The organism is Geothrix limicola (assembly GCF_030268085.1).
Lineage (GTDB): Bacteria > Acidobacteriota > Holophagae > Holophagales > Holophagaceae > Geothrix > Geothrix limicola.
On the sequence record NZ_BSDE01000005.1, the window covers coordinates 1 to 56,002 of the forward strand.

The window sequence follows — 56,002 nt, forward strand, 5'->3', positions numbered from 1 at the left end:
TCAAAGACGCCCCCATGCTCCTCAGCATGGCCCAGAACGGCCTCTCAGCCCTTCCTGACACCTCGCAGCCTCAACCGCGCAGACATTCAGACTATCACCCTCATCCTAAAGTGCAAGAGAAAATTTCCGCGGCCCTGCTACGTCTACGAGGCTCGCCTCGAAAAAGCCAAGCAAATCAGGGATTCCTCGGGGAATGAGTCCCAGGGCCGGACTGGGCTTCGCGAGGCACTCATCTCTGGACCGCCGGCCCACAGTCACCCAAAAACCCTTCTCATTCCTGGCTTGGATCCTTGCCGTAGGATATCCCTCCACAAGGAGAAAGCCTGTGATCCACATCGTCGGGGCGGGACTGGCTGGTTCGGAAGCCGCATGGCAATTGGCTTCACGGGGCCATGAAGTGCTCCTCACTGAAATGCGCCCGCGCTGGACCACCCCGGCGCACACCACGGACCAGGCCGCCGAGATGGTGTGCTCGAACTCCTTCAAGAGCGACGATCCTGCCTCTGCCACCGGCATCCTGAAGGCCGAAATGAAACGGATGGACTCGCTGATCCTCCACTGCGCCGAAGCCACTCGGGTGCCTGCGGGCAACAGCCTTGCCGTCGATCGGAACGCCTTCTCTGAGCTGGTGACCCGAACCCTCAAGGGCCATCCGGGCATCCGATGGCAAGAAGCCCAGGTGACCGAACTGGACCTTTCATCCCAGACCATTCTCGCCACGGGTCCGCTCACCTCCGAACCCCTTGCGGCCTGGCTGGCCTCGACCACAGGCTGCGGGCAGCTGCACTTCTACGACGCCATCGCGCCCATCGTCGAACGCGACAGCATTGACATGGATATCGCCTGGATGGCCGCCCGCTATGACAAGGGAGGCCCCGACTTCATCAACTGCCCGCTCGACAAGACCCAGTACGAGCGGTTTCTGGACGCGCTCATCGCGGCAGAACGGGTGCCCCTGCATGAAGTGGACACGCCTTATTTCGAGGCCTGCCTGCCCATCGAGGTCATGGCCGACCGGGGACGGGAAACCCTGAGGCACGGCCCCATGAAGCCCGTGGGACTGGATGATCCTCGAACGGGTCGGTGGCCGCACGCGGTCGTGCAGCTGCGCCAGGACACCCTGGCAGGTGAACATTTCAACCTCGTGGGCTTCCAGACCCGCCTCAAGTGGGGCGCCCAGAGGGAGGTCTTCAACCTCATCCCGGGCCTCGCACAGGCTGAATACGCGCGGTTCGGAAGCATCCACCGGAACACCTACATCCAGGCTCCGTCCATTCTGAATGCGACATTGAATGTCAAATCTACCCCGCAGCTTTGGGTCGCGGGCCAGCTCTCTGGCGTGGAAGGCTATCTCGAATCCGCCGCGGGCGGCCTGGCGGCGGCCTTCGCGGTGGACCGCGCCGCTCGCGGACTGGCGCCGCTTCCCTTCCCTCCCGAAACCGTCCTGGGCAGCCTCCTCCACTACCTGGCCAACGCCTCCGCCAAGGATTTCGGCCCCACCAACGCCATGCTCGGGCTCCTCCCGCCCCTGCCCGAAGGTGAGGTGGATGTCCGGGGCCTGAAGCGGGCCGGTGGCCTGCGTGCAGTCAAAGTGGCCAAAGGCGAGGCCCACCGGAAGCGCGCGCTGGCCGCCCTTGAGTCCTTCTTGGGGACGGCCGATCAGGCCATGTAATCGAAGAGGCTCGTCTTGTTGGCCTTTGCCAACACGTTCAGCGTGGCCGATTGGATCGTCTGGTCCGTCGAGTACTCGGTGGCAGCCTTCGCAAAATCCGTATCCTGCAGGTTGTTCTGCAGGTCCTGCAGGTTCACGTTGAACCCGGTCAGGGTGTCCTTGAGGTTGATCAGCTGCGACTGCCGGCCGCCGAGGTCGGTCTGAACCTTGAGCAGGTTGTTCAGGCTGTTCTGCAGGTTCGTGGTGGCAGTGGCGACGAGAGCAGCATTATTGGTGGCCATGCCATCCCGGAGATCCGTGACCGCCTTGAAAAGGTCCGTGGTCGAGCCCTGGCCTCCCGCGCCGAAGAACACCGTGTCGCCAGGGATGTTGGTCGCAATGGTCGTCGTGGCCGTCACAGACAGGTTGACGGTGCCGGAGTTCCCCCAGTAGTTGATGGGGCCAGCCGGCGGCGCCGCATCCTCGAAGGGGAGGGGATGGGCGGCCGTCCCAAGCGTCTGAGTGCCCGCGAAGATGTACTTCCCCTGGACCTGGGTGTTCGCCAGACCCAGCAGGCTGGTCCGGATCGCATCGATCTCCGGGGCCGACGCAGAGCTGACCGTCACAGCCAGCTCCTGCAGCCGTTCCACATCGTTGATGGCCGAAGACACGACGTCCTCGGAGGTCGTCAGGAATCCCATCGCCGCATCGCCCTGCTTGACGAACTGGGTATTCGATTTCATGGATGTCCCGAGATCGAGGATCGAGGCCGCGGCGGCGGGATCATCACCCGGGCTCGTGAGACGGTTTCCCGTCGCAATGCGGGTCTGGTTCTGAACCAGCCGTGCCTGGGTCCGCTCCAGATCCAGAAGGGTCTGTCGGGTCTGGGTGGTGCTGGGGGTTCTCAGAGACATGTATCACCTGCCTTCAGGCTCATTGACCGAACTGGGTCACCAGCTGTTCGGTGAGCTGGTTGATCACGCTGAGAAAGCGCGCGGAGGCCTGGTAACCGCGCTGGAGGTTCATCATGTTGGCCGCCTCCTCGTTCAGATCCACGCCGGAGATGCTGTCCCGCTGGTTCTGCAGCGCCGTGACCAGGTTCTGTTGGGTGGTGCTTTGGGTGTGGTAAGACTGGGACTGGGTGCCGACGTCGCTGACGAGGCTGCCCACCACGCTGCTGAAGGGCCCCGCATCGGTGATTCCATCCCCGTTCGTATCCACCGTGCTCGTCGCCGTCTGCAGGTTGCCGATGGCATTGGCCCGGGCGTTGTCGCCCTGGGCCCCGGCCACACCGGCGGCCGCAATGAGAGAGGGATTGCCCACGATGGCCGCATTGACCGAGAGCGCGTTCACCATGCCCTTGTAGAAGGTCGCCGCCGAGACAGTGGTGGGAAGGCCCGTGCCACCATTCGCCACGCCGCTCTGGAAGAAATCATTGCCCGTGGTCACGCCGTCAGCCGCGAATCCCGTCCGGTGCAACTGGTTCACCTGCCTGGCGACGCCGGCGGCGATCTGATCCAGCTGCCGCTGGAACCCCGCGAGGATGTTGTCCCGCAGGTCCAGCTTGCCGCCCAGTTGCCCATCCTTGATGCCGGCGGTCACATCCACCACCGTGCCGCCCATGACCGATTGCACGGCGAGGTGGTTATCCAGCGCCGCCCCACCGGGAGAGGTCTGCAACTTGTAGGCGCTGCTGCCGCTGACAAGCACCCCGGCGCCCGTGTCCAGGGTGATCTGGTACTCGCCCTTGGAGCCTTCGAACACACTGATGCCCACCAATCCGGCGAGCTGATCGGTCAGGGCCTTCCGCTGGTCGCGGGCGTCGTTGTTGGCTCCCGGGTCGCTTTCGGTGGTGATCTGCTGATTCAGCTCGGCGATCTGGGATGTCAGGTTGTTCACCTGGGTCACCAGGCTGCCCACGGCCTGATCGGCGCTGTTCCGCTGATCATCCAGCAGCCGGTACTGGGACTGGAGTCCCGTGATCATCGCCTGGGCCTTCCCCACCACGTTGGTCCGGAGGGCGGCGCTCTCCGGCTGGGCAGCCAGGGATTGGAAGCTCTGAAAGAAGGACTGGATCTGGGCCGCGATGCCCGTGTCGCTCGTGTCTCCCACGACATTCGCGATCGCGTTGACCCCTGAATAGCGCTCCTCGGCCCCCGCCTGGCGGGCCGATTCGCGGTAGATCTGCAGGTCCAGGAATTTGTCCCGGACGCCTTGGACGCTGTTCAACGAGACGCCGGTCCCGAAGTAGATCTGCCCCTGGGGCTGGGCCTGGTTGGCGATCAAATCGGCGCGTTGCCGCGTGTAGCCGGGCGTATTCACGTTCGCAATGTTGTGGCCCACCACCCCGAGGGCCGCCTGCTGCGCCTGCAGGCCCGAGAGTCCGATGTAGAGGCTTGCGTTGAGTCCGGGCATGGCTACACCTTTTCCTGCAGGCGGGGCGCGAGCGCCGGAGCCTCGGCCTGGAGCCCTCCCCTGCCATAGGAAGGCGATCCGGATAGGCCAGCGAGGGTCGCGCGCAGCGGGGATTGAAGGCCGATGAGCAGCGTCTGGATCGAGGCAATGCGCTGTTTCAGCACCAGGGCGCTCTTCAGGTCCTCGGGCCACCAGACCAGCTCCGACCACCGGATGCTGGAGAGCAGGGCCGAAGGATCTTCGCCTTCGATCAGCTTTTCCTCGAGCGCATCCAAGAGTTCGGGCACGGCATGCAGCATGGAAGACCTCCTCCCGGGTTCCTGGGCAAGCCTCAGGCCAAGAGGTCCAGGTGCATCCGGGCACCGTCTGCCGAGGTCTCCTCCGACTCTTCCCCGGGAAGGTCCTCCGAAGCTCCGGTCCCATGTCGTCGCTGCTGCTCGGCTTGTTCCTGATTGCCCTGTTCGGGCAGCTTCAGACCCTCGGTTTCAGACACATCCGACACATCGTGCATGGCCTCCGCCAGCCGGGCATCGAAAGCCTGCCGACGGGCCTGTTCCCGCTGCACCTGGGCCCCGCCCTCCATGGCCTGCCTCACCGTCTCGACGGCGGCGGTCTGGAGTATCTGGCGTTGTCCCAGGGGACTGATCATGCCCTCACCACGAGGGCCTGGGGGCTAGGAATGGCGTCCCTGCGCCATGTGTTCCTTGATGAGCCCTTCGGCCACGGCCTCTCCGTCGGGGTTGTAGGAATCGGCATCCAGACGGTTCTTGATGGCTTCGACCTTCTCCATCCGGATGTCCGGCACCACGGCCAGAGCCTCCTGGGCTACGGCCACGAGCCGTGCCGCGGAAGAAACCTGGACCGCATCCGACGCGGAAGCCGAAGCGACTGGAGCCGACGCAGGCGTGGAGGACGTTTTGGGTCCCGTCGCGCTCTGGGTGCTGCCGACACCACTCGTTTTACCGCTCACGCGCATATTCACCTCGACAAAGTCCTATCGGCAGTTTGCCAAGAACCTTCAACACCCTGGAGGTTCTTTTTCACAGCCGCGGCCTCAGACTGAGCCCAGGAGGCCTTCAGGCGGTCCGCCAGACCCCATCCGTGGCCGGACGAGACGGCACGATCGACCACGGCCTGGTCCATCAGGTATTCATAGGTGGAGCGGGATTGGCCCGAATCACCAAACAATCCCGAAGGCTGAATGGTCTTGCGCATGGTCTGGAAGAGCAGCCCCATCAAAAGGCCTTCGAATTGGCGAGCGGCTTTCTCGGTTTTTTCGTTGGCATCCGGCAGAGCCTTCGCCCCCTGGGCCTGGGCCAGGGGGTCGACGGCGGGAAGGCCCTGGGCGATCACAGGACCCTCAGGTCGGCCTGAAGGGCGCCGGCTTCCTTGATGGCCTGGAGGATGGCCACCAGGTCGCGGGGACTGACGCCCATGCCGTTCAGCAGTTCGGCCAATTTGCCCACGCTGACTCCCGGCTCGACCGTCACGGTCTTGGGCTTCTCCTCGACCGCGGTGACATCCTTCTTCGTCGCAGTAACCGTCTTGCCCTGACTCAAGGGAGCCGGCTGACTCACGAGGGGCGTGGAACTCACCATGATGCTCAACCCTCCCTGGACGATGCTCACGGCGCCGATACGGACATCCGAGCCGAGGATGACGGTCCCTGTCTTCTCATTCACCACCACCCGGGCACGAGGTTGCAGCTGCACGTTCAGGTTCTCCAGCCGCGCCACCAGTTCGACAGCCCTTCCCTCGAACTCCTTGGGGATCTTCAGTTCCACGGTGCGGGCATCCAGGGGATGCGCCACCTTTTCGCCCAGTTCCTCATTGATGGCATGCACCACGCGGACGGCGGTGGTGAAATCCTCCTCCACCAGGCTGTAGCGCAGGGTCGCACGGCCGTTGAAATCACCGCCCACCTCGCGCTCGATGATGCCTCCGTCCGGCACGCGCCCCACGGTGGGATGGTTCTTGACCACCGAGGCACCCCCTGCCGACGCGCTGAATCCCCCGACCAGCAGCGGCCCCTGGGCCACCGCATAGGTCAGGCCATCGGGGCCCTGCAAGGCAGTCATCAGGAGCGTCCCACCCGCCAGAGATTTCGCGTCGCCCGTGCTCGACACCGTCACGTCCAAACGCGAGCCCGCCCGGGAGAAGGGCGGCAGCTCGGCCGTTACCATGACGGCCGCCACGTTCTTCACCTTCACCTGGACGGGGTTGACCGTCAGGCCCTGACGCGACATGAGGTTCGTGAGCGACTGGACCGTGAACTTGGTCTGATCCTTGTCGCCGGTCCCATCCAAGCCCACCACCACCCCGTATCCAAGCAGCTGGTTGCCCCGCACGCCCTGAAGCCGGGCCACGTCCCGAAGCTTGGATTCGACCTTCTTTTCGACCTTGGCAGTCTCGGCCCCGCAGAGGGCCAGGGCCGCCAGAAAGAGCGCAGCGACTCGCATGGAAACCTCCTAGAAGGGCCAGATGTAGGCCAGGAGCCGGCTGATGTAGCCCGGCTTCAACGTTTCGTCCACCACACCCTGACCGCCGTACCCGACGCGCAACTCAGCCACCTGACCAGAGGTGATGGTGTTGGTGGCGTCGAGCATGTGCGGATCCAGCATGCCGGCCACGTAGAGCCGCTGGGTTTCATTGTTCAGCTGGATGTCGCGGAAACCTTCGAAGATGAGGTTGCCGTTGCCCACCACCTTCACCACCCGCGCGGTCACGGTCGTTGTGAACGTGGCGCTGCGCCCCGTGGTCCCGGTGCCCGCGTACTTGTTGGTGGTGGCAGTGGATTTATCCGAGGTGCTGCTGCCGATCCCGAATCCGGCGAGTGCCCCGAAGAGGGTGGGGCTGCTCAATTTGTTGCTGCCAGCCCGGTTCGTCGCGACATCGGCCTTGGTGATGGCATTGGTGCTTTCGCTGATCTTCAGGGTCACTAGATCATTCACCCTGTACGCACGCAGGTCGGCGATCACCGGCCGATCCCGCCAGAGGCTGCCCTCGTTCAGCGCCTGCATGGGCGGGGCCTCTTCCACATAGGGAATGGCGGGTTTCTTGGCCAGGTTGGCATCGTGGCGCTTGGGAAGGGAGCAACCGAATCCCGCGAGCAGCAGGATGATGGGCAGCATTTTCCGCATGAGGCACCTCCAAGCCCTTTCAGGGCGAGGACGATGCCAATCCCTCAGGCCAGGGCCACCAGCAGGCGATCATGACCGGCAAAATCCTGATGAATCATAGCTTTAGCCCATCCGATACCCATGGCGCGCCGGCACAACTCGCCCCCCTGGCCTGCCCCGATTTCCAGCAGACAGGCTGGGGCCTGCCTTTGCTTGGCCTGCCGAAGGAGGGCCTCAGAGAGGGCCAAACCCCGATCCGGCGCGAAAAGGGCCGAGGCGGGTTCGAAGCCCAGCTCCCGTTGCAGGGTCGGCTGATCCGCCGGATCCACATAGGGCAGGTTGGCCACCACCAGTCCCGTCGGATCCGGAATGGGATCCAGGAGGTTTCCCTCAAAGAACCGCAGGGAGGCCCCCAGGCTCTGCGCGTTTTCCTTGGCGACCTTCAGGGCCCTGGCGCTTTGATCCGAGGCGGTCACTTGCCAGTCGGTCTCCAGCGCCAGACAGATGCCGATGATGCCGCTGCCCGTACCCACATCCACGCAACGATCCACCTTCAGGCGCCGGCCCACGTCCAGGGCCGCCTCCACCAGCAGCTCGGTCTCGGGACGCGGAATCAGCGTGGCGGGCGTGACTTTGAAGCGGTGGTTCCGGAAGAGGCTCCAGCCCAGGATGTAGGCCCAGGGTTCGCCCTTGCGGCGACGCCGAACCCAGCCACTGACGCGCCGCCGGACCTCGGGCGGAACTTCTTCTGTTCCGTGGGCCGCGATCCAGCTTCGAGAAAGGTCCAACCCCTCCTCGAACCACCGGATGCATTCTGCATGGGCCTCTTCGGGGTCCAGGAACACGGCCAGGGCGGCAGCAAGGTCGAGGCGGAGTTGAAGGTACGTCTGGCCCATCCCTCCAGCCTATCGCGGGAGGGTTAAATCCAAAACGCCTGCTTTTTCAGGCCATCAAGGCCTTGGCCCGCTCCTGGCTCTGCTGGGCGACGAGCTCATGCAAGCTGCCGCCGTGGCTGTCCATGGTGACCACGAGGGGGAAGTCCTCCACCTCGATGATCCAGAAGGCCTCGGGGCTGCCGAATTCTTCGAGCATCTTCACGTCGACCACGCGCTTCACGCGCTCGGCCAGGAGGCTGCCCGCGCCGCCCGTGGCGTGGAGGTAGACGGCGCCGGTCTTCTGCAGGCCCTCGCTGGTCTTCTTGCCCATGCCGCCCTTGCCGATCACGCCGCGCACCTTGTAGGTGTCGATAACGTCTGCCTGATAGGGCTCTTCGCGGATGGAGGTGGTGGGGCCCGCGGCCACGAAGGAATAGTGGCCGTCCTCGTGCTTCTTCACGACGGGGCCGCAATGGTAGATGACCATGTTCTCGAGGATGGGCTTCAGCCACTCGGGCTTCTGCTCTTTCATGAACTTGTGGCCCATGTCGCGGCTGAGGACGACGCGGCCATTGAGCAGCACTTCGTCCCCAACCTTGAGCTGGCGGATCTGGTCTTCGGTGATGGGGGTGGTGAGACGGATCATGGGAGCCTCGTCAAATCAATCGAAGGACACTTCGCCGTTGGCGTCGATCTTCATCACCAGGCGGCGGCTGCTCCAGCACATGTAGCTGATGCTCACGTAGAAGCTGGCCGGATGGCGGAACATCTCCTCGGCGAGCACCCCCAGCACCGTGGTGTTGCCGCCGTAGCCCATGGGGCCGATGCCCAGGGTGTTCAGATCGCTGACCATCTCCTTTTCGAAGGCGTCCATGGCCGGCACCGGGTTCTTCGACCCCAGCTTGCGCAGGATGACCTCCTTGCTCTTCTCATAGCTGGTGACGCGGTCGCCGCCGATGGCGACGCCGAGGATGCCCGGGCTGCAGCCCTGGCCCTGGGCCTTCACGACGGCATCGATGACGCACTTGCGGACCCCCTTGAGGTCGCGGCCCGCGCCGAGGGCGGCGTCCGGCAGGCGGTACTGGGCGCCCACGTTCTCGCAGCCGCCGCCCTTGAGCATGACGGCCACTTCGATGCCGGGCTTGTCCCACTCCTCGAAGTGCACGACGGGATGGCCCTCGTGGAAGGGATCCATGTTGTTGCCCGAGTTCTTGCCGCTGAGGGCCTCCACGCAGTTCGGCCTCAGGTAGACATTCTGCGTGGCCAGCTTCACGGCTTCGCGGATCTGCTTCTTCACCGCCACCTGGCTCAGGCCGTAGGGATGGCGCACCCAGAAGATCACCGTGCCCGTGTCCTGGCAGAGCGGCGTCACGTGGCCGTCCGCCAGCAGGATGTTCTTCACCATGTCATTCAGGGTGTTGAAGGCGCGACTGCCCTCTTCTTCCGCATCGCGGCCCTTCACCAGGGCATCGATCACGTCCTGAGGCAGGCGGCTGGTGGTGCGGCGAAGCAGCTCCAGGACGGCCTGGGTGAGGTCCAGCCCCTTCAGGTTCGACAGATCGGCCTTCCATCCGGCGGGCAGTACGGATTTTGATTGCACCACCTCGCTCGAGGTGAGGGTGGGAATGACGCATTCAGACATGGGCCCTCCGGAAATCAAGCCTTCATGATCCGCCCGGCGAAGCTCATGCTCAAGTGATCAATGTCCGCTTCGTCGGGCTTCAGCGTCCCCAGGCCCGGCAAAGGGCGAGGGTGAGGTCCAGCAGCGGCGCCTCGCTGCGGGACAGGGCCATCCCCTTCAGGTCCTTCTCGCATTGGTTGACCCGGGACAGCAGGGCTTTCACGCCGCGGGGCTTGAGCTTGGCCAGGGCGCCTCGGTAGCCGTCCAGGAGAAAGGCCTGTTTGGGCGAAAGCCCCAGTGCGCCGAGGATCTCGCCCCCCTTGAGCCCGGCGGCCTCGGCCTCGACCAGCCTCAGCAGGCGGTCCACTTCCCGTCGGACCTGGCCCAGCATCATCAGCGGTTCGTCCCCGTCTTCCAGCGCGGTGCGCAACGCCTTCAGGGCCCCTGCGGCATCCCCCTTCTGCCAGGCGCCGGACCAGGCGAAGGCCTTCTGCTCGGCCAGACGGAAGGTCACCTGATCGACCATGGCTTCGTTCACCCGCCGGTCTTCCGCCAGCAGATCCAGCACCTCCAGGGCCCGCTTGATGAGCCCGGGGTTTCCACCCTGACGCTGGGCCAGCAGGCTGGAGGCGGCGCCTTGAAGCACCAATCCGAGTCGCTTCGCCTCGGTTTCGATGAAGGCCGGGATCTCCAGGGCGTCCAGGGCGCCCACCTTCAGGATGCGACCTGCCTTGGTCCAGTCGGTCCAGGGCTTTGCCCCCAGCGCTTTCCCGGGCGCCGCCGGAAGGGTGTTCCAGGCCACCAGCAGCAGGTTCACGCCGGCCGGGGGCTTCTCCAGCACCGCTTTCACCGAAGCCGGCAATTCCTTGGCTCGGGTGAACAGGTTGTCGGCCGCGGGCACGAGCACCGTGCGGGCATCCACCCCAAGAGGCGCGGCTTCCTGCAGCGCCGCCATGACCTCGGGCCAGGGGCAGCCCTCCGAACAGATCGTGAGCGAGAAATCGGCCCACTCGGGATCCACGTGCTTGCGCTTCCAGGCTTCGACCGCCTCGCGGCGCCCATCACTGTCCTCGCCATGCACCAGGGCGAAGGACTGGTTCAGCCAGGCGGCGGGCGCGGCCATCAGTCCACGCCTTCCAGAAGCTGCGTGAGGAAGCTTTCGGCGAAATCGTCGGCCAGGTTTTCGAGCACCTGGAGCTCGCGGCTGTCGAAGCTGGCGAAGTTCTGATCCACCCGGTACTGGTTCGAGAAGGTCAGGCCGCGGCGGGACAGCACGGACACGCCGGTCTGCCCATCCAGCAGCTCCACGCTGGCCACCACCACCACCTCCACGCGGGAAGCCGTGCCCGCGCTGGCCCGGTTCTTGTCGTTGCCCAGGGAGAGGCCGATGGGGCGGGATCGGTATTCTTCCAGCGTTCCCTGGAGCACCCAGCGCGAGGGTTCCCCCTGGGCCACCAGTCGCCACGGACTCGCCGCCACCACGCGGTTCTCCAGAGCCTTGGTGAAGCGGTCCTCCAGCCCCAGTCGCGGCGTCAGGTTGCGGAACCTGGCCAGGCGGATGGTCTCGCCCTGCTTGGCCCAGGCCGCCGACCGCTGTTGCCGGTCCAGGCGGTGGTACCCGCAGCCGGAGGAAAGCAGAAGCCAGGACAGGAGGAGGGCCCCTCCGGCAGATGAACGCTTCACGGGTGGTACACGCCCACGTAGGGCAGGTTGCGGAGCTTGCCATCGAGATCCAGGCCATAGCCGACGACGAAATGATCCTCGATGGTGAAGCCGACGTAATCCACGGGGACTTCGACCTTGCGGCGGCTGGGTTTATCGAGCAGGGTGCAGATCTTCAGGCTGAGGGGTTCGCGGTCCTTCAGCAGGTTGCTGACCTTGAACAGCGTGAGGCCCGTGTCGACGATGTCTTCCACCACCAGGGCGTGCCGGCCCTGGATGCTGCGGTCGAGATCCTTGAGGATGTGGACTTCTCCCGTGCTTTCCATGCCGCCGCCATAGCTGGTCACCTGCATGAAGCTGACGTCGATGTCCAGGTCCATGGCCCGGACCAAGTCCGCGAAGAAGGGGAACACCCCATTGAGCAGCCCCACGACCACCAGATCCTTGCCCTGGTAGTCCCGTGTCAGTTCGGCCCCCAGCTCCTTGACCCGCTCGCGGATCTGGGCCTCCGACAACAAGGGGGTGACGCGGTCTCGCATGAAGACTCCTGAGGGTGAAGATGGCGGACTTGCGCCTGGTCCATTCAACCCTAGGAAGCCCGGCCGGGTCCATCCATTGAGGGCGGATTGTGCTTGATCGCCGCCTTCGGAGCCGAACATGATGGCGACAGCCACCTTCTGCGAGCCCTTGATGATCCAGACGGCCCCAACGACCGCCGACCGGACCCCCGATCCGGGCTCGCCGTACCACACGCCCGAGGTGCTTGCCTGGGTAGAAGCCGCCCAGCGCGGGGATCAGAACGCCTTCGGATCCCTCGTGCGCCTCTTCTCCCGCGACGTCTACGGCAAGGCCTTCTCCATCCTGAAGAACCACCAGGATGCCGACGACGTGGTTCAGGAGACCTTCATCCGCGTGTTCCGCGCCCTGCCCGGCTTCCGGTTTGAATCCTCGTTCCGCACCTGGCTCATCACCATCACCACGCGCCAGGCCTTGAACTACCGCGAGCGGGTGACCCGGGATCATGAAAGCCTCGACGGGCCCGAAGGCACCCTTGAGCATGCCGCGCTCCGGGTGGAAGAGACCCAGATCGCCTCCCTGCTCGATCAGGAGGCCCGGCGCCTGCTCCACGAAGCCCTCCCCAAGCTGCCCAAGCGGCAGAAGGAGGCCCTGACGCTGAAGCTCCAGCATGATTGGAAGTACGAGCAGATCGCCCAGGCCATGGGCACCTCCGTGGGCAGCGTGAAGGCCCACATCTTCCATGCGATCCAGAACCTGACCCGATACGTGAAAGGAGGCCGAGCTTGAGCCAGCCCCTTCCAACCCCCGAGACCTGCGCGGCCATCACCGAGGCCGTGCTGGCGAACCCCCTCGACCCCGGCGCCGAGGCCGAGGCCCATATGCAGATCTGCCGCGCCTGTTCCGAAGCCCGAGTCGCCTACCTGGCCCAGGAGGAGGCTCCTGAGCCCCTGGCCCCTGCCGGCTACTACGACCGCCTGCCGGAGCGCGTGCTGCGCAAGCTTCCCGCCCGTCCCCGCCTGCATCAGCGCTTACGGCCCTTCACATGGGCCGCGGCCGCTGCGCTGCTGGTGGCCGTCGGCGCCAGCAGTTTCTGGGCCGGCCGGGCCAACCGGGCGCCCCTGGTGGAAGCCAATCTCAAACCCGCTTCCGAAGCCCAGGAACTCGTGACGGAAACCCCATTCCAGGATCACGAGGATGCCGATAACGAGGACGCCGTGACCCAGTTGACAGCCCTTTCCGATGAAGATGCGAACGCTGTCATCCGCACCCTCGCCAACCAGGCGGCCCACCCCGCCGTCGCGCCGTGATTTTCCGCATCCCCCGGAGACGTCCCATGCCCTTCCGAACGGCCCTCCTCCTCAGCCTGACCGCGCTCTCCCTGGGCGCGGCCCAGGGCCGTCTCATGCCGGAACGACCCCGCCGGGAGCCCATGCCCATGGAGCGGGAGCGCCCCTTCCTGGCCCGCCGGGACCGCATCGTGACGCAGCTCCACGAGATCCGCACCCGCAAGCTCCAGCAGTCCCTGGGCCTCTCCGAGGAAAAGGCCAAATCCATCGCGGACCGCTGGTCCCAGTTCGACGTGGAGTCCTTCGCCCGCCGGCGGCAGATGAACCAGCTCCGCCAGCAGATGAACTCGACGCTCATGGGGCCGGGCAGCGAGGACGAGAAGAACAAGCGGATCACGCCCCTCGTGGGGCAGCTTGCAGACCTTCGTCAGCAGCAGCAGGAATCGAGACGACACCTGGAGGATGACATCCGGAGTTCGCTCACCCCGGCCCAGCAGGGGCGCTTCATCATCCTCGTCGACGAATTCCAGAAATCACTGCAGGAAGCCATCCGCGAGCAGCGTCGGGAACGCCCCTAACTCGGCGCGTCGAGGATCACGGGGATCACCAGGGGCCGGGTCTGGGTGGTCTTCCGGATGATCCTCCGCAAGGCCAGGCGCAGGGTGTCGCGCAGCGCATCCCCATCCTTGCGGGCCTCGGGCGGCGCGTCCTCGTAGGTCTGGCGGGCCACACCCGCCAGCAGCTCCGCGTAGGCTTCGTCATCGGACAGCATCACGAACCCGCGGCTGAGGATGCTCGGGGGTGCGGCGAGCTGGCCCGTCTGCGGGTCCACCAGCAGGGTCACGAACACGACGCCATCCTCCTGGAGGATGAGGCGGTCCTTCACCACGCGGGCATCGACCATGTGGTCCACCCCCTCGTGCACAAAGCATTTGCCCACGGGCACGCTGCCCGGCATGTCCACGCGGCCGTCTGTGAACAGGCGCAGGCAGAGCCCTCCGTCCAGGAGGGAAATCCGTTCGGGCGTCCAGCCGAGCGAAGCGGCCAGAGCCCCGTGGGCCCTCAGGTTCCGGTAGGTGCCATGCACGGGCACCATCTGCTTGGGCCGCACGGCTCGGATCAGATCCGCCAGCTCGTCGCGGCTCCCGTGACCCGACGCATGCACGGGTCCCAGCCCTTCGAGGGAAGTCTCCGCGCCCAGCCTTTCGGCCGTATCCAGCATGCGGGAGATGGACACCTCGTTGCCGGGGATGGCGCGGGCGCTCACCACCAGGCGATCCCCGGGCTCGATGGGCAGGCCCTTCACTTCGCGCCGGAGCAGCCGCGCAAGGCCGCTCATGGGCTCGCCCTGGCTTCCCGTGCAAAGCACCAGCAACTCATCCTTGTCGAAGAGCTGGGCGTCCTTGGGCTCGATGAGGATGTCGTCGGGGAGGGCCAGGCGCTTGAGCGAGCGCGCCAAGGTCAGGTTGCGATCCAGGCTCCGGCCCAGCAACACCACGCGACGGCGGAATTCATAGGCCAGATCTACCAGCATCTGAAGGCGGTGAATGTTCGAGCTAAAGGTGGTGACGAAAAGCCGCCCCTTCGTCTGCTCGAACGCGGCTTCCAGGCCCTGCCGGCACACGGATTCCGAGGGCGACCGGCCGGGTCGGCCCACGTTGGTCGAATCCGCCATGAGCAGACGCACGCCCGCGTCGCCCAGGGCCCTCAGGCGATCCAGGCCCGTCAGGCGGCCATCCAGAGGCTCGGGATCCAGCTTGAAATCGCCGGAATGCACCACCACGCCCTGGGGCGTGTGCAGGGCCAAGGCGCAGGCATCCGGAATGCTGTGGGTGACCGGGATCCACTCCGCTTCGATCTCGCCATTTCCCACCTTCACGCGGCCGTAATCCGGCACGACGCGCAGCAGTTCGGGATCCAGGCCGTGCTCCCGCAGCTTGCCTTCCACCAGGCCCAGCGTGAAGGCCGTGCCGTAGACCGGCACCGGCCAGCGCCGCAGGAAATACGGCAGGGCGCCGATGTGATCCTCGTGTCCGTGGGTGAGCAGGACCGCCTGCAGCTGATCCGCAAAGGGTTCCAGATACGCGAAATCGGGAACGATGGAATCGATGCCCGGCTGATCATCCGAAGGGAAGAGCTGGCCGCAGTCCACCAGGAAGAGGCTCTTGGCGCTGTGCACCACCAGGGCGTTCATGCCGAACTCGCCGAGCCCGCCGATGGGGATAAGGCGCAATTCGTCGGGAGCGGGAGCCTCGGTCCAGGCTTCGAATTCGGGTGCGACGGACACTACGATGGGAACACCTCCGGGTGTTGATGGATGAGTTGGCGGGTGGCTTCCAGCCAGGTGGCCGGCGCGATCACTTCCGCACGAAGGGCCGGGCCCAGGCCCGCATGAGCCAAGGCATCTGCAGGAAGAACCCCCTGCCAGTTGTTCGCGAGGGTTTTCCGACGATGGGAAAAGGAGCGGTGGAGTACCGTCAACAACGCGCGGCGTTCGGCCAGGGTGGGTGACGGACTGAGCGGCTCGAACAGCACCACCGCCGAATCCACCTTGGGCGCGGGGCGAAAGGATCCGGGCCCCAGCTTCACCAACCGGGTCAGGCGCGCACAAAGCTGGGCCAGCACCGACAGGGGACCATAGGCCTTGGTGCCGGGTACCCCCATGAGCTTCTGAGCCACTTCCAGCTGGAACATGAGCACCATGCGATCCCAGGCGATGCCCTCCGTCAGCAGCCGCGCCAGAATGGGCGTGGCCGCGTTGTAGGGCAGGTTGCCGATGACCGACCAGGCCTCGCCTTCCGGCAGGGGAATCCGCACGGCATCTCCCTGTAACAGGTGGAACTGAGGTCGATCAGCGAAGCGCTCCTGCAGCAACTCGCAGGCTTCGGGATCCAGATCCACCGCCCACAAGGGCCTGCCATCCGCCAGGAGCCGCTCCGTCAGCACCCCCGGCCCCGGCCCGATCTCCAGGATGCGCGAGGCCCCGGACGCCAGCGCCGATCCGACGATGGTCCCAATGGCCCCCTCGTTCACCAGGAAATTCTGGCCAAAGGCCTTTTTCGGGCGGAGGCGGGCAATGGGGGAAGGATCGGACACGTTCCAGCGTACCACGACCGACCGAGGCCCGACGGCTGCCCGGCACAGCTCTCAAAACAATCAGGCGGATCCCCGATCGGATCCGCCTGATTCATTCATCGCCTAAAACCTAGTGAACGGTGCGCCAGACGCGGGCTTTGGGGTACTGCTGGGTCTGCCGACCCACAATGGTCTTGAGGGAGAGCGCCGTTTTCGAAGCGCCGATGGGCGGATTCGCCACCGGTGTCGCACCGCCCTGAATGACCCCTCGGGTGCCATACGCCATGAAGGTCGAAGCTACGCCGGACCAGGTAGTCTGATTGCCGCTGTTGCACGTGACATTGGTACGCGAATCACTGGCCATGGGACGGTACACGTCGCAGATCAGGTTGCTGTAGGTTGTGCCATCTCCACCGGAGCAGACATCCACCGTCGTCGGCTTGAAGTAGGAGTAGAAAAGGCTTCCTGCGACGACGATGGGCTCGGTGATGCCCTTGGGGACGAAGTAGTCCGGCGACGGTCCTACCCCGGGCAGGGAGATGTAATAACCGAAATAAGGGCTTCCGCCATTGGTGAGGTAGAAGGTATCCGATCCAGGGGTGATGAGTTTGCTCTGGGTGGTCCCGGTCCCTGGAGGTTCCGTCTGGCTGCTGAAATTGATCAGATTGGTGTCCTGGATTCCCGTGCTATCCAGATTCCAGGCCTTGCTGTCCTGCCGATCGAACACCACCGTCAGCCGATGGCCCGTGGGCCGGTTGCTCCCGACTCCAGAGGTGTACTGAAGGTCGACGGGGTTGTTGCGGTCTCCGCTGATCATGGCCACACCCACCGCCGCGGGCGTCGGAGCCGTCACGCCACTGACCGTTTTACCGTTACCAAGGAAGGTGCCCACTCGGAAGGGGGCGGGAAGCGTGGTGTACTTGGCATTGTTCCCCGAACCGTCCGCGGCGACTTTCCGCACACTGGAAGTACCGGTGGACGTACCGTCGGCAGTCCACATGGCCAGATCCGACGAGTCATTCCGGTAATCCTTGAAGGCCCCGGAGGCATTGGTCAGCCCTGAGCCCCAGCTCCACAAGCCGCCTCCGTAATCCAGGAAGTAGGCCCGTTGGGCCATGCCTGAATTCACGAAGAACTCAAAGGGAACCACACCCGCGGGGATGCAGTTGATCGTGGAACTGATCGTGGTCATGTCCACGGCAGCAAGGACCTCGCCCGTGTAAACATCCAGCGCGAGCACCGAACGCCCCAGCTTCGTGGCAACACCATTGATGTCCTTGAAATTGGCTTCGACATCCGGGGTACTGTAGCCGCCGCTGAAGAACACGGCATCACGCACCACCCCGTTGAAGAGCACGCGGCCGAGCGCTGGGCTCGCGGTCGAGAAGCCCATGGTCCCCAGAACGTTCTTGACGGTGGTCAGCGGGGGGCCACCAGCCGCGATGCGGGAACTGGGGAAGTAGGCGACTTCATCAGGGCAAAGCGACCATTTCAAAGAGGGATTGAACGGGTCATGGATATCGATGGCGTAATAGCTGCGGCCACCTTTTTTCAGACCGATGATCGCGATGGCCCGTTCGGTACTGTCGACGGTGCCGTTGCCGCTGCCACCGGTGGAGGGTGGCAAATCGAGGTGATAGATCAGCGGCGCGCCGTCCACCAGGAAACGGTGGGGATTCCCGCTGGAGTTGCCGTACACGTAATCCAGCTGGCCCAGGAAATCCGTCGGCATGAAGCTCCACAGTTCATCCACGGCCCCCTTCACGAGGGTCTGGCTGACGCCCGAGCCGTCGACGATGGTGGTGTCCTTGGTGACCTCACCGAAAGCATGCAGCCAGCCCTGGTTCGTTCCCACCAGCACCAGCCGGAACCGATCACCATTGAGGGTAGAGAGGGCCGTGGTGAATTGGCCCTTCAGGCTGTCCGTCATGGTGTAGGGAATGGCGGCAGGATTGGAATCGATCACGTCGCCCATGATGTTGGCGCGGTTGGCCGTCGGCCTGCCCGTTGATGGATCCGGGGTGCTCTTCAAATCCGCGCCCATGGCCTTCTGGATGACGGCCTGTTTGGTTGGGTCGTCGACGGCCGGGGAACGGGCCACCGAAGGGTACGGCCCCGTGGTCGGACTGGTGGTGCCATCCGGCCCCTTGGTCATGATCTCGCCCTTGATGGCGGTGAAAGCCGTACCGGTATCACTGAAGGTCGTGAAGCCTTTTTCGGCTGTGTTCGAATCACCCGGGAGCCGAGTGTACAGTTTCCGGGCGCTCCAAAGCCGGTTGTTGAACAGGGCCGCACCGGCCGACCACTGGGCCGTCGTGGAATCCAGGGTCGTCGTCGCATTCCCAGCGCTATCGATAATCTGGGTTTGGCTGTTCACTTCCTTCGTGGCGAACATGAGCAGGTCACCCGACCAGATGGGCCCGCCGGTGCTGGGTGGCACGAACTTGCCCAGGTAGATCTGCTTGCCGAGGCTCGCCCCGATGAAGGGCAGGTTCGGGTTGCTGGTCGAATTGATGTTGGCCGGCTGCTGGGTGGCCTGGATGGCGCGCTGTAGCATGAGGGCCAACTTTTCGGGATTGGAACCGTCGAAGAAGTAGGTGGCCCCGGTTTTCCGAAGGCCGACATCCGGGTAATCCGCCGGATCCGCGGGATTCACGATCCAATCCGAGGCCGGGTCGAAACCATGGAAACTCGTCACGGCTCCCGATGTGATGGAAGGATCTCCCAGCAGCGCGGCGCGGTAGAGGGCGCGTTTGCCGCTGACCGGGTAGGCCGTTTCATCATCCGCGTAATATCCGCCCAGACTCACGCCCACCGTCATGGTGGTCACGCGGTGTCCCGCGGAGCCGAAATCGACTGAGCCACGCTTTTTGATCGCGAAGGGAAGGAAGGAGTGCGGGGTGGCGGAGGTTCCGGCCGCAGCCTGAGTGGCGGCCAGGTAATCCACGCCGGGGTTGGTGCCCAGGGAGGTATCCGCCATGTGGGCGGCGACGGCGGCAAAGTTGAAGATGTTCCACCAGCTGCCTAAACGGTCGATGGAGGTCGGGTACTTGATGACCTGTTGATTCCCGTTCAGGGGGTTGACGGCGCCGTTGAGGATATAGGGTGTCGTAGCGTTCGGATTCAGCGTGCCGGAATTGTTGTTGTCGTTGCCGTCCGTGAACACGATGAGGAAGTGGCTCATACACGTGGAAGGCGCATCATTGCCCGTTTCGATGGCGCTGAACACGTTGTTGGGATCGTTGAACTGGGCCAGGGCGTTGGCGGTGGCGTAGGTCAAGGGTGTGGAATTGCCCGCGGTTAGGATGGCGATCCGCTTCATGTTCGTCACGGAATTTCCCGTGGTGGAATTGATGCCCTGGGCCGCCGTATTGTTCAGCAGGCTCCACCCGGAATCGCGTCCGGTCTGTGCGCTCGTCGGCACGCCCGCCGTAACATTCATGGTGGTCGCTGAATTATTGTGAATGTTGGTGCCGTTCGGCGCCCCTTCCGAAGTGGGATCCAGGAAGCGGAAGGCCCAGAGGACGGAGGCTTGGTTCTGGATCCAGGTTTCAATGGCCGCTCGTTTCACGGCCTGGATGCGGGACATGCCCGGGACGATATTGACTGAAGCATCCGCCGTAACATCGGTTACATACGAGCCATCGACATCGCTGAATTTTGGTACGTAGATGCTATGACCCGCTGCAGCAGCCCCCCACCCTTGCCCCCAGCTGACATCGAGCTGATTGGGAACAAGGCTCTTATCGGCCGCATCGTAGATGATGTACTTCTTGGAGAAGTTGGAGTAGGTCCCGTTGGCATAGGTGGCCGTGAAGAGCCAGCCCATGTAGTCCGTCCGATGGGACACCATATTGAGGGTGGTGGTGGTGGAATTGGCAGACAGGACGTTGTCACCATTGTTGAGGGTGTAGGTCGAATCCAGCTCCATCTGCAGGCCGCTGCCATAGGTGACATTCTTGCGGACAATCTGATCCAGAACCTTGCGGGAACTCAGCGGGTTGCCCGTGGAATTGGCATCCGTGATCTCCCAGGGAATGGGGATATCGATAGTGCGTTTATCGCCATTGACCATGGCATAGTACCGAGCATGGCTCGCGGCGCGCACCCAATTTCGGATATCACTATGTTTGGGGTTGGCGCTGACGCCTGACATGGTGCCGGTTGCACTGTCCGCGAGAGTTGCATCCACCAGCGTTCCCTGCGGGGTTACAAGACCCACGAACACGGGTGAAACTCCGTCCGCATACAGGGTACTAGTCACATAAGCAGGAGTCCCGGTGCTGTTATAGGAAGGGACGGTCCAAGTCGTGGTGTTGGTCCGCGACGCAGAAGAACCTCTGGACACAGTCACATCGTTGGTATGCGTCGACGGGCTCAATGTCGAAGTCGGAGAACTGCTCCAGGTATCTCCGAAATGCATTGGATTGCTAGTTGAGTTGTTCGTGATGTAAACCGTCCAACTCAGGGTGATGGTTCCCGATGTTCCAGAGACGGAAATATCCGAACTGCCCGTTGAAATGTTGTTGCTCGTGCGCATGGTTGGATATAGGTAGCTATGCTGCCGGTTTGAAACAGTCACGTTGCCGGAGCTGTTCACCGTGAGATCCACCGAAGCCCATACACGGCTGTTCTGGGCGGAGGTGGCGGTAATGGTATATGTGTTATTCGCTGGTGTATCAGGAACGAGCGTAAACGACATGTTCTGCGTGTTGTTGTTATCATCCCGATCCAAATTTTGGTATAGCGGATGGAACATGAGCGCTTCCATCGACCCCGAGAAGTCGAAGACCGTGACGACCTCAGGCTTCAGGGCCGCCGTGGTGGACTTCTGATAGAGGTCCAGGAAGTCCGTCTTGGTGGCCTGCAGCCTCGTATCCAGCTGGGCTTGGAGCGGGCAGAGCGCGGCAAAACCAAGCATCAGGCCCAGGAAAGCTCGAAGGAAATTGCGGTCGAATCTGAACATCGCTCAGCTCCTCGGAACTATTGTCGGACAGCGGTGGAAACCCACGCCTCTTTCGCGTGGATGAAAGTCATGCCGCCCTGCTGGACCTGGGCGTCAGACCGGACGGCCCAGAGGTCGGGAGCCAGCAACTGGGGGCCGCCTGAGGCGGGCGTGAATGCGCCCGTGCCCGCGCCCTGGCTCATGTCGACGATGGGCAGCTTCCCCATGCGAGTCAGTCCGATGGTGAACCCCTGCGTAACGCCAGTGGGTCCGGGCAAGCTCATGACCGTGTTCAGGGTTCCGCCGGGGACGTAATCAGACCCATCCATGATGTTCTTGGCCCGGCCCGCCAAAGTGTCATCCCGCAGGAGCGCGAGTTGTTCGGCACCCACCTTCGCCGCGGTTCCGGTGGCGACCGCGCTGTTATTGCTGGTGATCCAGTAGACGGACCATTCGATGCCTGAATCGGCGACGTTCCGGGCCATGGCCCCCTGCCGGGTGAAACCCGAGGTCACGATCTCCCGGAGGGAGTTCCGGGACATGGCCACGGCCGCCACGGTGAGCAGCACGAGGAGCATGAGCGCCACGATGATGGTGACGCCACCCGCTTGAGGATCTTGCAGATCACGCTGTCTGGAACGAAGCATGGCGAGCCTTTCAGTTCAGGGGCAGACCAGAATGCCGAGGCACGAAGACCAGGCTCTGGGTGAGGTTTCGGTACGCCAGCGTATTCCCGGCCGCCGAGTATTCCGTGCGCTGGGTGGCGGTGCGCGTGGTGACATCCACCCGGATCAACGTGGGCACGGAACGGATCCAATGCTCCGTCGACCGGGTCGATTTGAAGTCCGGGCGCCCGGAGGCCGCGAGCTGGGCATCCACTTCCGCGCGAATGCCCTGATCCCATCCGTTGGTGAATCCCGTGTAGGTCGCCGGGGTTCCGCTCGCCTGCATCCCCGCCCACGAGGTGCCCGCATTGGTGCTCATGTACACCTTGAACCCCGAGACGTTCTCCGCGATCACCTGCTGGGGCGCCGTGGCCGTGAAGGTGGTGGGGTCGTAGTTCCCCTGGTCGCGCACCAGGCAGGGGATTCCGTTGGGGTTGGCGGGGTCCAGGTTCAGGATCTGGATCCGGTAGCGGACCATCTGGGCTGGCTGGACAAACACAACCCCACTCTGGGGGAGATGCTTGGCCTTGGCCGGAAGCCCCGCCGACCCCACACCCGTCACCGCGGCGTTCGGCGCCGGGCCCGCGACCACGGTGACCGAGCTCCCAGTGGGCGCGTTGGGGATATCCTGAATGTAGGCGGCCTCCCAGGAATCCTTGAAGATGAAGACCTGGCCCTTCGCCACCAGTTTCGCGTAGGACGCATTATCAGAACAGTTGATGGTGTAAGTATTGTCTGCCACCGTCGGTGCTACACCTGCAACCACCAGTTCCGAAGCCGTCCGCTGAGGTGCCACGGTCCCAAGCGTTCCTTCGAAACCAAGGGCCTGGTCCATGTAGAAGTAAAGTTCGTCGGCCGTGGCCGGGTCATTGGTGCTGGGCACAGGCGCGCCATCTTTCTGGATGGGCATGTTGGGCAGGATGTAGAACGGGGGAACAGCCGCACTCACGGTAGGCGTGGTCGAGAGATCCGTCAGGTACATGCATGAGGTGTTCAGATCATCAATCAGCAGATCCACCGACATGCGGTTGCGGCGCACGCTGGAGAGGGTTTCTCCTGAGGTGTAGTAGGTGGAAAGGCTGGCCTTGAAAACATTGGCCATGCCCGCCATGAGCACCATGGTGAAGAACAGGGCGATCAGCAGCTCCACGAGGGAGAAGCCCTGTTCGGCGAAGCGAAGACGGCGCTTAGCCATGGACGACCCTCCTAGCCAGCGAGACCTTGCGGTTGATCTTCGTCCCGGACTTGTCGACCTGGTCCGTGAAATTGACCTCGACCGTGAAATCGGACAAGGAGCCAAAGGCGGCTGGCGCCAAGGCCGTCCGTGTCGTGGTGACCGTGTAGAACTTGGCTGCATCCGTCGCGGCGACCGCATCGCCGTTGAGGTCGAAGTAGTTGTTCAGGCTCGTGCCATCGGCGAGGGTGACGTAGGTAAGGCTCGGCAGGTCGGCGTTCGAGGCCGTTTTCGAATCCGTATTGCTGATGTTGAGCCAGCTGAGACGGCCCTCCATCTCGACCCGGTCCATCAGGTGCTCGCCCACCAGAACCGCCGTCGTGAGACTGCGGCTGCCGCGGGATGCCTTCATGGACATCACCTGCAGCATGGTGAGCCCGAGGATTCCGACGGCCATGATGAAAGCCGTGATCAGCATTTCCACCATGCTGAATCCGGCCTGCCCTCGCCTAGGGATGACGATTCGAGGATGCGCGCGCATCAGATTCTCCTCCATTGCCCATCGGAATCCCTGATTCCTGGGTTGTAGAACTTGTAGATGGAGCCGCCGTTGCCGAGCACCACGATCATGCCCATGGGTCCTCCGGGAAGGGCCCCGCCGTTGGTGTTGGTCCCGACCACCGGAATAATGATGGTGCTGGCGAAACGCTTGTTGCTGCCGCTGATGACGAACCGGCGAAGGGTGGATGAGAATGTGAAAAGGTTGTTCGCGTCATCCAGCAGGCCCGTCATGGGCCCGGTCTTGAACGGCTCCACCTCCGTGAGCACCTGGTTCTTCGTCCCCGAAGCCGTGGGGAGCATCACATTCGTCCACTGCGTCGAGCCCAACGAGACGATGCGGGCCCGCATCTGGCTGGGATCTCCCGGCTGAAAGCTAAAGGGAACGGCCACGGTCTGCCCGGCGGCACCCAGGGCCGCATCCGGAGGCGTGCCCGCCAGCAGGTTGTTGGCCGTGGTCTGGATATCCGTGTCCTTGAGCGACGCGACACCGTGAGCCACCCTGAAGGGCGTGGTGGTATCCCAGGTACCCCAAGTCACGATGGCCACATCCGCGCCCGTGGCGGTCGCCGATTTGTGGGCATTGGACAGGACACCTTCCATTTCATCCAGCAGCGAGCGTACGGCCCCGGATTGCCGGTTTCCGATCATCGTCACACCGACGATGCTGAGGATGCCCACGATGGCGAGCACCACGAGCAGCTCGATCAGCGAATAGCCTGATGCGACTCGGCCCCTAGGATGGGTGGTCATGGCGAACCCTTTCGATGGATTCAAGATTCGACAAATCTGGCGCTTGTCTTATCTGAATATTATTTCTTCCAGTGTAAACACTTGGGCAAAGGGCAAGAGCCGATGTCGGGATGGGATTGAGGTGAGTGTATATTTTTTATACATCACCCAAATTGGATGGGATCCCGGTCCAGGCTGATGGCTCCCGCCGGATCCAGGGGCTGGCGGGCGAGCACTTCGCCCAGAACCCCGCGGCTGCCCTTCAGGAGCAGATGCATGCGCCAGCGATCCTTGATCCTCGGCACCGGGGCCTCCAGCGGTCCGAGCACCCGCAGACCTGGAACCGACAATCGCTGTCGAAAAGCCTCCAGGGCCTCCCGGGCTTCGCGCAGCGTGTCTGCTTCCGCCCGATAAAGGGATAGAGCCGTGAACGGCGGGTAGCCCAAGCCCTCGCGGAAGGGCAGTTCCGAGGCCGCGAAGCCTTCGAAGTCCTGGGCCAGGGCGAAGGTGATGGCCGGGTGCTCGGGCGAATAGGTCTGGAGGATCACCCGGCCGGGAAGTTCCGCGCGCCCGGCCCGGCCCGCGACCTGGGTGAGCAGTTGGAAAGTGCGCTCCGAAGCCCGGAAATCGGCCACCTTGAGCCCCTGATCCGCGTTGAGCACGCCCACGAGCGTGAGTCCCGGAAAGGTGTGCCCCTTGGCCAGCATCTGGGTGCCCACGAGGATGTCCACGTGGCCGGCCTCGGTGGCGAGAAGGCCGGCTTCCAGGGAACCCCGGCGCCGTGTCGTATCACGGTCCAGGCGCAGGATGCGGGCCCCGGGGAAGAGCTGGTTCAGGTGCTCCTCCACCTGCTCGGTGCCCTCGCCCACGCCGCGCAGGTGATCGGCGCCGCAGTCGGGGCAAGCCTCGGGCGGTACGGTCTCGTGCCCGCAGAGGTGACACCGCAGGCGGAAATCCCCGCGATGATAGGTGAGCGAAATGGCGCAATGCGGGCAACCCAGCGTCTTCCCGCAGGCCCGGCACATCCAGAAGTTTTCGTACCCGCGGCGGTTCAGCAGGAGCAGGGCCTGCTCACCCCTGGCCAGGGTTTCGGCCAGGGCCTGCATCAGGGGCGGTGCGATGATCACCTTGCGCCGCATCTTCCGGTAGGTCTCCCTCAGATCGACGATCTCGACCTTGGGCAGCGTGATGCCCGCGGGCCGCTGCTTCAGCTGCAGCAGGTGGTAGCGCCCGCTCTGGGCCGCCTGCCAGCTCTCCAGGCTGGGCGTGGCGCTGCCGAGCACGATGGAACAGCCTTCGAGCTGCGCCCGCTTGATGGCCAGGTCGCGCGCATGGATGCGGGGATGCTCCTCCGACTTGTACGAGCCCTCGTGCTCCTCGTCCACGATGATGAGCCCGATGTCGCGAAGCGGCGCCAGCACGGCATTCCGGACGCCGACAAAGATGTCCGCGCCGTTGAAGAGGAGACGCACGACGTCGCCGTGCTTCTCGCCCGCGTTGAGCCCCGCGTGCCCCACGGCGACGCGGCCGGGAAAGCGCGCCTCCAGGCGATCGAGCAGGCGCGAGGTGAGGCCGATTTCCGGCACCAGCCACAGCACCCTGCGTCCCTCGGCCAGAGCCCGCTCCGCCAACGCGAGGTAGACCTCCGTCTTGCCCGAACCCGTGACGCCCTGGAGGAGGTGGACCCCGAAATGCCCCAGCGGCACCGCGTCCAGGGCCGTCTGCTGCTCGGCGTTCAGGGTCACGGTCCGGTCCGTTCCCGCTTCGCGACGCTGGGCCAGCAGGTCCACCCGCTTCATGCGCGCCACCAGCCCGCGCTTTTCCAGGGTTCCCAGCACGGAGGCGCCCACACCTGCGCTCTCCAGCAATTCAGGTTCCATCAGCGCGCCACCGGCCTCTTCCAGCGCCAGCAGGATCTTCGCCTGGGCCGGCGTCACGCGGGGCGGATGGGGCTGGCCCGTGAGGCGCACTTCGGTGAAGCCGGATCCCCGCAGGGCCGAGCGGTGAAGCAGTGTGGGCAGGATGGAGGGGTCGCGGTGCCAGGCTTCGCCGAGATCGGCCAGTACGTCCCAGGCGCCGCGCTCGCGGTGAAAGGACAACCGTTGTCCATCCTCGTCGGCCTCCCAGTGGGGAAGCAGGGCCTGGGGCAGGCTCAGGGGCAGCAGGTGGGCTTCGAGGCAGCCGTAGTAGCGGGCGGCGAAGGACTGCAGCTCGCGCAGCTTCGGCGGCAGCAGGGGAAAGGGATCCAGCACGGCTTCGATGGGCCGCAACTTTGCCGCGGGCGGGGCGGGATCGGCCCCCATGGCCAGGCCGAAGGAAAGGCTGTTCCGGACCTTCACGCGCACCCTCACGCCCGCGGGCAGCCCCTCCGGGGCCAGGTAGGTGAGGGGAGGCAGGGGGCGGTTCAGCTGGACGCGCGTGGGGACGAGGTTCATGGTTGGCCAGGATACACTTGGCTCATGCTGGTCCTGGGTCTCGAATCTTCCTGCGACGACTGCTCCGCCGCCGTGGTGGAGGAGACGGCCACCGGCCCGCAACTCCGCTCGCTCGTCCGGGAAAGCCAGGATGCCATCCACGGCCCCTTCGGCGGCGTGGTGCCAGAGCTCGCGGCCCGCGAACACCTTCTGCAGGTGCGCGCCGTGATGGCGAGCGCCCTTGCCCAGGCGGGCATCGGACTGGAGGAACTGGACCGCATCGCCGTCACCCGGGGCCCGGGCCTCGTGGGCAGCCTGCTCGCCACCTTCAGCGCCAGCAAGGCCGTGGCCTGGCGCCACCAGATCCCCTGGGTGGGCGTCCACCACCTGCTGGGGCACCTCAACGCCGCGCGCTTCGCCGCGCCCGATCTGGCCTTTCCGGCCCTGGTGCTGCTGGTCTCCGGGGGCCACACGCATCTCTACCTCGCGAAGGACTGGACCTCGCTCCACCTGCTGCAGAAGACGCGCGACGACGCCGCGGGTGAAGCCTTCGACAAGACGGCCCGCATGCTGAACCTGGGCTACCCCGGCGGCCCGCTGGTGGACGCCTGCTCCCAGGCCGCGCCCAAGGCGGCCGATCCCTTCACACCGCCCAAATTCCGGGACGGCAAGGCCTCCTGGAGTTTCTCCGGTCTCAAGACCGGCGTGAAGCTTCGAGTGGAGCGGGATCCCCGCTTGGCTGAGGCCGGTGCGTCGGATCCCGAAGTGCAGGGCCTCTGCCGCAGCCTTCAGGAGGCCATCTCCGCCTGGTTGCTGAAGCCGGTTCCCGATCTGGCGACCGAGCACGGCGCCCGCAGCCTGGTGATCAGCGGCGGGGTGGCCTGCAATTCCAGGCTGCGGGCCGACGCCGCCGCCATGGCCGCCCGCCTGGGCCTGAGACTGGCCATCCCCGAGCCGCGCCTCTGCACGGATAATGGCGCGATGATCGCCTCCGCCGGTGCGCTGCTGGAACCCGGGGCCGAGCCTTGGGATCAGAATGCCGATGCGGATCTGAAGCTGGGAGTCTGAGATGGAAGTGACCCGAGAGGATGTGCTGCGCTGCGCCAAGCTGGCCCACCTGAGCCTTCGCGAGGAGGAGATCGAGCCCATGCGCCAGGCCATGACGCAGATGCTCACCCATGCGGCCAGTCTGGATGAGCTGCCGCTCGATCAGGTCGAACCCATGGTCGCGGGACTGGGCCGTCCCCTGCCCCGCCGGGAGGACGTGCCCCGTGAGACCTTCACCCAGGCCGAGGCCCTGTCCAACGCGCCGGAACAGGACCGGGGCTTCTTCGTGGTGCCGAAGGTGCTGTAGCCCAGACAGCGGAACGGCCCCCGAAAGGGCCGTCCGGTCCGCATTTGAAAGGGATCAGAAGCTGTAGCGCAGGCCCAGCCGCACGGAGCGCGGGGCCTGGAAGGTGGTCGGAACCTTGAAATACTGGTTGGTCTGGCCGACGTCGAGGCCGCTGAAGTTGTACCGCTGGTCCACGGTGAGGGCGGATTGGCTGTTGAGCACGTTGGTGATGTCGAGCATGAGGCGGAGCTGCTGCTGCTTGGTGAGCTTGAAGGAATAGCCCAGGTTCAGGTCCAGCCGTGTCGTGTCCGCGGTGCGCCCTTCGCTGCCGCGGGGGGTGAGGAACAGCTCGTAGCGGTTGTAGGGGAAGGGCTGCACCTGGTCCGCGAATCCGAGGCGGTTGATGGGCGTGCCCGTGGCGTAGGTGAACGAGGCGCCGAGCGAGAGCCCGAACTCCCACTCGTAGAACCCGTTGCCCTTGACCTGGTGGGTGCGGTCCCCGCTGAGCCGTCCCGCACTGTTGACGACGAAGGCCGGTTCATCGAAGGCGGAATTGATGTTCGGATCCAGCTGTCCCGTGCCATCCGGCCCACCCACGCCCTGGTAGGCGCCCTCGTAGTTGCCGTCCAGCTGGCTCCAGAGGTACGAGGCCTGCCAGGTGAAGTGATCCGCGAGCTTGCGCTTCACGCTCACTTCGAAACCCTTGTAGTCGCGCACGGCGCGGGGGTACTGCTTGCCCGTCTGGCTGAAGCCGGGGTTCATGATGAAGTAGTCGCCCGTGGTGCTGTTCACGTCCAGCGAATCCTCGATGGCGCGACCCATGTACCGCCGGATGTACTTGGCCCCCAGAATGTAGTTGGACGCCACCGTGGTTTCGGCGCCGAGAATGAGTTCATCCGAATACTGGCCCTTGATATCAGGATCCACGGGTTCGATGTAGGAGCCGACGATGGCGCTGGTGCCCGCGGCGGGGTTGGGCGTCATGCTGGTGGGGCTGTAGTTGAAGATCAGCGGATTGCTTTCGTCGCTGAAGGAGCGGATCACCAGATCCAGGGGCACCTGCTCATAGAACCGCGAAAGGCTCAGGTAGACCTTGTCCTGCCCCTTCCCCGCCCAGTCCCAGATGAGGCCCAGTCGCGGCGCCCACTGGTCCCTGAGCTCGATCTTGGTGACGCCGTGCTGGTCCTTGATCTTGGTGGTGTCCAGGCGGGCGCCGAGGTTCAGCGTGAAAGAGGGCGTGACATCCCACTTGTCCTGCACGAAGTAGCCCGCGCTCTCGTGCTTGGGCGAGGCATGAAAGATGATGCTCGGCGCGTTATTCACGTCCGAACCCGCGATGGTCCAGTAGTAGTGGGTGTAGACCCTGGATGTGGGCGTGTTCAGCCCATCGTCGGACATGAGGGTGACCTGCTGGCCGCCCGAATAGCCCCGGTTGATGGTGGCCTTGTCGGTCTGGAGGTCGAAGCCGCCCTTCAGTTCGTGGGAGCCGAGATACCAGGTGGCCGATCCTGCAAGGTTCGTGCGGGTGAAGTCCTTGTCGTCGTAGCGGCCGAAGCCGCCGCTGTTCCGGCCCGTGTTGTTGTCCACGAACTGGATGACCGAGGCCCCGTCCGCCCCGGGCAGGATGGAATTCTTCTCCTCGTGCTGGCTGCCCTGCAGCTGGACGAACCAGGATTGCCCCGTCAGCTCATAACGCAGGCTCAGGTCCGTGCCGCCGATCTTGTGCTCGCCTTCCCAGGTGGAGGACGGCCCCTGGGGGTCCTTCACGGCTCCCGTGACCTTTTCGGGATCACCCAGCACCGAGGCGATGAGGGTCTGGTTATCGGCCAACTTCCAGGTCAATTTGACGGCGTAGAGGTCCCGCGTGGAATCGCTGGGCGCCTTGATTCCGAAGTCGTCTCCCAGCACCCGGACCTGGGATTCCTGCTTGTTCGTACGGCGGTCATAGGCGGCGAAAAACCAGAGCTTGTCCTTGATGATGGGGCCGCCGACATCGAAGCCGAACTCGGTGGTCTTGTTCTCCAGGAGGAGGGGTTTAAAGCGCAGGTTCTCATCATTGACGTGTTCGTTCCCGCTCTTGAAGAACTGGCCTTCGGAGTAGGCGAAGACATCCCCCGAGAACTCGTTGCCGCCGGACTTGGTGATCACGTTGATGATGCCGCCCGTGGCCTTGCCGTACTCCGCCTCGTAGCCGCCGGTCTTGACCTGGAATTCCTGGATGAACTCCTGGGGGATCTTCTTGCCCTGGGTGCCGAACTCCACGTTGGTGGTGTTGATGCCGTCCACCACGAAGTTGTTCTCCGCACCGGAGGCCCCGTAGACCTTGAAGCCGACGTTGTCCTGGGTCACGCCGGGCGAGAGCAGGGCGATGTTGGCGAAGTCGCGGGTGGTGGGCAGGTTCAGGATCGATTCGCTGGTGAAGTTGGCGCCCGTCGTGGTGGCCTTCATATCGACGGCGGTGCTGGTTTCGGTCACCTCCACCACCGCCGAGGCCACGGCGTTCATGACGATGTCGACGGTGGCCGTGTGATCGAGGCCGATCTGGGCCTGAACCTTGGCCGTGTTCAGCCCTTCCTTCGTGGCCGTGATGGTGCAGGGCCCAGGGGGAAGCAAGCCGATCCGGTACGCGCCGGATTCATCGGTCATCACGCTCCGGCCGCCCTGAAAGGAGGGGCCGCTGAGAACCACCTTGGCACCGGCCACTGGCCGGCCCTTGGGGTCGAGCACGCGCCCCTGCAGGCCGCCCGTGGTCTGGGCCGACAGCACGGCCCCGGATGCGAGAAGGAAGGACAGATATCGCAAGCGACGGCTCATTGTGGCCGCTCCCGAAGAATGGCCACCCCCAGGCGGCCGACATGAAAGAGAAAGTGGACCCATCATGGCCAAGCCATCAGATGAATCAACGAAAATTTCAGGCCGTGTATGGCGATATTCACATCGCCAATACACGGCCTGAGGTCCCTTCCCTTCCGGGCGAATCCGCCCCGCCCTCGGCGAAGCGCAGCCGTGTTCGGGTTTACCAGTCTCCGCCGGAGTCACCGCCCCCCGAGTCACCGCCACCCCAATCGCCGCCACCGCCACCGGAATCGCCCCAGTCGCCGGAGCCCGCATCGGACTCACCCCAGTCGCTGGAGGACCGGTCGGAGGAACCGCCGCCCCAGCCGTCGGCATCGCCATTTCCCATGTGGTCGTGATGGTGATGGTCGCCGCCCATCATGCTGCCGATCATCATGCCGGTCAGCAGGCCACCCATGCCCCCGCCGGGCTGGCCGTAGCCGCCCTGTTGCATGGGCATGGAACCCTGCGCCGGCGCGTCCAGGCCCAGCAGGCGACGCGCCGAAGGCGGCAATTCCTCATCCTTGAGCGTCTGAACGCCGGCCAGGGCGCCGCAGTAGCCACAGGTCCACTTCACCGCCCGCAGGCCGTCCCAGTCCTGCTTCATCTTGTCGCCCGAGGCGCCGCAGGTGGGGCACTTGGGATAGGGGCACGGGAAGGCGTGAGGTTCGAGAGGCCCCGTGGGAAGGGCGCGGCGCGAGGCGCCGAGCTGCTCGGGCTGGTCCCGTTTGCCGCGCATCGCGAAATAGATCACGGCGCCAATGATGAGAAGCACGAACAACATCGTCATGGGAACCCCCGGCGCCCCAGGGTACCCCGAATCGGCCGGCAGGCGGTACTTGGTGGCATCATCAGCAGCATGCAGCCCCGCATCCTGATCCCCGAGGACCGGCCCTGGCGCGTGCTGGGCCTGATGTCGGGCACCAGCGCCGACGGCGTGGATGCCGTCGCCATCGAGGTGGATCCCTTCGGTTTCGAAGGCGGGCGCCCCTTCCGCGGCCTCCTGCAACACCACGCGGAACCTTATCCTGGCCCGCTCCGCGACCAGGTGCTCGCGGCCGCTTCCAACCGGCTGGATCCCGCCGGCCTATGCGTGCTTCAGCGGCGCCTGGGCGACCACCACGCGCGCGCCGCGCGGCATCTGTGCGAGACGCTCCACCTGGCGCCGGACCTGGCCTCCCTGCACGGCCAGACCGTCCAGCACCACCCCGCCGAGGGCGCGAGCCTCCAGTTGGCGGATCCCTACGTGCTGGCCGAAACCCTGGACTGTCCCGTGGTGTGGGACCTGCGGCGCCGCGATCTGGCGCTGGGCGGCCAGGGCGCGCCCCTGGTGCCCCTGCCCGAACGCTGGCTCCACGGGGCCGATCCCTGGATGGCCCTGAACCTCGGCGGCATCGCGAACCTCACTTGGTGGGACGGGCAACGCACCCGGGCCTGGGACACGGGACCCGGCATGTCCCTGCTGGATCTCGCCGCGCAGCGTTGGCTGGGACGGCCCTTCGACCCCGAAGGTTCCGCCGCGTCGGGCCAGGTCGCGGAGCCCCTGCTGAAGGCCTGGCTCGCCCATCCCTACTTCCAGGCATCGCTTCCCAAATCCACGGGTCGGGAAATGTTCGGCGAAGCCTGGATAAACGCCGAAGCCCCTGCGCTCGAGGCCCTTCCCCTGGCTGATCGGCTGGCCACGCTGGCGGCCTTCACCGCCGCCTCCGTCGCCCTCGAAGCCGCGCGGCTCGCCCCATGGCCACCGGGAACCAAGGCTCTCGTCAGCGGGGGCGGGGCGCGCCACCGCCGCCTGCGCGCCGAGCTGGAGGCCCGCCTTGCCCTGGGCCTGGAAGACGATGCCACCTTCCCCTCCGGCGCGAGGGAAGCCGTGAGCTGGGCCCTGCTGGGTGCCGCCAGCGCCCTGGGGATTCCGGGCAACCTGCCGGAGGTCACCGGCGCGTCGCGTGCGGCGGTGCTGGGGAGCTGGGTGTGGCCTTGAGGTGGGCCCGGTGGATCGACCACCTGCCCCTCTGGGTGGCCTGGGGCGCCACGCTGTCCATGGGCATCTACGAGCCCGGTGAGCTGGCCCTCATGGGGATGCCCCTCCTTGCCGCCGCCGCGGTGGAGGTGCGGCGCTGGGATGTGAGCCGCCATCATCGCTGGCTCGAGGTCGGCGCCCTGCTCTATTTCCTCGGCCAGCTCGCGCGCGGGCACGGGTTCTTCACCGCGGCCATCCACACCCTGTTCCTGCTCGCGGGCGTGCGTCTGGTCCTGCCCAGGGAAGCGGCTCAACAGCGCCAGCTGGTGCTCATGAGCTTCCTGCTCTTCCTGTCCACCGCCATGGGCCCCACCGATGCGAGCTTCCTCGTCTGGACGCTGGGATGGTTCACCACCGCCGCCTGGGCCCTGCTTCAGCAGAGCTGGGAGCCCTCGGCCGCGCTGCGGCGGGGCTCCCTGTCCCGGCCCCCCTTCGGCCGGGTGCCGCTCTGGATGGGAGCGGCCCTGCTGCTGGGCACCGGCTTCTTCCTCATCATGCCCCGTCTGAACGTGGGACTCCGGCCCCGCTTCCTTCCCGGCACCTCCACCCCCTTCGGCCAGGCGGGCCTCAGCGACCGGCTGGACCTGTCGGGGAACGGCCCCATCGATCCCAATCCGGACGTCGCCCTGCGGATCACGCCTCCCCCCGGCATCGATCCGACCCGCGATCCCGGCTGGATCCGCGGCCTGGAACTGCTCCGGGGCATCACCCTGGAATCCGTGAGGGACCAGCGCTGGGAACCCGCCGTGCTGACGCCCTCCCTGAACCTTCCTCCCGATCGCGGTCCCGAGGAGAAGCGCGCCGAATTCCTCTACACCTCGAACCCCTACGGCATCCTGGCCCTGCCCACGGGCCGCGTGCGGCTCGAACCGCCGGATCTGCCGCTCATGCAGGGGCCGGGCGCCAGCGCGCGATGGCAGTTCTTCCGGGCCCGCATCACGCCCATCACCGTGGTCTGGAATCCGGCGCAGGCCGAGCCGCGGGAGGCGCGGCTATCGACCCGCCGCCTGGATCTCCTCACCCATCTGGAACCATCCCACGAGGCCGCGCGCCGCGCCAGTTTCCGCTTCGCGCCCAGCATCCTCCCCGTTCCCCAGCTCGCCCGCACGCTGGAACAGGCGCTGCGGAACTTCACTTACACTCTGGACAATCCTTCCGGAAAGGCCGCCAACCCGCTCGAGGATTTCCTGGAGCGGACCCAGGCCGGTCACTGCGAATACTTCGCCTCGGCCATGACCCTGATGCTGCGAGCCCGGGGCGTGCCCGCCCGCGTGGTCAACGGCTACCGGTTGGGCCCCTGGATTCCCGAAGGCGGCTATTTCCGCGTGAGCCAGAACGAGGCCCACAGCTGGGTGGAGTACTGGCACGAGGGCCGCTGGTGGACGGCGGATCCCACCCCCATCGGGACCGCGGCGGGGGGCGCCAGATCCGAGGATCTGGGTGTCTTCACCCGCTGGCTGGACGCCCTCGCCTACCGCTGGGATCGCTATGTCGTGCGCTTTTCGGACCAGGACCAGCAGACCGGCCTGTCGTGGATCCAGACACGGATGCAGGACTGGGAGTGGCACTGGAAGACCCCGAAGACTCCGGTCCTGGCCGCCCTCGGCCTGATGGTGGTCGCGTGGGCACTCTGGCGCACGCGCGATCGCTGGCAGCCCGAGGCGCCATCCCCGGCCCGCATCCGCGCGTTGCGCCCGATGCTGCTGAGCACACGCCGCCAGGCGCCGCCTCTCCCAGGCGAAACGGCCCGCACCTGGCTGATGCGGTTGAGCGCCCTCCGGCCCGAGCGACTGGAGGCGCTCCGCCAGCTGGCCGACAGCGTGGATGCCCAGGCCTACGGCTCGGGAAACGCCACGGCCGTCGATCAAGCGAAGGCCGAGGCGGCTGCATGGCGCGGGTGGAAACCGCCCGCCTGAGCAGGATTCGACCCGTGTCCGAAAATGGCACCGTCCTATCAATCCGCTGTCACAACCGCCAAGTACACCTGGATGGCGACACCTACCTGTCCCCATTTCGGAGGCCTCTTGGCACCCCTGCACCGACTCCACCGAAAACCGCCCCATGCTTCGCTCCTCGCCTGCATCGGGCTCCTCGGGCTGCTGGCCTGCGGAGGCTCGACCAAAACCAGCTCGCCGACGGCGGCTGCGGACGTCACCTCCAAAATCGAAACCGTGGTGGTGATCTACGGCGAAAACCGTTCCTTCGACAACCTCTACGGCACCTTCCCAGGCGCGAACGGCATCGCCAACGCCCTGAAGACACCCGCCCTGTACCAGCAGGTGGACCTCGACGGAAAGACAGTGCTGGCCAACCTCCCCGCGGTCTGGGGCAGCACTGCTGACCCTACCTGGAGCAAGGTGAGCAGCCTCCCCAACCTGCCCTACCGCCTGGATGCGGCCCCCATCAGCGCCGGCTCCAACGTGGTCACGCCCGATCTGGTGCACCGCTTCTACCAGGATCAGATGCAGATCAACGGCGGGGCCAACAACATGTATGCCGCCTACTCCAACCGGGGCGGCCTCTCCATGGGCTACTACGACGGTTCCAGCCTGCCCATGTTCAAGCTCGCCCAGCAGTACACGCTGTGCGACAACTTCTTCCAGGGCGCCTTCGGCGGCTCCTTCCTGAACCACCAGTTCCTCATCGCCGCCGCCGCGCCCCAGTACCCCAACGCCCCCGCGAACCTGAAGGCCGTGCTGGACGCCAACGGGAACCTGGCCATCGATCCCACCTCGCCCACCAGCGTCACCAAGGGTGCGGTGAAGTTCACCCAGGATGGCTGCGTGTCCCCTGATGGTTATGCCATCAACACCATCCTCCCGCCCTACCAGCCCAGCGCCGCGCCCGCGGCGCCCGGCCAGGACTGGCGTCTTGCGAATCCCGCGGGCGACGCCTACGAAGGTTCCGCCGTGCTGCCTCCGATCACGGGGGTGACGACCATCGGCGATACGCTCACGGCCCAGAACATCAACTGGAAGTGGTACGCGGGCCTGTGGAATGCCGCGCTGCAGGAAGGCCTCACGGTTACCGACAGCAAGAACTACCAGATCATCTGGACCGAAAACCCCGGCCAGCCTGATTTCGAGCCTCACCATCAGCCCTTCAACTACCACGTGCGGTTCGATCCCACCACCGCCAACGGCGCCGCCGAACGCGCCGCCCACCTGAAGGATTATGAGGATCTGCTCTCAGACGCCGCCAACGGAACCCTGCCCCCCGTCGTCTTCTACAAGCCTCAGGGCGACGTCAACGAGCATCCGGGCTACGCGGACGTGGCGACCTCCGACGCCCACATCGCCAGCGTGATCGCCAAGCTCCAGGCCAGCCCGCAGTGGAAGAAGATGGCCATCATCGTCACCTACGACGAGAACGGCGGCTTCTGGGATCACGTGGCGCCGCCCAAGGGCGACCGCTGGGGGCCCGGAACCCGCGTGCCCACCATCATCATCTCCCCCTACGCCAAGACCGGCTACGTGGACACCACGATGTACGACACCACGTCGATCCTGAAGTTCATCACGCGCCGCTTCAACCTCAAGCCCCTGGCGGGCGTGCGCGCCAATGCCGGTGACCTCACGAACGCCTTCGACTTCACCAAGCCCTGATCCTGAACCTCCGGATCCCGACGAAGAAGAGGCCGCTCAAAGGAGCGGCCTCTTTCGTTGACGGAAGATGAACCTCTACTTTCCCGTGAACTTCTCGAAGGCCTTCATGAGTTCCATGGGCAGCGGGAAAACGATGGTGCTGTTCTTCTCCACGGCGATTTCCGTGAGGGTCTGCAGGTAGCGCATCTGAATGGCAGTGGGGTTCTGGCTGATCTTGTCGGCGGCTTCCAGCAACTGCTGGGAAGCCATCAGCTCGCCTTCGGCGGCGATGATCTTCGCGCGCTTTTCCCGCTCGGCCTCGGCCTGTTTGCCCATGGCGCGCTGAATCTGCTCGGGCAGATCCACGCTCTTGAGTTCGACGCTGTTCACCTCCACGCCCCAGGGTTCGGTGGAGCGGTCGATGATCTCCCGCAGCCGCATGCTGAGCTTTTCGCGGTCCGCCAGCAGCTCGTCCAGGCTCACTTCGCCTAGAATCGAGCGCAGCGTCGTCTGGGCGATCTGGCTGGTGGCGTAGTAGTAGTTCTCGACGCCGATGATGGCCTGCTTGGGATCGAGCACCCGCGAATAGACGACGGCGCTCACCTTCAGGCTCACGTTGTCCCGCGTGATGATGTCCTGGCTCGGCACCTCCAGCACCGTGGTGCGCAGCGAGACCAGCACGGCCTTCTGGAAGGGCCGCCAGATGAAGACCAGGCCCGGCCCCTTGGGCGTGTTGTTGACCTTGCCGAGGGTGAAGACGACAGCCCTTTCATATTCGTTGATGACCTTGAGGCAGCTCAGCGCCCAGATCAGCGCGAAGAGGGCCACCGGGCCGAAACAGCCGAAGGAGGTGAGGAGTGCATCCATGAGATCTCCTAGGAGGACGAGGGAAGTCTACCCCTGCATCCTCATATCCGGCGGAAGATCTCGCACTTCTTAGCGATGAACGAAGGGATTGGAGTCGGCTTCCTGCCCGATGGTCGTGCTGGGGCCGTGCCCCGGAATGACCAGGGTGGCACCATCGAGCACGTAGAGTTCGCGCCGGATGCTCTGTTCGAGGTGATCCCAGCTTCCGCCCCAGAGGTCCGTGCGGCCCACGCCGCCGCGGAAGAGTGTGTCGCCCGCCAGCAGCAGCTTCCCCTTGGCGAATTCCCCGTGAAAACAGCAGGAACCCGGCGTGTGGCCCGGGGTGTGGAGGGTGGTGAGATCCAGATGCCGATCTCCCGCGTTCAGGCCGACCATCTCGGGCTGGGGGATGGCGGGCATCCCGAACATGCCGGTCTGCTGGGGCAGCGCGTCGATGAGGAAGGTGTCGTCGCCGTGCAGGTGGGCCGGGCACTGCCACAGGTCCTGAAGCTCGCGGGTGGCGCCCACGTGATCGAAATGGGCGTGCGTGTGCAGCAGCGCCGTCACCTTGAAGCCGAGGGTCTCGACGCGCGTGCGGATCTTGGCGCCATCACCGCCCGGATCCACCACCACGCCCAGGCCCGTCGCCGCATCCCACAGCAGGGAACAGTTGCAGCCCAGGGGGCCCACGGGGAAGGTTTCGAGGTTCAGCATGCTTCCAGTGTCTCAAATCCGGGGCTACATTGGGGACCATGGCTGATGCGCCCCGTTCCCCCTGGCTTTCCCGTTGGGACCTTCTGCCTCTGCTGGGAGCGGCAGCCTTGGCCCTCGCCCTGCCTTCGCTGATGAAGGGGCTACCCGATCCCATTCCCACGCACTTCGACCGCCTGGGCCACCCCAACGGCTGGACGCCCCAGGCCTTCTACCCCTGGATCGCCTTCGGCCTGCCGGCCTTCCTCTGGTTGCTGATCCTCCTCACGGGCCGAGCCATCGTCGGCACCAAGCAGGATCCCGACGGTCGCAAAGCCCTCGCCATGGCGCCCCTTCGCGGCCTCATGGCCCTGGGCGTGCTCGTCCTCATGGCAGCCGTTCCCCTTATCTCCCGCTTCGGTCTGGGCCTCATGTTCTGGGCCATGGGGCTGTTCCTCGGGCTGCTCATCCTCGGCACGGTGCTCCTGGTGCGCAAACTCAAGGCCGAAGGCCCGCTCGACGATCCGTCCCACCTCTATCGGTGGGGCCTGTTCTACGTGAACTCCGAGGATCCCCGCATCTGGGTGCCCAAGCGAATCGGGATAGGATGGACGCTGAATTTCGGCCACGGCCTCAGCTGGTTCCTGATGTTCCTGCTGCTGCTCATCCCCGCCCTTCTGGTTGGATTCGCGCTGGCCCACTGAGGAATGCATGCCCCACCCGCTTCACCGCACCCTGCCCGCTTTCACGGCCACTGAGGCCTGAGCCGACCCGTGGCCGCGATCCGCACCAACCTCGAAAAATCCCCCTTCCTCAAGCGCAAGCTCGGGGATCTGCCCCTGCGTCCCGGCTGCTACCTCTACCGCGACGAGGGCGGCAACCTGCTCTACGTGGGCAAGGCCAAGGTGCTGCGCAACCGCGTGAAGTCCTACTTCCAGCAGAAACGCCTGGACGCCAAGACACGGCGGCTCGTGGCGCGCATCTGGGACATCGAACTCATCGTCTGCGAGACCGAACTCGAAGCCCTCATCCTCGAGAACAACCTCATCAAGGAGCACTGGCCGCCCTTCAACATCCTGCTGAAGGACGACAAGAGCTACCCCTACGTGAAGCTCACATGGAAGGAGGCCTTTCCGAAGGTCTACGTCACGCGCAAGGTGCGCAAGGACGGCAGCCTCTACTTCGGCCCCTTCTTCCCCGCCAGCACTGCCTACCGCACGGCTGAACTGGTCTACCGCTTCTTCCAGATCCGCGACTGCGACATCGAGATCGATGGCAAGCGAGGCCGCGCCTGCCTCAAGTACCAGCTGCACCGCTGCACGGCGCCCTGCATCGCCGCCGTGAGCCAGGAGTCCTACCGCGAGCAGGCCAAGGAGGCGCGCCTCTTCCTCGAAGGCAAGCGCGACGAATTGAAGGCCCGGCTGGAGGCCGCCATGTGGAAGGCCGCCGAGGCCGCCGCCTTCGAGCAGGCCGCTCAGCACCGCGACGCCCTCCAGCAGGTGGACGCCTGGTTTACCCGCCAGAAGGCCGCCAGCGCGGATCTCGACGATACGGATGTCTACGGCAGCGCCGTGCTGGATGGGCGTGCCTGCGTGCACCGCCTCATGCTCCGGGAAGGGCGAATGGTGGGCCGTCAGGAGTATTTGCTGGACGATGTCGAAGTCTTCGACGGCGCCGTGCTGGCCCAGGTGATCCAGCGCGTCTACAGCGCGGACCCCGTGCCCGCCAAGCTCCTCGTGGAAATCGAACCCGAGGAGGGCGACCTGCTCGGCGAATGGCTGTCGGGCCTTCGGGGCACCAAGGCCCGCATCCACGTGCCCCAGAAGGGCGAGAAGGTCGATCTGCTGGCCATGGCCCAGGAGAACGCGCGCCTGGCCCTGGAGCGCAAATTCGAACCCGCGCGGCTCAACGAAGCCGTGCTCGAAGGGCTGCAGGCCTTCCTCGGCCTCAGCCACCTGCCCCGCCGCCTCGAATGCTTCGACATCAGCCACGGCCAGGGCCGCGAGGTGGTGGCCAGCTGCGTGGTGTTCAGCGAGGGCGTGCCCGACAAGGCCCGCTACCGCCGCTTCAAGATGACCAACGAGCAGAACGACGACTTCGCCAACATGCACGAAGCGGTGACGCGCCGCTACCGGCGCATGAGGGACGAGGGGCAGGAATTCCCGGACCTGGTGCTCATCGACGGCGGCCTGGGTCAGCTGCACGCGGCGGAAGCGGCCTTGAAGGAACTGGGCCTGGAACAGCTGGAACTGGCCAGCCTCGCGAAGAAGGAGGAACTGGTCTTCCGGCCCGGCTCCAGTGAGCCCCTGCGCATTCCGAAATCCTCACCGGTGCTGCAGCTGCTGCAGCGCATCCGGGACGAAGCTCACCGCTTCGCCATCACGTACCACCGGGCCCTGCGGGCCAAGCGCACGCTGCAGACCGAACTCACGCAGATCCCCGGCGTGGGCCCCGCCACGGCGAAGAAGCTGCTGCAGACCTTCGGCAGCGCCACCAAGGTGCGCGAGGCCGAGGAAGCCGAACTCAGCCAGGCTGTGGGCGCCGCGGCGGCCAAAAAAGTAATCGCCTGGCGCGCGGTGAAACCCTAGGGCCTGCCTTCGATCTGCTTCAGTTCGGCCTTGGCCGCATCGCTGCCCTTCTCGGCGGCCTTGCGGTACCAGTAGAGGCCCTTTTCACGATCCTGGGGCACGTTCAGGCCGTTGTAGTAGTAGGCGCCGAGCATGCGCATGGCATGCACGTCCCCGGCCTTGGCCTGCTCCAGGTAGACCTGCACGCCGACGGGTGTGGATTCCGGGGTGGCTGCGGTTTGCGAATACGGTGCGGGCAGTGGCGCAGAGGCTCTCGGATAAAAGAGGTAGCCCGCGACGCCCAGCCCCGCCAGCACAAGCAAGGCCAGCGGCAGCTTCCAGCCAAAGCCCGAGACAGACCTGGGCGCATCAGCCGGTCGCTGAAGGGTCTGCCCGGCGGCCTCGGCGGGAGCATCCATCCTCTGCACCCGGATGGGTGGCTCATCCAACCGCGGCAGCGCCGATTTCAGAGTCTGATCTGCCGGTGGTTCCGGGGCCCCCGCGGGCATTTTCAGGGTGCCTTCGGCCTCTAGGTGGGCGCCGATGTTCATGGCCTGGGTGGCGCGCGGATCGGCCGGCGCGCCGAGAGGCAGACGCTGGGTGGCGTCCGGGGACGGTTCGGGCTTCGCGGGATCGATGGGCTTGGGATCGCTCATGCACCTTCCTCGACGGATGGGGTTCCCAAGCATACCGAAACAAAAGCCTTCCGATACGTCAGCTATCCAGGCTTTCCATCCAATGGCCAAGCCGGGGCACCAGGGCCAGGAAGAGCACCGGGGTCAGGAGGATGAAGCCCCAGGCGTGGCGGGCGGCCTGGGTGCCCACCAGCGTCCAGTAGACCAGCCCGCAGAGGCTGCTGAGTTCGAAGGCCGCGGCGTACATCAGGCTTTCCCGCAGAATCGTCGCCGGACGCTGGGCCTCAGGTTGGGCCTTGAACTCGCGCAGCACCCGCCCGCGGCGCCACCACACCCAGGCACCCGATAGGAAGACCAGACCCGTGAACAGGTAGCCCACCTGCTGGTAAATCCCCTCCGGACGCTCCAGTCCCGGCGGCACCACGCCCGACAGGATCAGCCCCGCGATCAGGGCCGGCGTGCCCAGGCACAACAGCAGCCCCAGGGCGTAGGCCAGGCGGTGGGCCCTCCGAAGCCCCTGGGCATCTTCCTTCATGCCGCCCCTCACGCCGCTTCGGCGGATTTGACGCGGATCTCGCCGAAGGTCTCGCCCTGCACCAGCGAAATGCGGCCCGTGCGCACGAGTTCGAGGAGGGCCAGGAAGGTGAGCACCAGCTCCTCCCGAGTGCGGACCTCGCTCAGCAGGCCCTGGAAGGGCTTCCACAGGCCGTCCTGGAGGTTGCTCAGCACCTCCATCACCCGCTGCTCCAGCGTCTTGGGCTGGGTGCGAACCTGCACGGGCGGGGGCGGCATCAGGCGCTTCAGCGCCTCGCGGTAGGCGCCCAGGAGGTCGAAGAGCGTGGCGCGGATGGGCTCGTCCTCCACGCGCTTGTGGTCCTCCAGATCGATGCCGGGCGCGAAGGCGATCTTCTGCCAATCGGACTCGCGTTCCGACAGCACCACGGCGGCGGCCTTCACCTGCTGGTAGTCCAGCAGGCGCTGCACCAGCGCCTCGCGGGGATCCTCCTCGCCGCATTCCTGGGGCGGGCGGGGCAGCATGAGCCGCGACTTGATCTGCAGCAGCTGGGCCGCCATGGCCACGAACTCCGCCGCGATCTCCAGGTTCAGCTCTTCCATGAGCTTCAGGTAGTCCATGTACTGGCGCGTCACATCGGCCATGGGCAGGTTCAGGATGTCCAGCTTCTGCTCGTGGATGAGGTGCAGCAGCAGGTCCAGCGGGCCGTCGAAGGCCGTGAGGTGGAGCGCCAGGCCGCGAAACTTCGTTTCAAAGCCCTTGGGAGGCTCGAAGGTTCGAGGCGTCTCCGGTGCAGGGGCCTCAACCGCCTCCGGCGCGGGCGCAACTTCAGCCACGGATTCGGGAACTTCCTGGGGGGTGTCGGACATGGCTCCATTCTACCCGGGACGAAGACGGGAACATCGTTCGTGGAAAGGCGGGGTTTGCCACAGATAAACACAGATAAGGATGGGGATAAATTCCGGCCCGGCCCGGTTCTCCGAGTTCGTCTGTGGTGATCCGCGGCGGATCCCCCACAATGGAGGGCTATGGCGCGTCCTCCCGTCCTCCCCGGCCCCCGTCCCGATTGGCTGAAGATCCGCGTGCCGGCCCCGGAAGTCGTCGCCGAGGTGGAGGGCCTGATCCGAGAGCAGCGGCTGGTGACGGTCTGCGAGGAGGCCCGCTGTCCGAACCTGCACGAATGCTGGGGCATCCACCGCACGGCCACCTTCATGCTCATGGGTGACATCTGCACGCGGCACTGCGGCTTCTGCAATGTCGGCAAGGGGAAGCCCGGCACCCTGGACCCCGACGAACCCCAGCGGGTGGCCGAGGCCGTGGCCCGGCTCGGCCTGAAGTTCGCCGTGGTCACCTCCGTCAACCGCGACGACCTGCCCGATGGCGGCGCGGCGCATTTCGCGGCCACCATCCAGTGGATCCGCACCCTGTCGCCCCACTGCGGCATCGAAGTGCTCATCCCCGATTTCCGCGGCAGCGAAGCGGCCCTCCGGACCGTTCTGGACGCGCGTCCCGACGTGCTGAACCACAACGTGGAGACCGTGCCGCACCTCTACAGGCGCGTGCGGCCCGATGCCGACTACGCCCAGAGCCTGGAAGTCCTTCGCCGCACGGCCGAGTGGCGGGACGTGCATGCGCCGGCCATGCGCGTGAAGAGCGGCATCATGGTGGGCCTGGGCGAAACGCCTGATCAGGTGCTTGAACTGATGGCCGACTGGCGGCGCCACCGCGTGGACATCGCCACCCTCGGACAATACCTGCCGCCCTCGGAGTTGCACCTTCCCCTGCACCGCTTCGTGGAACCCAGCGAGTTCGACATGTACCGCCAGAAGGGCCTGGAGATGGGCTTCCAGCGCGTGGAGTCGGCGCCCCTGGTGCGCTCCAGCTACCACGCCGGAGAAGGCTACGGAGCCTGAGCCCCGCTGCCTTCGCCGGCTGATGGCGCTCCCGGGCTCTAGACCTGGGCGTGGACGTTCATGTTCAGGAACTTCTGTTCGAAGGCCGCCCAATCCAGCGTGCCCGCGCCCTGGGCGCCTTCGGGCGTGCGGAACCGGGTGATCTCCTCCTGGTACCAGTCGATGACCGGCTTGCCGATCTTCAGCGTGCCCAGTTCTGAAGCGAGGTCGCTGGGGGTCAGCAGGCAGACCCAGCCGCGATCGTAGGGGCTGTGGATGAGTTCGGCCGGGTCGGTCTTCAGGCCCGCATTGTCATGCTCGATCCGGCCGGAGATCGGCGCGGCGACGTGAACGATGCCCGCGGCACCCTTGAGGCTGAAGAGCGTGTCACCCTGCTTCACGGCCTTGCCCCGTTCGGGCAGCGTGATTTCCTTCACGGTGCCCAGGGCCTTGCTGATGAAGTCGTCGATGCCGATGCGCACCTGGCCCTCGGGCTCGATGCGGACCCAGGCGTGGCCGGGAGACAGGAAGGCGCCACCGGGCACGCAGAATTCGGTCGCCGGCACCACCTCGGCCATTTCCGGAGCCACCACGCGAACGTTGGGCAGCTTGGCTGCTTCGAGCCTCGCCTCGCGCTTGATGAGCAGCTTCCGGGCGAACTCGCCGAGTTCATCGGCCGTGAAGGGCTTCTGCACATATTCACAGGCGCCCTGCTGCAGCGTCTGGACGGCGGTCTCGATGCTGCCGTAGCCCGTGATTACCACCACATCCATGTCGGGGCGCAGGTGCTTCACGGACTTCACCACCTCCACGCCGTCCATGTCCGGCATCTTCAAGTCGGTGAAGACGAAATCGTAGTCGTGGCGCTGGATCAGGCCCAGGGCCTCGGGGCCGTGCTCCACCGTGTCCACACTGAACCCTTCGAGCACGAGGATGCGCCGGAAGGAATCGAGCACCACGGCCTCGTCGTCCACGGCGAGGATACGTGCCTTGGGATTGGGCACCTCGACCCGCTTGAGACTCTTGGCCTCGTGGGTGAAATCGAGGCGGATGGAGGTGTTCAGGACGGCCTCGCGGGCCTGGCGCGCGCGCTTCTCCTGCATGCGCCGCAGGTTGGTACGCACGAGGAAGTCAATGCCGACGAAGGCCACGAACATGAATAGGATCAGAACGGCGGTCATGACCACCTCCTAGGTGAGGGTTGGAATGATGGGTTTGCCGATTTCGGAGCCGGGGACCGTGGGCAGGCGCAGCGTGAAGCAGGTCCCCTGGCCGGGCTCGCTCTGCGCCTCCAGGGACCCGCCGTGGGCCTCTACGATGCCCCAGCTGACCGCCAGGCCCAGGCCCGTGCCGTGATTGCCCTTGGTGGTGAAGAAGGGTTCGAAGATGCGCGGAAGGTCCTCGGCGGGAATGCCGTAGCCGCTGTCCTGCAGGAGGAATTCGATGGAATCTGAGGGCCCGGGGCGGGTCGTCGCTCGAATGGTGCCGCCCTCGGTCCCGATGGCATCCGCCGCGTTCAGCAGGAGGTTCACGATCACCTGTTCGATCTGATTCGCGTCCGCGTGGGCCGTCGGAAGGTCCTGGGCCAGGTCGAGGGAGAGATCCACGTGGTTCAGCGACAGCTGGGTCATCACCACGGACACGGATTTCCGGATCACGTCATTGAGGTCCATGGGCTTGCGGGCCGGAGCCGCGGGCCTTGCGAAGTCCAGCAGGCCACGGATGATGCCTCGGCAGCGCACCGTCTCGCGCACGATCACGTCCAGATCCTCACAGGCGGAGGCGTCGTGCTCCATGCGCTTGCGCAGGAGTGAGGCGTAGCTCAGCACGCCCGTCAGGGGGTTGTTGATCTCGTGGGCGATGCCGGCCGCCAAGCGGCCCACGGAGGCGAGCTTGTCGGCCTGGGCCAGCTGGCGGTGGGTATCCGCCAGTTTGCCTGTCATCTCGTTGAAGGCCGCCGCGAGCTGGCTGAGCTCGTGCCGGCCGTTCACGGGAATGGTGCTTCCCAGATCGCCCTCACTCACGCGGCGCGTGCCTTCGACGAGCGCCGCCACCGGACGCACCACCAGGCGGCGGTTGAGCCACCAGAGCATGGAACTGCCGGCGAGGATGGCGAGGATCGCCGACGATACGATCACCATGCGGCTGTGGGCGATTTCGCGATCCACCTCGTCGAGGGAGACGTTCACATCCAGCACGCCCAGCAGGCTCTGCTTGGCGCTGTGGGCATGGCAGGCGGCGGTGGAGCAGGAGGGTTCGTTAGGGATGGGCGCGATGACGCCCAGGACCCGCGCTCCGTCCGCGGTCCGGAAGGTGCGCGCGCGGGCCTGGATCTCCAGGCGCTCCAGGGGCCTGCCCTCCGCGTGGCAGGCGTAGCAGGCCTCACCGCGGATATCCAGGCTGGTGCCGATCTCCTCCGCCGCGGAGGAGAACATGATCTTGCCTTCCTTGTTGAAGACCCGCACTTTCCGGATGCCCTGCTCCTGCAGCCCGCCGACGGAGCGGATCTGCCGGTGCAGGTTCTCCCGGCGGTTCTCGAGCATGTCGAAATGGGTCGAGCTGCGGATGGTTTCACTGAGCTGGTCGGCGCTGCGGGTGCGCTCGGCCAGCAGTTGCGCGGTGTGCGACCGCAGGACGGCCACGGCCATCCCGCCGATCACCAGCGCCGTCGCGAGGCCGGCGCCGAAGATCAGACGGGTGCCGATGCGGGTTCGCATGGCTCAGGCCCCTGTTCCCGGCAGCTTGGGACTGGCCAAGGGGCCGTCGGGAAAGATCGGGAAGGTCCGCACTGCGAAGGCGAAGACCGCCATGCCCGTCGCCACGAGGCCCAGGGACACGATGACTTCCATGCCCGAAGGCAGGTAGCGGACGCCGGAGGCGGCTTCCATGCCCGTGATGCTCACGTTCAGGCGGTTCATCACGAAGCCGAGCACCGCCATGAAGGCCCCGGCCACCAGCCAGTCCGGGTTGGAGCGCAGGCGGCGGAAGGACATCAGCACCACCGGGAGGATGACGCCCAGGCTGAATTCGAGGAGGAACATCTTCCCCTCGTACCCGAATTCAAGGATGCTGCCGAAGGCATGGTTGCGGCGGATCGCCTGGATGCGCATGAGTCCGTAGATGCCGAGCGCGACGACCATCCCGCGGGCGAGCGGTTCGAGCAGGTCCAGCTCCAGATGACGCTGGAAGGCCCGCCCGCTCAGGTAGGATTCGAGAATCATCATGCCGATGCCCGCGCCGATGGCGGAGATGTAGAAGTGGAGCGGCAGCATGGGGGAATACCAGAGCGGATGCAGCTTGCTCGGCACGATGAGGTAGAGGGATCCCAGCGAGGACTGGTGCAGGGTCGAGAGGATCACGCCGAGGATGACGAGGGGCGTGATGAGGCGGTGGATGAGCCGCGCCGGAGCATGGAACCCGAAACGTTCGAAGACCACCGGCGAAAACTCCACGGCCAGCACGGTGGTGTAGAGCATCACGCACCAGGCCACCTCGAACATGACGGAGTGCGGATTCCAGTAGACGATGGCGTGCCAGATGCGCCATGGCTGGCCCAGATCCAGCAGCAGGGCCACGATGACGAAGGCGTAACCGAGGAAACCCGTCAGGATCGTGGGCCGCACGATGGGCTCGAAGCGCTTCAGGTTGAAGAGGTGGACGATGGCCGTGAGCGTGAAGGCGCCGGCGGCAAGCCCCACCCCGCAGAGCAGGTCGAAGCCGATCCAGAGCCCCCAGGGGAACTGGTTGCTTAGGTTGGTGACCGCGCCCAGCCCCTTGGTGAAGCGGATCACGGTGACGGCGCAGAAGGCCAGGAACAGGACGACAAAGATCGCCGTCCAGAAGCCGGGGCGGAATCGGCGCGGCAGAGTCGCGGCGGCAGCGGCGATGTTCATGATCGGTCCTCCCGTCCATTGGTATGGTTCGCGGCCTTCGCCACGGCTTCCCGGCGCGCGGTGATCCAGTGCACGCCATACAGGAAGACGCCCCAGACGCCGACGAAATCAGGGATGTTGGAAAGCACCTGCCAGGTGCGCATGGCCGGCGGATCCGCGGGCAGGTTCGACTTCAGGCCGAGTTTCTCGAATGGCACGCTGGAAATCATCATCACCGAGGTGCCGCCGGCCTCCGTGAGGCCGTAGATCTGGTTCACGTAATCGCCGGGCTTCTGGCGGATGCGCGTCCTGGCCTCCCAGATCAGATCCTCCTTCTTGCCGAAGGTGGTGGCGCCGTACTGGCAGGCTTCGGCGCAGGCGGTGGGCTTACCGTCCTTGACCCGGCCTGCGCACATGATGCACTTGCCGACGACGGGAACCGGGCGGTCCCACTGGTATTTCGGGATCTCGAAGGGACAGGCCATCATGCAGTAGCGGCAGCCCATGCAGCGCTCGGCGTCATAGACCACGGGGCCATCCGGCGTCTTCTTCAGCGCCGCGACAGGACACACGGAAGCACAGGTGGGCACTTCGCAGTGCATGCACAGGCGGCGGACGTTGAGACCTTCGTGCTCGTGGACCGTGGTCCACGTGTAGGCCGTCAACACCTCCTCTACCTGGCCTGGTAGCTTGTTCTGCTCCTTGCATGCGGAGCTGCAGGCGCCGCAACCGATGCAGCGCGTGGCGTCGATGAGAAGGCCCATGCCCATGGGTTCTCCTGCCTGATCAATCGCCCTCGAGAGGGATTCCCGGGGGATTCGGTTGGAAGCATGCGCCCGGCCAATTCGATAGTCAACCCTCTGGTAGTAATTAAAAACAACTTTGTTGTCATTATTAAGATAAAAGCCCGAGAGGTGGCCTTCATCTAGAGATAAACAGGGGTATTTTGAATTAGGGACTTCGATAGGTTTTGATTTTTGCAAATTCCCCCAAGAGGTCCACTAAGTTGCGCCGAAGCCTCCGTGGGCCAAGCCCTCCTTCGTGTACGCTGCAAAGAAAAAGCCCCGCTTGCGCGGGGCCTTTTCTCGAACCGCAGGTCGCGGCTGATTAATACATGTCTTCCATGCCGCCCATGCCGGGGCCGCCGGCGGGAGCAGCAGCCTTGGGCTCGGGGATCTCGGTGATGATGGCTTCGGTGGTCAGCATCATGGAGGCCACGGAGGCGGCGTTGCGCAGGGCGGACTTGGTCACCTTGGCGGGATCGACGACGCCGAACTTCACCATGTCGCCGTACTCGTTGGTGGCGGCGTTGTAGCCGTAGTTGTCCTTGCCTTCGCGGACGGCGTTGACGACCACGGAGCCTTCGACGCCGGCGTTGTTGGCGATCTGGCGGAGGGGCTCCTCCAGGGACTTGCGGACGATCTCGATGCCCGTGGCCTGGTCGCCGGTAGCCTTCAGCTCGGCGAGCTTGGTCAGGCTGCGGAGCAGCGCGACGCCGCCGCCGGCCACGATGCCGTCCTCAACGGCGGCCTTGGTGGCGTGCATGGCGTCTTCCACGCGGGCCTTCTTCTCCTTCATCTCGGTCTCGGAAGCCGCGCCCACCTTGATGACGGCGACGCCGCCCACGAGCTTGGCCAGACGCTCCTGCAGCTTCTCCTTGTCGTAGTCGCTGGTGGAGACTTCGACCTGGGCACGGATCTGCTTCACGCGGCCCTGGATGGCCTCGCTGGCACCGGCGCCCTCGACGATGGTGGTGTTCTCCTTGTCGATGACGATCTTCTTGGCGCTGCCGAGATCAGCCAGCGTGAGGTTCTCGAGCTTGAGGCCGAGGTCCTCGCTGATGGCCTTGCCGCCCGTCAGGATGGCGATGTCTTCCAGCATGGCCTTGCGGCGGTCGCCGAAGCCGGGGGCCTTCACGGCGGCCACATTCAGGGTGCCGCGGATCTTGTTCACCACGAGGGTGGCGAGCGCTTCGCCGTCCACGTCCTCGGCGATGATCAGCAGGGGGCGGCGGCTGTTGACGACCTGCTCCAGCAGGGGCAGGAGGTCGCGCATGTTGGAGACCTTCTTCTCGTAGGCGAGAATGTAGGGGTTCTCCAGCTCGACCTTCATCTGGTCGGGGTTGGTCACGAAGTAGGGGCTGAGGTAGCCGCGGTCGAACTGCATGCCCTCGACCACGTTCAGCTCGGTCTCGCGGCCCTTGGCTTCCTCGACGGTGATGACGCCGTCCTTGCCGACCTTGGCCATGGCTTCGGCGATGATCTTGCCGATCTCGGCGTCGCCGTTGGCGGAGATGGTGCCGACCTGGGCAATGGCATTGCCTTCCACGGGCTTCTTGATGCCGTCGATGGCGGCCACGACGGTGTCGACCGCGAGGTCGATGCCCTTCTTGATCTCCATGGTGTTGGCGCCGCTCACGACGGCCTTGATACCCTCACGGTAGATGGCGCGGGCCAGCACGGTGGCGGTGGTGGTGCCGTCGCCGGCGATGTCGGAGGTCTTGGAGGCGACCTCACGCACGAGCTGGGCGCCCATGTTCTCGTGCTTGTCCTTGAGCTCGATCTCCTTGGCGACGGTGACGCCGTCCTTGGTCATGAGGGGAGATCCGAACTTCTTCTCGATGAGGACGTTGCGGCCCTTGGGGCCGAGGGTGACCTGCACCGCGTCGGCGAGCTTGTTCACGCCGCGCAGAATGGCCTGGCGAGCGTCTTCGGCATAGATGATGGACTTGGCCATGTGTATCTCCTTGGTCTCTGAGGTGGCTTAGCCGACGATCGCGAGGATTTCGTCTTCGCGCACGATCACGTGGTCGACGCCGTCGATCTTCACTTCCGTGCCGCTGTACTTGCCGATCAGCACCTTCTGGCCGGCCTTGACGGACATCGGATTGCGCGTGCCGTTGTCGTTGATCTTGCCTTCGCCGACGGCCACCACTTCAGCCTCCATGGGCTTCTCCTTGGCGGTGTCGGGGATGATGATGCCGCCCTTGACGGTTTCAGCGGCGTCGACGCGCTTCAGCACGACGCGGTCGGACAGGGGCTTGATGGCCATGGGACCTCCTTGGAAAGAGATGAGGTGAGAGAGCAAAAGGAGCTGTTAGCACTCACCAACAGCGAGTGCCAAAGTCTCCCATTCGCTGGAACCTGAGTCAAGTCGAATTAGGCGCGTTGCGAAAAAATCTTAGTCTTCAGGATTAGATTTTCTTCTTCTATTGCCGCCAATGGAAAGCCCCCCTCGGTTTTCTCGCGGAGGTGTAGCCTCAATCCATGGAACAACTGACCACCCTTCGCGATCTGCAGGCCACCTTGGATTACCTGGCGACCATCCATCGCGAGTTATCAGCCCTTCCCCCGGATCTCGCCATTCTGGATGCCAAGGTCAAGGCCGCCGAGAAGCAGATCGCCGAAAAGACCAAGGCCCTGGACGTGGCCCGGGCCCAGATTCTGTCGAGATCAAAGGAGCTGGTCCAGGCCCAGAAGGATGAGGATCGCGCTCGAGCCGCCGTGAAGGCCACCCATCAGAAGGTCCAGTACACCGCCGCCATCCGCGAACTGGACGAGAAGGAGCGTCTCAAGGCCTCCGTTTCCAAGCCCCTCAAGGCCCTCGAAGAGACCGCAAAGAACCTGGAACACGCCCTTGCCGGCCTCCAGACCGAACTCACCGCGGCCCAGGCTCAGTTCGACGAACTCCACGCCGTCTTCCTGGAAGAACACGCCAACCAGGTGGAGGGGCGGAAACAGCTGCAGGCCAAGCAGGCCAAGCTCGAATCCAAGATGTCGCCGACCGAGGTGGCACGCTTCCACCGCCTCGCCGCCGCCCGTCAGGGCCGCGCCGTCGTGGCCGTGGAAAACGGCGCCTGCTCGGGCTGCAACGTCAAGCTGCGCGGCCCGATCCTCTTCCAACTCAAGGAAGGCAAGACCCTCATCACCTGCGAGTCCTGCCAGCGGACCCTCTTCCTCCCGTGAGCCTGGGCGAGCGCTACGAGAACCTGCGGAACCGCATCCAGCGGGCCTGCGAGGCCGCAGGCCGCGACCCCCAGAATGTCGAACTGCTGCCCGTCTCGAAGAAGCAGCCCACGGCGCTCATCCGCGAAGCCGCGACCTTGGGCTTCACGCGCTTCGGCGAGAACTACGTGCAGGAGGGCGCCGACAAGGCGGCCGCTTCTCCCGATCTCAGCTTCGTCCTGCTGGGACCCCTCCAGCGCAACAAGGCCAAGCCAGCCCTCCAGCACTTTGCGGAGATCCAGAGCCTCGACCGACCCGAACTCGCCGAGCGCCTGCGCCGCCTCGCCGAGGAACTCGATGTGGTACGGCCCGTCTGGATCCAGGTGGATCTCTGGGAAGAGGCCACCAAGCTGGGCGGATGCGCCGAGACCGATCTGCCAGCCCTCTTCGCAGCCCTCGGCGACGATCCTCGCCTGCCCCTGCGCGGCTTCATGGCCATCCCCCCGCCGGACGATGAAAGCGCCTTCGTCCAGATGGCCGAGCTGCGCGACCGGGTGCAGCAACAGCTCGGACAGCCCCTGCGCCTGAGCATGGGCATGAGCGGTGATCTGGAAGCCGCCATCGCTGCGGGTTCCGACCAGATCCGCATCGGCACCGCCCTCTTCGGCGAACGCGCCTACTGATCGAATGATCTGCCTTCCCGGAAGTAGGGCCTCGCCCTGCCGCGCCCTTCATGGTTCGATGCTTCATACCCCGGAGTCGACATGACCACGCTCAAAACCGCCACAGCCTCGCTGCCCGTCTCCGCGGACCGGCTGTACGCCTTCCTTTCCGACCTGTCCAAGCACCGCACCTTCCTCGAACCCGCCGCCATGAACTTCCAGGGCGAGGCTGACAAACACAGCTACGTCATCGAAGTCATGGGCATGAAGATGCCGCAGGAACTGGTGGCCAAGACCCGCGTCCCCGGCCAACTCGTGAGCCTCGTCCCCGGCGCCAAGAAGATGTTCGATCACGAACTGCGCTTCGAAATCGCCTCGAACGGTGAAGGCTCCACCCTGCGCCTCGTCGACGAGGCCGACATCCCCATGATGATGGCCATGATGGGCGCCGAGAAGCTGCTGCAGGGCCAGCTCGACACGGCGCTGGCGCGGATTCAAGAGCTCGCCGGCCAGGGAAAGCTGGTCTGAACCGCAAGCCTCAACGGATCCATCTGAAAAAATTTGAACCGGTGATGGACGGAGATGAACGGTGATAAAGAAAGCGCCCTTTCTTTTCATCACTGTCCATCACTGTTCATCACCGGTTGACTCTCTTTTCGAGGCCCGATCGTGGTTTAGGTACGCCACATCTTGCAGACTCTCCATCTTTTGCTTTTTCTGTGAAAGGATCTCCCTGGTCAAGGCATGACCAGGTATCGGGCCATTGTTCCGCCCGCCACCACCCCGGAGGTCTCATGCGCCCCGCCCTGCTCCTCGCCACCCTGCCTGCCCTGCTGGCCGCCCAGGAAACCACCACGACGCTGAGGGATCAGAAGGCGCTGGCGGTAACGATCTACAACGACAACCTGGCCCTCGTGAAGGATTCGCGTGAAGTGCGACTGCCCAAGGGCGAGACGCGCCTGGCCTTCCAGGAGGTCTCGGCCCAGATCCGGCCTGAGACGGCGTTGCTGCGCAATCTCACGGCGCCCAAGGATTTCTGGGTGGCGGAACAGAACTTCGATTTCGACCTGCTCACGCCGCAGAAGCTGTTGGAGAAATACGTCGGCGAGAAGGTGACAGTGGTCCGTAGCGTGCCCAACGCTGACGGCGCCGGGTCGAAGGAGGTGCGCGAGGAGGCCACCGTGCTGGCCACCAACAACGGCACCGTGCTGCAGTTCACCGACCGCATCGAAACGAGCGTCCCCGGCCGCATCGTCTATCCAAAGGTCCCGGGCAACCTGCGCGCCCGGCCCACCCTCGTCATCAGCCTCAACAGCGGCGTCGACAAGCTGCAGCAGCTGGAGCTGAGCTACCTCACGGGCGGCCTCTCCTGGCGCGCGGACTACGTCGCCAACCTGTCTCCGGATGAAAAGACCCTGGACCTCAGCGGCTGGGTGACCCTCACCAACCAGAGCGGCGCCGCCTATCCCAACGCAACACTGCAACTGGTGGCGGGGGACGTGAATCGGGTGCGGGAGCGCCGGCCCGAAGCCATGGCCATGATGGCGGCGGGGATGGCCCGATCCGACAAGGCCGCCCCGAAGATGGCCGAGGAGAGCCTCTTCGAATACCACCTCTACACCCTGGACCGCCCCACCACGTTGGCCGCGAACCAGACCAAGCAGGTGGCCCTGCTGAGCGCCGGCACAGTACCCGTCCGCAAGGAATACCTGCTCCAGGGCCAGAACTACTACTACTCCGGCAGCTACGGCGACCTGGGCGAGAAGCAGAAGGTGGGCGTCTTCGTCGAATTCGATAACAAGGAGTCCAGCCGCCTGGGCATGCCTCTGCCCAAGGGCATCATCCGCGTCTACAAGCGCGACAGCGAGGGTCGCGCCCAGTTCGTCGGCGAGGACAACGTGGACCACACGCCGAAGAACGAGACCGTGCGCCTCAAGCTGGGCGACGCCTTCGACGTGACCGCCAAGCGCAAGCAGACCGACTACAAGAGCCTCGGACGTCAAGGAAAGTTCGGATTCGTGCATGAATCCGCCTTCGAGGTGGAATTGAAGAATGCCAAGAAGGAACCCGTCACCGTGAACCTTCTTGAGCCGATGCCCGGCGACTGGGAGGTGCTGCAGAGCAGCCACCCCTACACCAAGGAGGCCGCCGGCACCGCGCGGTTCAAGGTCACCGTGCCCGCCGAAGGCAGCGCCACATTGACGTACCGCGTGCGGGTGAAGTGGTAACCGACGACTGTTCCGCCAACCCATGTTCTCGGAGTCTTCGTGCGCCACACCTTGGTGATCTCTAGCCTGACGGTCTGCCTCGCGGCACAATCGCCCATTCCCGTGAAGGCGCCCATTCAGCGGGTGCGTCTCCATCCCGACGAGGCCTGGGTCACCCGGATCGGGAAGACCACCCTGCCCGAGGCGGGCACCCATCACCTCCAGCTTTCAGATCTGCCCACGGGGCTTCGCCTGGATGATCTCCAGGTCAGCGCCAAGGGCCCCTCGGGCACCCGTTTGGGCGATGTGGCCGTTCGCGCCGACCCCCGCGAGGTCACCGAAACCCCGGAATGGAAGCGCCTGATGGCCGACCGGGAAGCCCTGCGGAGCAAGCGCGACACGATGGAATCCCAGCTGGAATCCATCCGCCAGGAACAAGCCTTCCTCAAGGGGCTGATGGCCACCCACGACAAGGAATTGTCCGGCCGGATGACCTACACCCTCCCCAGTGCCGCGCCCCTCGTGGAGCTGGCCCGCCAGATGCAGACGCGGCTGTCCGCCCTGATGTTCCAGGATCGCCAGCTCAAGCGGGATCTGGAGAAACTCACCGCCGAAGAAACCCGGCTGAACGGCGAGTTGCAGCAGCGCCAGGGCCAGCAGCGCACGGCTCCCAGCCGCGTGACCGTGGAACTGACCAGCCCGGGGCCCGGCCCCGTGGTGCTGGAAGTCAGCTACCGTCAGCGGCGCGCGCGATGGACACCGGTCTATGAGGCACGGCTCTCCGAGGACCGCAAAACCCTTGGCCTGGCCCTGTACGCCGCCGTGGTGCAGACCACGGGCGAGACCTGGGAGGGGGTGCATCTGGAGATCAGCAACGCCAAGCCGGGTCGCAACCTGACCACGCCCAGCTTCGAAGGGTCCCAGGAGATCTCCTGGGCACCTCCCGTGCCCTTGCCAAAGCAGGATCACAGCCTCGGTGGCGTCCCCGGAGGGGTTCCCAGTGGGATTCCCGGCGGCGTCATCGGCGGTGTGGTGGGCGGTGTGGTCGGTGGCAGCGGCAAGGTCGTTGACTTTTCCACGGAAGCCGTGATGTCGGCGCCACCCCCGCCACCTCCTCCGCCGGTGGCCGCCCTGGAGGCCTCCGCCAGGACCCTCGAGGAGGCCTCGGGCCTCGCCACCACGTTCGTGCTGGATGGCTCCAAGGACATCCCTTCGGATGGGGAGCCCCACCGCTTCAAGGTGCTGACCCAGGACCTCCAGCCGCAGATGAAGATCGTCGCGTTCCCGCGGCTCGATGCGGCGGGCTATCAGGTGGCCCAGTTCCCCGCCCCTGAACGGTTCCCCATCTTCCCCGAGGCGCCCGTGGTCCAGTTTGCGGGGACGCAGCGCCTGGGCCAGGCTCCGATGAAACTCCCGGCCACGGGCCAGCCGTTCCAGCTGGGATTCGGGCCCATGAAGGGCCTTCGGGTCAGCCTCCGGCGTCTCGACCACAAACTGGAAACCATCGGTGCCTTCACCAAGCAGCGCCAGTGGACCCTCAGAGAGGCCCTGGAACTGAGCAACGACACGAATGAATCCCTGGAGGTGGAAGTCCAGGACCGCATGCTCAAATCCACCGTAGACTCGGTGAAAATCTCCTCCCTACCTGAGAGCACCAGTGGCGCGGTGGAGCGGCAACCCGGGGTGCTCA

Annotated in this window: 52 protein-coding genes (1 of these 52 cut by a window edge); 17 read left to right on the forward strand and 35 right to left on the reverse strand. The window is 65.2% G+C overall.

Features of this window, described 5'->3' with window-relative positions; genetic code table 11:
* The first annotated feature begins 325 nt into the window (after positions 1 to 325).
* On the forward strand, positions 326 to 1,672 hold the full coding sequence (trmFO, locus tag QSJ34_RS12635) for a methylenetetrahydrofolate--tRNA-(uracil(54)-C(5))-methyltransferase (FADH(2)-oxidizing) TrmFO (protein ID WP_285575760.1): 1,347 nt from the start codon (positions 326 to 328) through the stop codon (positions 1,670 to 1,672).
* Here the strand turns inward: trmFO and QSJ34_RS12640 are convergent.
* The 14 genes from QSJ34_RS12640 to hpt form a co-directional block, all read right to left on the reverse strand.
* A complete protein-coding gene (locus QSJ34_RS12640; protein ID WP_285575761.1) occupies positions 1,660 to 2,565 on the reverse strand; it encodes a flagellin N-terminal helical domain-containing protein in 906 nt (301 codons plus the stop codon). The two genes, trmFO and QSJ34_RS12640, sit on opposite strands and share 13 nt — an antisense overlap.
* Before the next feature lie 19 nt (positions 2,566 to 2,584).
* Positions 2,585 to 4,066 (reverse strand): flagellar hook-associated protein FlgK, encoded by a 1,482-nt coding sequence (flgK, locus tag QSJ34_RS12645; RefSeq protein WP_285575762.1) that lies wholly within the window; start codon positions 4,064 to 4,066, stop codon positions 2,585 to 2,587.
* Positions 4,067 to 4,068: 2 nt separating this feature from the next.
* The gene (locus QSJ34_RS12650) at positions 4,069 to 4,365 is read right to left on the reverse strand and encodes a hypothetical protein (RefSeq protein ID WP_285575764.1); all 297 of its coding nucleotides are present in this window, start codon (positions 4,363 to 4,365) and stop codon (positions 4,069 to 4,071) included.
* 32 nt (positions 4,366 to 4,397) lie between these two features.
* Positions 4,398 to 4,715 (reverse strand): hypothetical protein, encoded by a 318-nt coding sequence (locus tag QSJ34_RS12655; protein WP_285575767.1) that lies wholly within the window; start codon positions 4,713 to 4,715, stop codon positions 4,398 to 4,400.
* A 24-nt stretch (positions 4,716 to 4,739) separates the two neighbouring features.
* Positions 4,740 to 5,042 (reverse strand): flagellar biosynthesis anti-sigma factor FlgM, encoded by a 303-nt coding sequence (flgM, locus tag QSJ34_RS12660; protein WP_285575769.1) that lies wholly within the window; start codon positions 5,040 to 5,042, stop codon positions 4,740 to 4,742.
* A 2-nt stretch (positions 5,043 to 5,044) separates the two neighbouring features.
* Entirely contained in the window at positions 5,045 to 5,302 is a 258-nt protein-coding gene (locus tag QSJ34_RS12665; RefSeq protein WP_285575772.1) for a rod-binding protein, read from the reverse strand.
* Between the two features lie 113 nt (positions 5,303 to 5,415).
* The gene (locus QSJ34_RS12670) at positions 5,416 to 6,525 is read right to left on the reverse strand and encodes a flagellar basal body P-ring protein FlgI (RefSeq protein WP_285575774.1); all 1,110 of its coding nucleotides are present in this window, start codon (positions 6,523 to 6,525) and stop codon (positions 5,416 to 5,418) included.
* 9 nt (positions 6,526 to 6,534) lie between these two features.
* Positions 6,535 to 7,206, reverse strand: a complete 672-nt coding sequence (locus QSJ34_RS12675; protein WP_285575776.1) for a flagellar basal body L-ring protein FlgH — start codon at positions 7,204 to 7,206, stop codon at positions 6,535 to 6,537.
* Positions 7,207 to 7,250: 44 nt separating this feature from the next.
* On the reverse strand, positions 7,251 to 8,081 hold the full coding sequence (gene prmC, locus QSJ34_RS12680; protein ID WP_285575778.1) for a peptide chain release factor N(5)-glutamine methyltransferase: 831 nt from the start codon (positions 8,079 to 8,081) through the stop codon (positions 7,251 to 7,253).
* 46 nt (positions 8,082 to 8,127) lie between these two features.
* Positions 8,128 to 8,706, reverse strand: a complete 579-nt coding sequence (locus QSJ34_RS12685; protein WP_285575780.1) for a FumA C-terminus/TtdB family hydratase beta subunit — start codon at positions 8,704 to 8,706, stop codon at positions 8,128 to 8,130.
* A 15-nt stretch (positions 8,707 to 8,721) separates the two neighbouring features.
* Positions 8,722 to 9,702, reverse strand: coding sequence for a fumarate hydratase (locus tag QSJ34_RS12690; protein WP_285575782.1), 981 nt, complete (start codon positions 9,700 to 9,702; stop codon positions 8,722 to 8,724).
* 79 nt (positions 9,703 to 9,781) lie between these two features.
* Positions 9,782 to 10,804, reverse strand: a complete 1,023-nt coding sequence (gene holA / locus QSJ34_RS12695) for a DNA polymerase III subunit delta (protein ID WP_285575784.1) — start codon at positions 10,802 to 10,804, stop codon at positions 9,782 to 9,784.
* A complete protein-coding gene (lptE, locus tag QSJ34_RS12700) occupies positions 10,804 to 11,364 on the reverse strand; it encodes an LPS assembly lipoprotein LptE (protein WP_285575786.1) in 561 nt (186 codons plus the stop codon). The genes holA and lptE overlap by 1 nt, the downstream gene beginning before the upstream one ends.
* Complete coding sequence (hpt, locus tag QSJ34_RS12705) at positions 11,361 to 11,882, reverse strand: hypoxanthine phosphoribosyltransferase (RefSeq protein ID WP_285575788.1); 522 nt, start codon at positions 11,880 to 11,882, stop codon at positions 11,361 to 11,363. Before hpt ends, lptE begins: the two co-directional genes overlap by 4 nt.
* A gap of 118 nt (positions 11,883 to 12,000) precedes the next feature.
* Between hpt and QSJ34_RS12710 the strand changes: the two genes are divergently transcribed.
* Genes QSJ34_RS12710 through QSJ34_RS12720 form a run of 3 tightly spaced genes read left to right on the forward strand, consistent with a single transcriptional unit; the run spans position 12,001 to position 13,726 of the window.
* On the forward strand, positions 12,001 to 12,648 hold the full coding sequence (locus QSJ34_RS12710; protein WP_285575790.1) for an RNA polymerase sigma factor: 648 nt from the start codon (positions 12,001 to 12,003) through the stop codon (positions 12,646 to 12,648).
* On the forward strand, positions 12,645 to 13,169 hold the full coding sequence (locus QSJ34_RS12715; RefSeq protein WP_285575792.1) for a hypothetical protein: 525 nt from the start codon (positions 12,645 to 12,647) through the stop codon (positions 13,167 to 13,169). Before QSJ34_RS12710 ends, QSJ34_RS12715 begins: the two co-directional genes overlap by 4 nt.
* Before the next feature lie 26 nt (positions 13,170 to 13,195).
* Complete coding sequence (locus QSJ34_RS12720; protein ID WP_285575794.1) at positions 13,196 to 13,726, forward strand: hypothetical protein; 531 nt, start codon at positions 13,196 to 13,198, stop codon at positions 13,724 to 13,726.
* On the opposite strand, the gene QSJ34_RS12725 is transcribed toward QSJ34_RS12720, so the two are convergent.
* The 8 genes from QSJ34_RS12725 to priA form a co-directional block, all read right to left on the reverse strand.
* Positions 13,723 to 15,435: a ribonuclease J gene (locus QSJ34_RS12725; protein ID WP_285575796.1), complete on the reverse strand. Its 1,713-nt coding sequence runs from the start codon at positions 15,433 to 15,435 to the stop codon at positions 13,723 to 13,725. The two genes, QSJ34_RS12720 and QSJ34_RS12725, sit on opposite strands and share 4 nt — an antisense overlap.
* On the reverse strand, positions 15,435 to 16,244 hold the full coding sequence (gene rsmA / locus QSJ34_RS12730; protein WP_285575798.1) for a 16S rRNA (adenine(1518)-N(6)/adenine(1519)-N(6))-dimethyltransferase RsmA: 810 nt from the start codon (positions 16,242 to 16,244) through the stop codon (positions 15,435 to 15,437). Before rsmA ends, QSJ34_RS12725 begins: the two co-directional genes overlap by 1 nt.
* 109 nt (positions 16,245 to 16,353) lie before the next feature.
* Positions 16,354 to 21,189, reverse strand: coding sequence for a pilus assembly protein (locus tag QSJ34_RS12735; RefSeq protein ID WP_285575800.1), 4,836 nt, complete (start codon positions 21,187 to 21,189; stop codon positions 16,354 to 16,356).
* A 17-nt stretch (positions 21,190 to 21,206) separates the two neighbouring features.
* On the reverse strand, positions 21,207 to 21,815 hold the full coding sequence (locus tag QSJ34_RS12740; protein ID WP_285575802.1) for a hypothetical protein: 609 nt from the start codon (positions 21,813 to 21,815) through the stop codon (positions 21,207 to 21,209).
* A gap of 10 nt (positions 21,816 to 21,825) precedes the next feature.
* The gene (locus QSJ34_RS12745) at positions 21,826 to 23,028 is read right to left on the reverse strand and encodes a PilW family protein (protein ID WP_285575803.1); all 1,203 of its coding nucleotides are present in this window, start codon (positions 23,026 to 23,028) and stop codon (positions 21,826 to 21,828) included.
* Positions 23,021 to 23,548, reverse strand: a complete 528-nt coding sequence (locus tag QSJ34_RS12750; protein WP_285575804.1) for a prepilin-type N-terminal cleavage/methylation domain-containing protein — start codon at positions 23,546 to 23,548, stop codon at positions 23,021 to 23,023. The genes QSJ34_RS12745 and QSJ34_RS12750 overlap by 8 nt, the downstream gene beginning before the upstream one ends.
* Positions 23,548 to 24,318, reverse strand: a complete 771-nt coding sequence (locus tag QSJ34_RS12755; protein WP_285575807.1) for a type II secretion system protein — start codon at positions 24,316 to 24,318, stop codon at positions 23,548 to 23,550. Before QSJ34_RS12755 ends, QSJ34_RS12750 begins: the two co-directional genes overlap by 1 nt.
* Before the next feature lie 143 nt (positions 24,319 to 24,461).
* Positions 24,462 to 26,732 carry a replication restart helicase PriA gene (gene priA, locus QSJ34_RS12760; RefSeq protein WP_285575809.1) on the reverse strand — a complete coding sequence of 757 codons (2,271 nt, stop codon included), beginning with the start codon at positions 26,730 to 26,732 and terminating at the stop codon, positions 24,462 to 24,464.
* Between the two features lie 24 nt (positions 26,733 to 26,756).
* On the opposite strand from priA, the gene tsaD reads away from it, so the two are divergent.
* Positions 26,757 to 27,779 carry a tRNA (adenosine(37)-N6)-threonylcarbamoyltransferase complex transferase subunit TsaD gene (gene tsaD / locus QSJ34_RS12765; RefSeq protein ID WP_285575811.1) on the forward strand — a complete coding sequence of 341 codons (1,023 nt, stop codon included), beginning with the start codon at positions 26,757 to 26,759 and terminating at the stop codon, positions 27,777 to 27,779.
* A gap of 1 nt (position 27,780) precedes the next feature.
* Complete coding sequence (gene gatC / locus QSJ34_RS12770) at positions 27,781 to 28,065, forward strand: Asp-tRNA(Asn)/Glu-tRNA(Gln) amidotransferase subunit GatC (RefSeq protein WP_285575813.1); 285 nt, start codon at positions 27,781 to 27,783, stop codon at positions 28,063 to 28,065.
* A gap of 54 nt (positions 28,066 to 28,119) precedes the next feature.
* Here the strand turns inward: gatC and QSJ34_RS12775 are convergent, their stop codons facing one another.
* Together QSJ34_RS12775 and QSJ34_RS12780 are read right to left on the reverse strand one after the other, a co-directional pair.
* Entirely contained in the window at positions 28,120 to 30,858 is a 2,739-nt protein-coding gene (locus QSJ34_RS12775) for a TonB-dependent receptor (protein WP_285575816.1), read from the reverse strand.
* A gap of 202 nt (positions 30,859 to 31,060) precedes the next feature.
* Positions 31,061 to 31,669: a hypothetical protein gene (locus QSJ34_RS12780; protein WP_285575818.1), complete on the reverse strand. Its 609-nt coding sequence runs from the start codon at positions 31,667 to 31,669 to the stop codon at positions 31,061 to 31,063.
* Positions 31,670 to 31,738: 69 nt separating this feature from the next.
* Between QSJ34_RS12780 and QSJ34_RS12785 the strand changes: the two genes are divergently transcribed.
* The 3 genes from QSJ34_RS12785 to acpA all read left to right on the forward strand — a co-directional run bounded on the left by QSJ34_RS12785 (position 31,739) and on the right by acpA (position 36,504).
* Positions 31,739 to 32,860 (forward strand): anhydro-N-acetylmuramic acid kinase, encoded by a 1,122-nt coding sequence (locus QSJ34_RS12785; protein WP_285575820.1) that lies wholly within the window; start codon positions 31,739 to 31,741, stop codon positions 32,858 to 32,860.
* Entirely contained in the window at positions 32,851 to 34,815 is a 1,965-nt protein-coding gene (locus QSJ34_RS12790) for a transglutaminase TgpA family protein (RefSeq protein ID WP_285575822.1), read from the forward strand. The genes QSJ34_RS12785 and QSJ34_RS12790 overlap by 10 nt, the downstream gene beginning before the upstream one ends.
* A 72-nt stretch (positions 34,816 to 34,887) precedes the next feature.
* Positions 34,888 to 36,504: an acid phosphatase gene (gene acpA, locus QSJ34_RS12795; protein WP_420798856.1), complete on the forward strand. Its 1,617-nt coding sequence runs from the start codon at positions 34,888 to 34,890 to the stop codon at positions 36,502 to 36,504.
* A gap of 75 nt (positions 36,505 to 36,579) precedes the next feature.
* Here the strand turns inward: acpA and QSJ34_RS12800 are convergent, their stop codons facing one another.
* Both QSJ34_RS12800 and QSJ34_RS12805 read right to left on the reverse strand, forming a co-directional pair.
* Positions 36,580 to 37,350 (reverse strand): slipin family protein, encoded by a 771-nt coding sequence (locus tag QSJ34_RS12800; protein WP_285575826.1) that lies wholly within the window; start codon positions 37,348 to 37,350, stop codon positions 36,580 to 36,582.
* 69 nt (positions 37,351 to 37,419) lie between these two features.
* Complete coding sequence (locus tag QSJ34_RS12805; RefSeq protein ID WP_285575828.1) at positions 37,420 to 38,043, reverse strand: MBL fold metallo-hydrolase; 624 nt, start codon at positions 38,041 to 38,043, stop codon at positions 37,420 to 37,422.
* A 107-nt stretch (positions 38,044 to 38,150) separates the two neighbouring features.
* Between QSJ34_RS12805 and QSJ34_RS12810 the strand changes: the two genes are divergently transcribed.
* Complete coding sequence (locus tag QSJ34_RS12810; RefSeq protein WP_285575829.1) at positions 38,151 to 38,723, forward strand: DUF5808 domain-containing protein; 573 nt, start codon at positions 38,151 to 38,153, stop codon at positions 38,721 to 38,723.
* A gap of 69 nt (positions 38,724 to 38,792) precedes the next feature.
* On the forward strand, positions 38,793 to 40,607 hold the full coding sequence (uvrC, locus tag QSJ34_RS12815) for an excinuclease ABC subunit UvrC (protein WP_285575831.1): 1,815 nt from the start codon (positions 38,793 to 38,795) through the stop codon (positions 40,605 to 40,607).
* Here the strand turns inward: uvrC and QSJ34_RS12820 are convergent.
* The 3 genes from QSJ34_RS12820 to QSJ34_RS12830 are packed head-to-tail and all read right to left on the reverse strand — an operon-like array spanning position 40,604 to position 42,604.
* On the reverse strand, positions 40,604 to 41,242 hold the full coding sequence (locus QSJ34_RS12820; protein ID WP_285575833.1) for a tetratricopeptide repeat protein: 639 nt from the start codon (positions 41,240 to 41,242) through the stop codon (positions 40,604 to 40,606). The genes uvrC and QSJ34_RS12820 overlap by 4 nt on opposite strands.
* Before the next feature lie 58 nt (positions 41,243 to 41,300).
* On the reverse strand, positions 41,301 to 41,756 hold the full coding sequence (locus tag QSJ34_RS12825; protein ID WP_285575834.1) for a hypothetical protein: 456 nt from the start codon (positions 41,754 to 41,756) through the stop codon (positions 41,301 to 41,303).
* A gap of 8 nt (positions 41,757 to 41,764) precedes the next feature.
* Positions 41,765 to 42,604 carry a segregation and condensation protein A gene (locus tag QSJ34_RS12830; protein ID WP_285575836.1) on the reverse strand — a complete coding sequence of 280 codons (840 nt, stop codon included), beginning with the start codon at positions 42,602 to 42,604 and terminating at the stop codon, positions 41,765 to 41,767.
* A gap of 159 nt (positions 42,605 to 42,763) precedes the next feature.
* Between QSJ34_RS12830 and lipA the strand changes: the two genes are divergently transcribed.
* On the forward strand, positions 42,764 to 43,648 hold the full coding sequence (gene lipA / locus QSJ34_RS12835; RefSeq protein ID WP_285575838.1) for a lipoyl synthase: 885 nt from the start codon (positions 42,764 to 42,766) through the stop codon (positions 43,646 to 43,648).
* Between the two features lie 38 nt (positions 43,649 to 43,686).
* On the opposite strand, the gene QSJ34_RS12840 is transcribed toward lipA, so the two are convergent.
* The 6 genes from QSJ34_RS12840 to QSJ34_RS12865 all read right to left on the reverse strand — a co-directional run bounded on the left by QSJ34_RS12840 (position 43,687) and on the right by QSJ34_RS12865 (position 50,550).
* Positions 43,687 to 44,808 carry a response regulator gene (locus QSJ34_RS12840; protein WP_285575840.1) on the reverse strand — a complete coding sequence of 374 codons (1,122 nt, stop codon included), beginning with the start codon at positions 44,806 to 44,808 and terminating at the stop codon, positions 43,687 to 43,689.
* 9 nt (positions 44,809 to 44,817) lie between these two features.
* Complete coding sequence (locus tag QSJ34_RS12845) at positions 44,818 to 46,344, reverse strand: sensor histidine kinase (protein WP_285575842.1); 1,527 nt, start codon at positions 46,342 to 46,344, stop codon at positions 44,818 to 44,820.
* A gap of 3 nt (positions 46,345 to 46,347) precedes the next feature.
* On the reverse strand, positions 46,348 to 47,520 hold the full coding sequence (gene nrfD, locus QSJ34_RS12850; RefSeq protein WP_285575844.1) for an NrfD/PsrC family molybdoenzyme membrane anchor subunit: 1,173 nt from the start codon (positions 47,518 to 47,520) through the stop codon (positions 46,348 to 46,350).
* Positions 47,517 to 48,269 carry a 4Fe-4S dicluster domain-containing protein gene (locus tag QSJ34_RS12855; RefSeq protein WP_285575845.1) on the reverse strand — a complete coding sequence of 251 codons (753 nt, stop codon included), beginning with the start codon at positions 48,267 to 48,269 and terminating at the stop codon, positions 47,517 to 47,519. The genes nrfD and QSJ34_RS12855 overlap by 4 nt, the downstream gene beginning before the upstream one ends.
* Positions 48,270 to 48,606: 337 nt before the next feature.
* Complete coding sequence (gene groL / locus QSJ34_RS12860; RefSeq protein ID WP_285575847.1) at positions 48,607 to 50,235, reverse strand: chaperonin GroEL; 1,629 nt, start codon at positions 50,233 to 50,235, stop codon at positions 48,607 to 48,609.
* Positions 50,236 to 50,262: 27 nt separating this feature from the next.
* The gene (locus QSJ34_RS12865) at positions 50,263 to 50,550 is read right to left on the reverse strand and encodes a co-chaperone GroES (RefSeq protein ID WP_285575848.1); all 288 of its coding nucleotides are present in this window, start codon (positions 50,548 to 50,550) and stop codon (positions 50,263 to 50,265) included.
* Positions 50,551 to 50,765: 215 nt separating this feature from the next.
* On the opposite strand from QSJ34_RS12865, the gene QSJ34_RS12870 reads away from it, so the two are divergent.
* The 5 genes from QSJ34_RS12870 to QSJ34_RS12890 all read left to right on the forward strand — a co-directional run.
* A complete protein-coding gene (locus tag QSJ34_RS12870) occupies positions 50,766 to 51,464 on the forward strand; it encodes a zinc ribbon domain-containing protein (protein WP_285575850.1) in 699 nt (232 codons plus the stop codon).
* On the forward strand, positions 51,461 to 52,126 hold the full coding sequence (locus QSJ34_RS12875) for a YggS family pyridoxal phosphate-dependent enzyme (protein ID WP_285575852.1): 666 nt from the start codon (positions 51,461 to 51,463) through the stop codon (positions 52,124 to 52,126). The genes QSJ34_RS12870 and QSJ34_RS12875 overlap by 4 nt, the downstream gene beginning before the upstream one ends.
* An 81-nt stretch (positions 52,127 to 52,207) precedes the next feature.
* Complete coding sequence (locus tag QSJ34_RS12880) at positions 52,208 to 52,633, forward strand: hypothetical protein (RefSeq protein ID WP_285575854.1); 426 nt, start codon at positions 52,208 to 52,210, stop codon at positions 52,631 to 52,633.
* Positions 52,634 to 52,899: 266 nt separating this feature from the next.
* The gene (locus QSJ34_RS12885; RefSeq protein ID WP_285575856.1) at positions 52,900 to 54,333 is read left to right on the forward strand and encodes a DUF4139 domain-containing protein; all 1,434 of its coding nucleotides are present in this window, start codon (positions 52,900 to 52,902) and stop codon (positions 54,331 to 54,333) included.
* A gap of 39 nt (positions 54,334 to 54,372) precedes the next feature.
* Positions 54,373 to 56,002: the 5' portion of a mucoidy inhibitor MuiA family protein gene (locus QSJ34_RS12890; RefSeq protein ID WP_285575859.1), read on the forward strand. 107 nt of this gene lie beyond the right edge of the window; the window shows 1,630 of its 1,737 coding nt (coding positions 1-1,630); its start codon is at positions 54,373 to 54,375; its stop codon lies beyond the right edge, outside the window.

What these genes read in the sequence shown, in the direction of transcription:
- QSJ34_RS12640 (WP_285575761.1), bottom strand. Translation starts at nt 2,565, where the DNA reads ATGTCTCTGAGAACCCCCAGCACCACCCAGACCCGACAGACCCTTCTG.
- flgK (WP_285575762.1), bottom strand. Translation starts at nt 4,066, where the DNA reads ATGCCCGGACTCAACGCAAGCCTCTACATCGGACTCTCGGGCCTGCAG.
- QSJ34_RS12650 (WP_285575764.1), bottom strand. Translation starts at nt 4,365, where the DNA reads ATGCTGCATGCCGTGCCCGAACTCTTGGATGCGCTCGAGGAAAAGCTG.
- QSJ34_RS12655 (WP_285575767.1), bottom strand. Translation starts at nt 4,715, where the DNA reads ATGATCAGTCCCCTGGGACAACGCCAGATACTCCAGACCGCCGCCGTC.
- flgM (WP_285575769.1), bottom strand. Translation starts at nt 5,042, where the DNA reads ATGCGCGTGAGCGGTAAAACGAGTGGTGTCGGCAGCACCCAGAGCGCG.
- QSJ34_RS12665 (WP_285575772.1), bottom strand. Translation starts at nt 5,302, where the DNA reads ATGGGGCTGCTCTTCCAGACCATGCGCAAGACCATTCAGCCTTCGGGA.
- QSJ34_RS12670 (WP_285575774.1), bottom strand. Translation starts at nt 6,525, where the DNA reads ATGCGAGTCGCTGCGCTCTTTCTGGCGGCCCTGGCCCTCTGCGGGGCC.
- QSJ34_RS12675 (WP_285575776.1), bottom strand. Translation starts at nt 7,206, where the DNA reads ATGCGGAAAATGCTGCCCATCATCCTGCTGCTCGCGGGATTCGGTTGC.
- prmC (WP_285575778.1), bottom strand. Translation starts at nt 8,081, where the DNA reads ATGGGCCAGACGTACCTTCAACTCCGCCTCGACCTTGCTGCCGCCCTG.
- QSJ34_RS12685 (WP_285575780.1), bottom strand. Translation starts at nt 8,706, where the DNA reads ATGATCCGTCTCACCACCCCCATCACCGAAGACCAGATCCGCCAGCTC.
- QSJ34_RS12690 (WP_285575782.1), bottom strand. Translation starts at nt 9,702, where the DNA reads ATGTCTGAATGCGTCATTCCCACCCTCACCTCGAGCGAGGTGGTGCAA.
- holA (WP_285575784.1), bottom strand. Translation starts at nt 10,804, where the DNA reads ATGGCCGCGCCCGCCGCCTGGCTGAACCAGTCCTTCGCCCTGGTGCAT.
- hpt (WP_285575788.1), bottom strand. Translation starts at nt 11,882, where the DNA reads ATGCGAGACCGCGTCACCCCCTTGTTGTCGGAGGCCCAGATCCGCGAG.
- QSJ34_RS12710 (WP_285575790.1), top strand. Translation starts at nt 12,001, where the DNA reads ATGATGGCGACAGCCACCTTCTGCGAGCCCTTGATGATCCAGACGGCC.
- QSJ34_RS12720 (WP_285575794.1), top strand. Translation starts at nt 13,196, where the DNA reads ATGCCCTTCCGAACGGCCCTCCTCCTCAGCCTGACCGCGCTCTCCCTG.
- QSJ34_RS12735 (WP_285575800.1), bottom strand. Translation starts at nt 21,189, where the DNA reads ATGTTCAGATTCGACCGCAATTTCCTTCGAGCTTTCCTGGGCCTGATG.
- QSJ34_RS12740 (WP_285575802.1), bottom strand. Translation starts at nt 21,815, where the DNA reads ATGCTTCGTTCCAGACAGCGTGATCTGCAAGATCCTCAAGCGGGTGGC.
- QSJ34_RS12745 (WP_285575803.1), bottom strand. Translation starts at nt 23,028, where the DNA reads ATGGCTAAGCGCCGTCTTCGCTTCGCCGAACAGGGCTTCTCCCTCGTG.
- QSJ34_RS12750 (WP_285575804.1), bottom strand. Translation starts at nt 23,548, where the DNA reads ATGCGCGCGCATCCTCGAATCGTCATCCCTAGGCGAGGGCAGGCCGGA.
- QSJ34_RS12755 (WP_285575807.1), bottom strand. Translation starts at nt 24,318, where the DNA reads ATGACCACCCATCCTAGGGGCCGAGTCGCATCAGGCTATTCGCTGATC.
- priA (WP_285575809.1), bottom strand. Translation starts at nt 26,732, where the DNA reads ATGAACCTCGTCCCCACGCGCGTCCAGCTGAACCGCCCCCTGCCTCCC.
- tsaD (WP_285575811.1), top strand. Translation starts at nt 26,757, where the DNA reads ATGCTGGTCCTGGGTCTCGAATCTTCCTGCGACGACTGCTCCGCCGCC.
- gatC (WP_285575813.1), top strand. Translation starts at nt 27,781, where the DNA reads ATGGAAGTGACCCGAGAGGATGTGCTGCGCTGCGCCAAGCTGGCCCAC.
- QSJ34_RS12775 (WP_285575816.1), bottom strand. Translation starts at nt 30,858, where the DNA reads ATGAGCCGTCGCTTGCGATATCTGTCCTTCCTTCTCGCATCCGGGGCC.
- QSJ34_RS12780 (WP_285575818.1), bottom strand. Translation starts at nt 31,669, where the DNA reads ATGACGATGTTGTTCGTGCTTCTCATCATTGGCGCCGTGATCTATTTC.
- QSJ34_RS12785 (WP_285575820.1), top strand. Translation starts at nt 31,739, where the DNA reads ATGCAGCCCCGCATCCTGATCCCCGAGGACCGGCCCTGGCGCGTGCTG.
- acpA (WP_420798856.1), top strand. Translation starts at nt 34,888, where the DNA reads ATGGCGACACCTACCTGTCCCCATTTCGGAGGCCTCTTGGCACCCCTG.
- QSJ34_RS12800 (WP_285575826.1), bottom strand. Translation starts at nt 37,350, where the DNA reads ATGGATGCACTCCTCACCTCCTTCGGCTGTTTCGGCCCGGTGGCCCTC.
- QSJ34_RS12805 (WP_285575828.1), bottom strand. Translation starts at nt 38,043, where the DNA reads ATGCTGAACCTCGAAACCTTCCCCGTGGGCCCCCTGGGCTGCAACTGT.
- QSJ34_RS12820 (WP_285575833.1), bottom strand. Translation starts at nt 41,242, where the DNA reads ATGAGCGATCCCAAGCCCATCGATCCCGCGAAGCCCGAACCGTCCCCG.
- QSJ34_RS12825 (WP_285575834.1), bottom strand. Translation starts at nt 41,756, where the DNA reads ATGAAGGAAGATGCCCAGGGGCTTCGGAGGGCCCACCGCCTGGCCTAC.
- QSJ34_RS12830 (WP_285575836.1), bottom strand. Translation starts at nt 42,604, where the DNA reads ATGTCCGACACCCCCCAGGAAGTTCCCGAATCCGTGGCTGAAGTTGCG.
- lipA (WP_285575838.1), top strand. Translation starts at nt 42,764, where the DNA reads ATGGCGCGTCCTCCCGTCCTCCCCGGCCCCCGTCCCGATTGGCTGAAG.
- QSJ34_RS12840 (WP_285575840.1), bottom strand. Translation starts at nt 44,808, where the DNA reads ATGACCGCCGTTCTGATCCTATTCATGTTCGTGGCCTTCGTCGGCATT.
- QSJ34_RS12845 (WP_285575842.1), bottom strand. Translation starts at nt 46,344, where the DNA reads ATGCGAACCCGCATCGGCACCCGTCTGATCTTCGGCGCCGGCCTCGCG.
- nrfD (WP_285575844.1), bottom strand. Translation starts at nt 47,520, where the DNA reads ATGAACATCGCCGCTGCCGCCGCGACTCTGCCGCGCCGATTCCGCCCC.
- QSJ34_RS12855 (WP_285575845.1), bottom strand. Translation starts at nt 48,269, where the DNA reads ATGGGCATGGGCCTTCTCATCGACGCCACGCGCTGCATCGGTTGCGGC.
- groL (WP_285575847.1), bottom strand. Translation starts at nt 50,235, where the DNA reads ATGGCCAAGTCCATCATCTATGCCGAAGACGCTCGCCAGGCCATTCTG.
- QSJ34_RS12865 (WP_285575848.1), bottom strand. Translation starts at nt 50,550, where the DNA reads ATGGCCATCAAGCCCCTGTCCGACCGCGTCGTGCTGAAGCGCGTCGAC.
- QSJ34_RS12870 (WP_285575850.1), top strand. Translation starts at nt 50,766, where the DNA reads ATGGAACAACTGACCACCCTTCGCGATCTGCAGGCCACCTTGGATTAC.
- QSJ34_RS12880 (WP_285575854.1), top strand. Translation starts at nt 52,208, where the DNA reads ATGACCACGCTCAAAACCGCCACAGCCTCGCTGCCCGTCTCCGCGGAC.
- QSJ34_RS12885 (WP_285575856.1), top strand. Translation starts at nt 52,900, where the DNA reads ATGCGCCCCGCCCTGCTCCTCGCCACCCTGCCTGCCCTGCTGGCCGCC.